Raw genomic sequence first — 57,671 nt, 5'->3', positions numbered from 1 at the left:
ATCAGAAAGAAGCAGTTACTGCAGTATGTGAAGCGATTGCAAAGAAACATAGAAAAATGCTGATTGTACAAGCTACCGGTAGTGGAAAAACAAGAGTTTCCATTTCGATTGTGGATGTCTTAAGACGACATAATTTTGTGAAAAACATCTTGTTTTTGGCAGACCGGAAGGCATTGGTGAAACAGGCAAAAAATAATTTCACCAATCTTTTGCCGGATTTAACTTGCTGCAATCTTTTGGATAACAAGGATAATCCAGAACAGTCACGTATGATTTTTTCTACCTATCCGACGATGATGAATGCGATTGATGAGACCAAAAATGAGTTTGGAAAAAAACTTTTCTCTCCTGCGCATTTTGATTTGATTATTGTTGATGAAAGTCATAGAAGTATCTACAAAAAGTATCAGGATATCTTTACTTATTTTGATGGCATACTATTGGGGCTGACTGCGACACCAAAAAACGAGATTGATAAAAATACTTATAGTGTGTTCGACTTGGAACGAGGGGTACCTACTTTTGCGTACGAATTAGAAAAAGCAGTAGAAGAAGGTTATCTCGTTGACTATTCTACGATTGAAATAAAAACAAAAATTATGGATGATGGAATCCATTATAATGACTTAACAGAGGAAGAAAAAGAAGAGTTTGAAAAAACATTTGAAGATGATGATACAATCGATGATTATGTATCAAGCTCCGTTGTAAATGAATGGCTATTCAATGCGGATACCATTGATATGGTTTTGAAAACATTAATGGAGCGGGGGTTAAAAGTAGAAGGCGGAGATAAGCTTGGTAAGACTATAATTTTTGCCAAGAACAGCAACCATGCACAGGCAATTGTAAAAAGATTTTATCTTAGATATCCGGAATTTGGACCAGACTTTATAAAACAGATTGATTACAGTATCAAATTTGTAGATACTTTAATTGACGATTTCAGCACCAAAGAGAAAATGCCACAGATAGCGGTCAGTGTAGACATGCTGGACACAGGTATTGATATTCCGGAAATTTTAAATTTAGTATTTTTCAAAAAGGTAAGGTCATACAGCAAGTTTTGGCAGATGATCGGAAGAGGAACGAGATTGTGTAAAGATTTGCTTGGAACAGGAATAGATAAAGAAAAATTCTTGATTTTTGATTTCTGTAATAATTTTGATTTCTTCCGTGCGAAAACAAATGGAATTGAGTCCGGAATTCAGGAATCATTAAGTGAGAAAATATATAATTCAAAGGTTATGATTGCAAGGGAACTTCAGGAGACTGTATATCAAAACGATGAAGATTATGTTGATTACCGGGATAATTTAATTACAGATTTAACAGAACAAATATTAAATTTAAATGAATCCAGTTTTCGAGTAAAAAATCATTTAAGATATGTAGAACGATATAAGGAAAAAGAAAATTGGGCGCAGTTAGACACAGGGAAAGTGTCAGAAATCAAAGAGCATATTTCACCATTGATTATGCCTGGGGCAGAGGATGAACTGACGAGAAGATTCGATTATCTTATCTATACAGTAGATTTAGCATTGCTTCAAAGCAAAGATGCCTCAAGACCAATCAAATGTATAGTAAATGCAGCAGAAGAATTAATGAAATTATATAATATCCCGCAGGTAAAAGCAGAAAAGTATACCATAGAAAAGGTTTTGTCTCAAGATTTTTGGAGTTCTGTTACAATTCTAGAACTTGATTCTGTCAGAGAAGCATTACGAGATTTATTAAAACTAATCGAAAAAGAGAAACGTAAAATTTATTATACTAATTTTACAGACCAAATTGTATCAATCAATGAAGGTGATTCATTACATATGAGTAATGATTTAAAGAATTACAAAAAGAAAGTAGAATTTTATTTAAAAGAACATCAGGATAATTTGGCAGTAAATAAAATTCGTAGGAATAAGAAACTAACACAGACAGATTTGCAAGAACTGGAACGGATTCTTTGGACTGAATTGGGCTCAAAGATTGATTATGAGAAGGAATATGGAGATACGCCGATTGGCAGATTGGTCCGTAAAATAGTTGGAGTTGATAGAGAAGCGGTTAACGAGGTTTTTAGTGAGTTCCTTTCAGAAGAGCGCCTAAATGGAAATCAGATAAAGTTTGTGCGTTTAATCATTGATTATATTGTAGCCAATGGATATGTAGATGATAATACAGTATTTATGCAGGAACCTTTTAGAAGTGTAGGAAGTATCACTACTATTTTTAAGGATGATATGAATACAGCAAAACAGATACTTGGTATTGTAGAAAGTATCAAGAAAAATTCAGAAGATATCGCTTAGGAATTCATCAAGAAGGAGAACGAGAAAATGGAGAACAATGACTTTGAAAAAGCTACCTTAGAGACGTTAATCAGGTGGCTTGGCAAAAAAGAATTTATAAATGAAAAGACCCGGCGCAACTGGTTTGAGATAGGAGTTCTTTGTAAAAATGATTTGGCATTTTTATATCATATTTATGCTCAGGTCAATACAGAGCATAAGAGCTTAAAAGATGATAAGAATGAGATTCTGTATTTTTATGAATCCCCAAATCATTGTATTCAATATAAAGAAGAACGGATGTTATATACGCAGGAGGAATTATCAGAAATCTTGAAAGGGATGCTTTGTATCTTAGAGGAGATTCTGCCTCTAGGAAGTGTTGTGAAGCTAAAGGAAGATTTTTTAATGGACAGTTTTTTACATGTGAAGCAGCAAAATGATCAACAAAATGCAGAACGGCTGGAAAAAGCCATGAAAGAGGGATTGGAGTTTGTGATTACCCGTCGGTTTATTGAAACACCAGATCAAGGGACTTATTTTGAATATGCAGGAGTCCCATATCCGGTTGGTCAGGACATGCAGAATATAATCTTATATTTTACCCCCAGAATGATAGAAGAAGTTCTACATACCGGTTATTGGGAAGAAAAGGAAAAAGCGTTTGTTTATTTAATAAAGGAAGAACTGATTTTGGAACGGGGAGAATGTTCCATCGGTTTCCTGTTGAGCGAATCATAATGGGATATAAAATACTTACAGATAATTAAGAATGGGAGGAAACGTAATGTCAGTCGATGTAAGCCAAGATATTAATCGGTATCAGAACCTGATTTCAAATAATAACTTAGAAATTCAAGATGTAACGAAAAAACTGACTAAGCTGGATAACGTGAGTCAGGATCTTCTTGATTTGAAGAAGCAATATCAAAAGTTCAGGGAAGATGCCAAATCTGCTTTTGCTCAATGTAAAGAGTTAGATCCAAATGTACGGACAGCCGTCACCTTTAGTAATGGAATGATTGATTATGTGGAGGGCAGTGAAGCGCATCCAATAAATATAAATCAATTGACAGTAAGTAGCAGAAAGGCAAAAAGAAGAGAGTTATATAAATAACCTGAGATTTTACGAAAGATTCCATCGATACATTTCGGAAGGAACTAAATGAATATAAGACGAAAAAGATCTGTTTGGTTTCAACTATAAATTTCCGGACTATGATATTTTGTGTGAACTGGATATCGTACCATATATTGATGATGTAAAAAATTACGTAAACAATGTTACCGCAAAATGTAAAACGGCAGATAAAGAGCTGGATGGAATCCTAAAGCAGGTAGAAACTGTTGATGCTAATTAAGCTGCATGACTGGATGCGATTCATGGAAAGATGGAAGCCTTTCATCAGCAGATACAAAATTTAACCAATATTATGGAGATTATCTGAAAACATTTCAAGATATATATCAGGCAGAAGTGAAGAAATCAGAAAAAGAATTGAAGAGACTTCAGAAAAGCTGTGTATGATACGAAAGGGTATGATTATGTTATCAGCGGAGTAAATGGTTTTTTCACATCCCTTGTCAGAGACAACTTAGATAATCTGTTTCTTATGGGCAAAATTCTGAATAATTTTTTTAAAAATGGAAAGTTTTCCACAGAAGGTAGTGAGAATACAGAAAAAGCGTTGGATTATCTGGAACGGACTTATTTAAATGACAAATATGCCAACAAAACGTGGTATTATGGAGGGAGAAGCCTTGGAAATATTGCAGACATGCTGTCCGGAGCCTCTTGTTTTGTACAAGGAATCGGTAGCTTTGTAGTAGGAATTGGCGGAAGTTCCGGATCAATGGCGTTAGCTTCCACTGGCGTAGGGAGCGTGGTAGCGGTACCGGTAGGCGCCGTATCCGGAGCTGCCGTAATTGCAGGAACAGCGTTAAGTGGCTTTGGCGCATCATTAACTTATTCAAGTGCGGGTAACTTTAAGGATAATTGGGAGAAGTTTCAGGAGAGTAAATGTTCATAATCACTTTATGGCAATAAAAGCAAATTTAATGAAAACTTTGATATAATTCAAGGAATAAGGGATGCATTAACAAATCCTAATGCTATTGTACAACCCAATTCAGGAGGAAGAGGAGGCTATATTTTCAAATATAAATATGATAAATTTATCGGTATAGATAATAAAGGTAACCCAATTAATACTATTAAAGTAGTTATTGATGAAACTGGAAATGTAATAACTGCATTTCCTAAAAATAGGAGGTTTAAAATGGGGTTAGATTTTTATATTGCTAATTCAATAGATGATATCAATCAAAATATGACTTCTGTTGAATTGTCTGAAGAAGTACAAGAATATATTTATAAAAATACAAAATATATAAATATTGACTTAAAGTGTATTAATGAATTAGATCCATATGGGGATACTATTATAGAACATGACAAAATAGAGCAATTATTGTTTGTATTCAAAACTCTAGTAGATAATAGTTTTTTTAAACATTGTGAAAATAACAATGAAGTAGAAGAGTCAATTGAAAATTTAATTTCTTTATTAAATGAATCTTTAATAAGAAAAGAAAAAGTTATAGCAATTGGTGACTAATATACATTTACAACATTAGCTATGGTATTTGGTTCCAAACAAAGTAAAAATGAGACTTAATATGAAAGAAGGCTTACCTAATATTCGTATTAAGTCTCATTGAATATGCATCTTTTTATGGGCATACCTGAAAACATTTCAGGAATTATATCAGGCAGAAGTGAAAAAATCTGAAAAAGAATTAAAAAGGCTTCAGGATCTTTCGGCCGTATATGATACGAAATGGTATGATGATGTTATCAGCGGTGTAAATGGTTTTTTCACATCCCTCATCAGAGACAACTTAGATAATCTGTTTCTTATGGGAAACATTCTCAGCAATTTTTTAAAAAATGGAAAGTTTTCTACAGAAGGCAGTGAGAATGCAGAAAAAGTATTGGATTATCTGGAACGGACTTATTTAAATGATAAATACGCCAATAAAACATGGTATTATGGAGGAAAAAGTCTGGCAAATTTGGCAGACATGCTGACTGGAGCCTGTTTTTTTGTAAAAGGTATTGGTACCTTTGCAATAGGGATTGGCGGAAGTTCCGCATCCATTGCGTTAACTTCCACTGGAGCAGGAAGCGTCATAGGAGTACCGGCAGGTGCCATATCAGGAGCTGCCGTAATGGCAGGAACAGCGGAAAGTGGTTTTGGCGCATCGTTAATTTATTCAAGTGCGCGTAACTCTAATGATAATTGGGAGAAGTTTAAGGAGAGTAAGAGTAGAGGGGGAGGAAGTAAAGAAAATAAAGAGTTCAAAGGTAAAAAATATAAAGGAATAAGAAATAAAGATACAGATTTTATTAATGGAAAAGGAAAAAGTACATTAGATAAACATGCCGGAAAGCATGGTTATAATTCTTCAAAAGAATATTTAAATGAAGCAAGAAATTTTCTAGATAAACAACCAACAAAAACAACACAATCATTTGTATCTAAAGAAGGTACGTATTTTAGATATGATACAGCTACCAATGAATTTGGCATCATTAATAAATATGGTAGCATATCTACATATTTTAAACCTAATAATGGAATGGCATATTGGTTGGAACAAATTGAATTATATGCATTAAAATAATGGAGAGGAGATGATAGAATGAGAAGATGTCCATGTTGTGGGTATTTAACTATTGATGATTCAGAAGAGATAATTACAGATATTTGTGAGGTATGCTTTTGGCAATATGATGAAGTAGCGCATAATAAGCCGGATGTTGCCATAGGAGCTAACAAAATTTCTTTAAATGAAGCAAAAGAAAATTATAAACTATTTGGTGCATGTGAGCAAAGATTTGTAAGTAGTGTCCGTCAACCATTAAACGATGAATTATAGTACAGTTAACTTAATAAATAAAGTTAGTTTTTGTTAACCATTTTTGGTTGCCTTTCAATAACGTATTGAATGACTAGTTTTTCCTTGATATAATAGCCAAAGAGACGCTGGTTTTTATTAATTTTTAAAACATAAATTTGTAAAGGAGTATATAAATAGATGGTAAAACCAAATGGGCAGCAGCAAAGAATTTCTAAAGTTAATACATATTTAAACGTAGCAGAAACTTTTGCATATAGAAGCACATGTATAAAAAGAAAATATGGAGCAGTTATTGTGAAAGATGATACAGTAATTTCAACAGGGTATAATGGATCTCCTAGAGGACTTGATAATTGCTGTGATATTGGCAGATGCCCAAGAATTGAATTAGATATGCATCAAGGAGAAGGGTATGGAATGTGCAGAGCTATACATGCGGAGCAAAATGCTTTACTCAATTGTTCAAGAGAACAAATGGTGGGAGCAGATTTATATCTTGCCGGTGTTAATCCCAGCGATAATACCGTTCATAATGCGAAACCATGTCCTTTATGTGCTAGATTAATTATTCAAGCAGGTATTGAGAATGTTATTATGCGTATAGGTGAGAAGGAAGATGAATATCTAGTAATACCGGCTAAGGATTTGATATGGCATACTTAAGTTCATCCAAATCATTCTGAAAATGGGCTCTTTTTATCAAAAGCTGTATAAAATATTTATACGGCTTTTTTTCTTGGAGAAAAACTTTAAAATTGACAGTTTACATTATATTTCACAGTGAAATTGTGCAAAATAACCAAAATATGAAATTAGTTTTAGATAAAAGAGAGAATAGTAGATTTTGAGTGGAAAAAGCGACAAATGTCGTATCCTGAAAAAAATTAGTAGATTATAATGAACAAGAAGGATAAATGTACATTAAAATGCTTCTTATGTATTGTAAATGCGCAGAACAATACAACCAAAAAACTATGTATAATAATCATGCCATTGGAGGAAAATGAATATGAAAATGAAAAGAGTAGTAGCATTTGGACTGGCATTAACGATGGGAATTAGCTTAATTGGATGTGGAGGCAAGAAAAAAGCCGAAGAAACATCTGATAAAAATGGAAAAGATTTTTCTGTAGCGATGATTACAGATACAGCTGGCGTAAATGATCAGTCGTTCAATCAATCAGCTTGGGAAGGATTACAAGAATTTGGTGAAGACACAGGAGCAAAGGTTAATTATTTGGAATCTAAACAATCATCAGATTATGTTACAAATCTCGAAAGACTAGGAGATAATAATTCTGATTTTATCTGGGCAATAGGGTTTGATACCGCTGATGCATTGCTTGAAGTAGCGAAAGAAAACCAAGAGTTTAAATATGCAATTATTGACAATGCTTACGAAGAAACACCAAGCAATGTCACGGGAGTTATTTTTAAAGCACAAGAACCTTCTTTTTTGGTTGGTTATGTAGCTGGTAAAACGACAAAAACAAATAAGGTTGGATTTGTCGGAGGAATTGAAAATGCGGTAATTCAGCAGTTTATGTTTGGTTATCAAGCTGGTGTTGCATTTGCAGGAAAAGAAATGGGAAAAGAGATAAAAATAGACGTTCAGTATGCAGAATCCTTTGCAGATGCAGCAAAAGGAAAAGCAATTGCATCAAAAATGTACTCAGAAGGTTGCGACATTGTATATCAGGCAGCTGGCGGAAGTGGAACAGGTGTCATTGAGGCGGCAAAAGAAGCTGGAAAATTTGCAATCGGAGTTGATAGGGATCAGGCATATCTTGCTCCTAAAAATGTTCTAACTTCAGCATTGAAAAAAGTAGGAACCGCAATTCAAAATGTTTCAGAAAAAGTAATGAATGGTGAAGAGGTTGGAGGAAAAACCCTTGTATTTGGTTTGACAGAGGATTGTGTGGGGATTCCCGAAAAAAATCCGAATATGGATTCTAAAGTGTACGAGGATACAATGAAAATCAAAGATATGATCAAATCAGGAGTCATAACGCCACCAGGAACAGAGACTGATTATGCACAATTTTTGAAATCTATAAAATAGGAATAGGAAGGGAAAAGCGATGATTGAGCCGAGTAAAGAATATGTAGTGCAGATGCATGGCATTACCAAAAGATTTGGATCATTTTGTGCGCTGAATGAGATGAATTTAGATGTAAAGAGTGGAACTATCCACTCTTTACTAGGGGAAAATGGTGCAGGAAAAAGCACCTTAATGAATGTGCTTTATGGTTTGTATCAGGCAGATGAAGGTGAGATTTTCTTAAAAGGTGAAAAAGTAGAAGTCAAAAATCCCAGTGATGCAATTAAATTGGGAATAGGAATGGTGCATCAGCATTTTATGTTGCTGGAGAAATTTACAGTTGTTCAGAATATTATTCTGGGGGATGAGTGCATATCTCATTTGGGAATGGTTGATATGAAAAAAGCCCGTAAAGATGTAATGGAAATTGCAAATAAATATGGACTTCATATTGATCCTGATGCAAAAATAAGTGATATTACGGTAGGAATGCAGCAAAAGGTAGAAATTTTAAAGGCATTATACCGAGGAGCCGAACTTTTAATTCTGGATGAACCTACAGCAGTTCTGACACCCCAGGAAATTCAGGAATTGATTAAAATTATGAAGAACCTAATCGATTCGGGAAAAGCGATTATTATCATTACGCATAAATTAAAGGAAATTAAAGCAGCTTCTGATATTTGCACGATTGTCTGCCGTGGGAAATATATTGATACTGTTGATGTGAAGAGTACAACAGAAAGCGAACTGGCGGCATTGATGGTCGGTCATGATGTCAACCTCGTGGTTGACAAGAGCCCCGCAGAACCTAAAGAGACTATCTTGGAAATCGAGAATTTGGTAGTTGAAAATGAAAAAAAAATGGATGCAGTAAAGGGTCTTAGTCTGAACGTGCGAAAAGGTGAAATTGTCGGAATAGCTGGGATTGATGGGAATGGACAGAAAGAACTAATGGATGCGCTGAGCGGATTTATAAAAGCAAAATCGGGAACGATTAAAATCAACGGAAAAGAGATTCAAAATACAACGCCACGCAATATCATTGATAGCGGAATTAGTATCATACCGGAAGATCGACATAAACGAGGTCTGGTGTTAGAATTTGGGGTCTTTGAGAATGCAGTTTTAAATAAATATCGAAAAATGCCCTACTCTAAGAAAGGTATTTTGAATCAAAAAGCAATGGAGCAGTTTACGAATGAACTGATACAAGAATGTGATGTAAGACCAGCAGGTTGTACCTATGATCATGCGGGAAATCTTTCGGGCGGAAACCAACAAAAACTTATTATTGGAAGAGAAGTCAGCAATAATCCAGAATTATTAATTGCGGTTCAGCCTACCAGAGGTCTAGATGTAGGAGCAATTGAATCAGTACATAAAACTCTGGTTCGTGAGAGAGATAAAGGAAAGGCGATTTTGCTGATATCATTTGAGCTTGATGAAGTCATGAATCTATCAGATACCATTGCTGTGATTTATGATGGAAAAATTCAAGATACATTTCTTCAAGGAACTGTGGATGAAAATACATTAGGTTTACTTATGGCAGGAGGAAGAAATCATGTACATGAATAAGATAGCACAGATTTTGAAGAAGTCAGTCTTCAGAACTTTAGCGGCTATTGTCTTGGGGCTATTTGTTGCTGGAATTATTCTTGCAGTAGCAGGATATCCACCGCTACGCTCAATGCTTGCGTTGGGAAAAGGGATTTTTTCAAGTCCAAAATATGTATCAAATGTTTTGATAAAAAGTACACCAATCATTTTTACAGGTTTATCTGTAGCATTCGCGTTTAAAACAGGATTATTCAACATAGGCGTAGAGGGACAGTTTATTGTGGGCTGCCTTGCGTCAACACTCGTTGGAATAACCCTAGATTTGCCACCAGTAATACAGGTTCCACTTGTATTGCTTGCAGGGCTTGTGGCGGGGGCTGCGTATGGCGGAATGATCGGAGTGTTGAAAGCAAAGTTTGGAATTCATGAAGTAATCAGTGGGATTATGTTAAATTGGATTGCTCTATATTTGTCAAACTATATCTGTATCTTGGAGCCGTTTAGAAAAGGTGACAGCAATGGTACATATCAGGTTAGTGAAGCCAGTAAGACATTAATTCTTGGCGCATGGAAAAATACAGATGATGGAAGGAATTTCTTAAAGGGGATTCCAATTCTGGGAGAGGCTTTTCTTAAAACAGATGTCAATATTGGATTTTTGGCTGCGGTTATCATGGCAATTCTACTTGCTGTCTTACTGAAAAAGACGACGAAAGGATTTGAGTTACGTGCAGTTGGATATAACAAATATTCGGCAGAAGCAGTAGGAATTGATATTAAAAAAAATATTATAGATGTAATGCTTATTTCAGGAGCAGTGGCTGGACTGGGTGCTGCACTCTATATTACCGGAAATACTCCGCATAAGATTACTGTACTTAGTGCATTCGAAGGGATGGGAATTAATGGTCTGCCAGTTGCACTTATTGCAGGAAGTTCTCCGGTAGGATGTATCTTATCTGGGTTACTATTCGGTGGGCTGATGTATGGCGGACAAGCACTGCAATATGAGGTAGGAGCACCGACGGAGATTATTAATATTGTTATTGGGATTATTGTATTTTTTGTTGCAATCATGAAGGGTGTTCCCAGATTGTTGCTTAAAATTCCAAGGAGAGGCGGCAAACATGTTAAATAGTATTACTTTAGTTATTGCAATTACATTAATGTATTCTACACCTATGGTGTTTGCGGGTCTTGGGAATTTGATTTCAGAAAAGACAGGTGTAATCAATATTGGTGTAGAGGGTATGATGACCATTGGCGCTTTTACTGGAGCAGCAGTATGCTACTTTACTGGAAATGTTTGGATCGGCTTTTTATGTGCTGGAATTGCTGGAGGTTTTTTGGCAATCCTGCATGCAGTAGCATCCATCCTGTTTCAGAGTGATCAGACAATCTCCGGTTTAGTTATCAACTTAATTGGTCCGGGAGCAGCACTCTTTATCAGTAGCTTGCTATTTGATGGGGCAACTTCCACGCAGCCGGTGGCAAACAAATTACCCAAGATTTTTGGAAACGGAAATATCAGAGGAGTGTTGGGAAATCTGAACGTAGATGTAACAGTAGTTTTTGCATTTGTGACCGCAGTATTTTTCATCTGGTTGTTTTATAAAACAAAATGGGGACTGCACTTACAGGCTGTAGGAGAACATCCGGCAGCAGCGGATACTATGGGAATTCAAGTAAACAAAATCAGATTTATCTGTGTTATTGTATCTGGAATTTTAGCAGGATTTGGTGGCGCAACGGTGACACTAGGAATTGTTTCTCAGTTTACTCCTACTACGATTGCAGGGCAGGGCTTCATTTCGATTGCGGCAGTAATTTTCGGAAAATGGACTCCACATGGGGCATATGGTGCCTGCCTGCTATTCGGATTTGCACAGGCACTGACGGTACTTCTTGGAGGCGGTCAGTCAGTGATTCCATCACAATTGCTGGCAATGTTCCCTTACATATTGACACTAATAATGCTAGTCTTATTTGTAGGAAGAGCAGTTGCACCAAAAGCAAGCGGAAAATCATACGAAAAAGGCTCTAGGCTCTAAGAGAGGTGAACGAGTGGTGAACGAATTATTGAACTTGATGGAAAAATTGCCAGAAGAAAAGAAGTGTGTTTTGCAGGAACTTTTATTAAATGCCCCATATTGGTTGCTTGATGCATTCATAGTTGTCCAAATACCAAAAAACACTATGTTTATAAAGTCTGGGGAAGAATCAAAAACGGTGTATATTCTGATAGATGGTCATGTTAAAGCGACAGATTACAGAATATATGATGTGGTTTATGACTATACGTGGTTTGAGCCGATTGAGATTTTTGGTGCAATGGAGTTCTACATGGGATATGACGCGTATATTACTACGTTGATAACTATGACAAATTGCAAAATGCTTGAGATTCCTATGGATTTATTTAAAAAATGGCTTTTAAGCGATGTGAAAGTGGTATTGAAACAGGTCAAAGATATGATGCAAAAACTTGATGAACAGTCAAAAAAAGAACGTGCTTTTCTGTTCCTAAATGGAACCGAGCGATTATATTATCTGTTGGTATCTATGTACAATAAGCAACATACTGCAGATGGAATATGTGAGGTCCGGCTTACAAAAGAAGAACTGGCAAATTATTCTGGAGTCAATGTTCGAACCGTAAATCGTGTGATTAAACAAATGGATAAAAATCAGTTAATTATAAAAGAAGGCAGAAAAATTTTAATAAATGAAGAACAGTGTAAAAAAATGGAATCTATGCTAACACATAAAACAACTTAAAGATGAAATGGAGAATAAAATGGAAAAAAAGAAGATTATTTTAGATTGCGATCCTGGGCATGATGATGCCATTGCTATCATGCTTGCGGCAAAGAGCAAAACAATTGATTTGCTGGGAATTTCGATTGTGGCAGGAAACCAGACGATTGATAAGACATTGAAAAACGCGTTAAATGTATGTCAGTACTTGGGATTAGATGTTCCAGTTTATCCAGGGTGTGGGCAGCCTATGATACGGGATAAGCAGGTGATTGCTGGAGATATTCATGGAGAATCTGGCTTGGATGGTCCGGTCTTTGAACCGCTGACAAAAAAAGCTGAGAGGAAGCATGGGGTAGATTTTCTCATTGAAACTTTGCTGGAATCTGATGGGGATATCACAGTAGTGACGACAGGACCTATGACCAATCTTGGAATGGCTATTCGGTTGTGTCCGGATATTGTTCCGAAAATCAAGGAAATTGTTCTGATGGGAGGATGCTATCAACTTGGAAATGTTACCCCGGCAGCAGAATTTAATATTATTGCTGATGCTGATGCAGCACATGTAGCATTTACATGTGGAAGAAAAATTACTATGGTTGGTTTAGATGTCACACGAAAAGTTTTATGCTATCCGGAAATTATGGAAAGAATGGGAAAAAATGAGAATATTGCATCAAAATTATTTATTGACTTAATGACCTTTTTCAATAAGAGTCAGAAGGAAGTATATGGATGGGAAGGTGGTCCATTGCACGATCCAGTTACCATTGCCTATTTAATTGATCCTACCGTACTTACAGTGAAAGAAATGTTTACACAGATAGATATTCGAAGTGAGCAGAGTTATGGACGTACCAACTGTGATTTCTTTCACTATACCAATAATGAGCCAAACAGTTTTGTTGCAATTGATATTGATACAACGAAATTTTGGGATATTATAGAACATGGAATCCGGGAATATAATTAATTTAGAGTCAGCAGGTGAAAAAGTAAATGAGAATATTAAGTTTTGGGTCTTTGAATATTGACAATGTATATCGGGTCAAATCGATAGTACAACCAGGTGAGACAATCGCATCTGGTTCGCAGCAAGTGCATTGCGGTGGCAAGGGGCTAAACCAGTCTATTGCGCTTGCAAGAGCAGGGATGGAAGTATTTCATGCGGGCATGATTGGTATGGATGGGCAAATATTATTGACCGAACTGGAAAAAGCACATGTTAATACTGGGCTGATTCAAAAATCAACTGGAAAAAGTGGACATACGTTGATTCAGGTAGATGATCGCGGACAGAATTCCATTATTTTATGTGGTGGAACAAATCAGAAAATTACGAAAGAATATGTGGATGAGGTATTGGTCAAATTTCAAGAAGGAGATTTGCTTTTACTTCAAAATGAAATCAGTTATATCGACTATATCATTGCACGGGCAAAGGACAAGAGAATGCGTATTTTATTGAATCCTTCGCCTTTAGATGAAAAAATGTGCCAGATGGATCTTTCAGGAGTAGAGCTATTTTTCTTAAATGAAATTGAAGGAGAGCAGATTACTGGAGAAAAAGACGTGGAGAGAATTTTAAATGCTCTTTCGGAAAAATATCCAGCATCTAAGATTGTTCTGACATTGGGTAAGGCTGGAGCTATATTTCGAATGCAGGGACAAACTTGCAGGCAGAATGCGATACATGTAAATGCAGTAGATACAACTGCTGCTGGGGATACATTTACGGGATATTTCATCAAAGAATTTTATAACACAAAGAGTCCTGAGAAGGCTTTGGCTCTTGCGACGAAAGCGGCAGCAATTGCAGTGACAAAGGAAGGAGCAGCAGGCTCGATTCCAATACTTAAAGAGGTGTTAGATTTTAAATAAACTAGAAAGATGAGATAAAAATTTATCATATCACTTTTTGCATATTGTAATTTGATAAATATCAGGAGGTATACATGAGTAATATTGATACAATGTCAGTAAATGCCATCCGCGTACTAGTCGCTGATGCAGTTCAGAAGGCAAATTCTGGTCACCCTGGACTTCCCTTGGGTTCAGCTGCCATGGCATATGAACTATGGGCAAAACATATGAAGCACAATCCAACCAATCCGACATGGGCAGACCGGGACAGATTTATATTATCAGGAGGTCATGGATCTACTTTATTATATTCATTACTGCACTTGTTTGGATACGAAAATCTTTCAATAGAAGAATTAGCTAATTTCAGACAATGGGGTTCTTTAACGCCTGGACACCCTGAATATGGACATACAGTAGGTGTAGAAGCTACAACAGGTCCCCTTGGAGCAGGAATGGCAATGGCAGTCGGAATGGCCATGGCCGAATCACATTTGGCAGCTATATTTAATAAAGAAGACTTTCCTATAGTAGATCATTATACTTATGTTCTTGGTGGAGATGGATGTATGATGGAAGGTATTTCCTCAGAAGCATTTTCACTTGCAGGAACATTGGGATTAAGTAAACTTATTGTTTTGTATGATTCAAATAAGATTACAATAGAAGGAAGTACAGATATTGCTTTTACAGAAAACGTGCAGAAGCGTTTTGAAGCGTATGGATTCCAGACACTAGTTGTTGAAGATGGAAATAATCTGGAAGAAATCAGCGTAGCACTCGAAGCGGCAAAAGCAGATAAAGAAAGACCTACTATGATTATTGTTAAAACACAGATTGGATACGGGTGTCCAGCAAAGCAGGGCAAATCAAGCGCACATGGTGAACCTCTCGGTGTAGAAAATGTTGTCAGTTTAAAAGACAACTTAGGATGGCCCAAACATGATCCTTTTTATGTACCAGAAGAAGTATATGCAAACTATAAAAAAAATGCTGAAAAAAACGTAATCTTAGAAGCATCATGGAATGTTATGTTTGCCGATTACTGTACAAAATTTCCAAAAATGAAAGCGTTGTGGGAAAAATATCATGATGAAAACGCGGCCGAAAAGTTAATTGATGAGGAAGCTTTTTGGATATATGATGAAAAAGCAGAAGCAACTAGAAACCTTTCGGGAATCATAATTAATAAAATCAAGGAATTTCTTCCAAACTTTATTGGAGGTTCAGCAGATTTAGCTCCTTCTACTAAAACATATATGAAAGACGAAGGTGATTATTCAAAAGAAAATTATGCTGGAAGAAATCTACACTTTGGCGTAAGAGAGCTTTCTATGGCAGCAATTGGAAATGGTATGATGCTTCATGGTGGCCTGCAGGTTTATGTATCCACATTCTTTGTGTTCAGCGATTATGTGAAACCAATGGCCAGACTTTCAGCATTGATGAATATTCCTCTTACATATGTATTTACGCATGACAGCATCGGTGTTGGAGAAGATGGCCCTACTCATGAACCAATTGAACAGCTTGCTATGTTAAGGGCCATGCCTAACTTCAGTATATTCAGACCGGCCGATGGGACTGAAACAGCAGCAGCATGGTACTATGCAATCTCAAACAAGAAGACACCAACCGGACTAGCTCTTTCACGACAAAATCTTCCGCAACTCCCAGGCTCAAGTAAGGAAGCTTTAAAAGGTGGGTATATTATTTCAGCTTCTAAGAAAGAACAGCCAGATGCAATTCTTATGGCTAGTGGCTCCGAAGTTGAACTTGCAATCAAGGCACAAGAAGTCTTATTACAAGAGGGAATGGATGTACGTGTAGTAAGTGTACCTTGTATGGATCTTTTCGAACAGCAGTCAGCAGAGTATAAAGAGTCTATCATGCCAAAGGCAGTTACAAAGAGGGTAGCGATTGAAGCAGGAACTGATTTTGGCTGGGGAAGGTATGTTGGCCTGCAAGGAGCTTATGTTTCTATGAACGGATTTGGAGCAAGTGCACCAGAGAAAATATTATTTGATAAATTTGGTTTTACTGTTAATAATGTGGTTGAAACAGTAAAAAGTTTATAATATATTAAATTAATGTATAAACGATATGGGGCTGTTGTAAAACTAACAAATATAGTTAGGTTTGCTACAGCCTACTTCTATGTCTAAAAATGAGGTGTGAACTGTTTTACGTTTAAGAAGGAATTATTTATAAGTCCTTTTTTTGGTACACGTTATTTTGTATACTCCTTATAGAAACACATTTAGGAGGAATATTATGAATACGAAATGTCAAAACAAAAGACAAAAACCGATACTTGATGAAAACTGGATCATGTTTTTATTGTTCTGCTGGGCAGCACTATTCTTTGGCGGAATCATAGGAATCATAATAGCGATAATCATAATGCTGGCTGTGCTTTGGAAGATAAAATCATAACAAATCAACCACCTAGAAGTTATCAGGCTCAGATGGCAGTTCCTTTTTTCTACTTTCAAAATAAACAAAAGAATCAATAGCATCCAGAATGTCTTTAAACGTATCCCTTGGGGCAGAATTTATATAAGTAGTCAAAATTTCTTTTTCTTTTTCACCTTTAAAAGGACCATAAAAGATATCGAAAAGATTATGACCACGTACATATATTTTTATAGTTTCAAAATGCTTTTTCAAATCTTCTTTTGAATTGATTTGAATCCCGGTTATTTCCAGCATTTTTTTGGTACTGGTAAGCCGGTAAAGATAATCCGTATATTTTTGATAGAGAATATCAAAAAATTCTTCTTCCGTCTCTAAAAGTCCTATTTTTACCATGACTTTTGGGTCAAGAAAATAATTTTCAAAGGAATAATATTTCAAAATCAAAACATTTCTGGGCAGCACTCTGGGAAGATTACCTTTGTCGGCAAGTTCTCTATTCTTATAATAACTACATAATTGTTCCGTTAATAATTGAGGATCTTTTCCGTCACTGTCTCGAATCATTAAAAAACGGTCTTTTAAGTAGAATTTGTTTATGAATTTAAGATTTGCATACGCTTTAATATTCGTACAACTATTTGTTGGTATCATTGCGATACGATGTAAGGAGCCATCCGATGATTGAATTTCAGAATAATATTTATTCAGTAATAAAGGAAGACGATTACTATCCTGTTTTCCTTCCACAATAAATACAAAATCAACGTTTATCAAGTCATTTGCTGAGTAGCCTAAATCACTTAAGACATGATCGATGTCAGGGTGTTCATTGATAATTGTAAGATAATCTTGATCTAAAGTGATTTGTTTAATTTGCTTTGAATTGAAATTAAAAATCATATTAGGTGAATGAGTCGAAAAAATTACTTGGTTTTTCTTGGACAACCGATATAAAATTTCACTTGCGGCTTTTTGAAGCTGTGGATGCAGATAAATTTCCGGATCTTCCATCATAATGATAGAAGGAAGCAATTGCGATTTTTCAATATAAGTCTCAAGTAAGGATAAAATATAAATACTTTTGGTTCCTTCACTCATATTTTGAACAGGTACTGTAAAATTATTGTTTTTATTGTAGGTAAGCATATTGATTCGGAATACTTCATCAATGTCAAAATCAATTTCATAAGCAAGTCGGAAGGCACCGTTACTGTTTTTTTCAAAGTTTTCATTTAAAGTAGTGACAAACGAATCAATATTTAAATGGAATAACTTGTATTCTAAGAGTTTAGCTGTTTCAAACACAGTCAAAGAAGCCGGTGATTTTTTTTGAATCATGCCGATGCAGTTGAAACAATTATTGCAATGTTTTGATTTGTCAAAGAGACAAAGATTTTTTCTTAAACCTGAGATTGCATCTCCAATCTGCAATTCTAATATATCTTTTTGTATTTCAAGGAGATTACGATTTTGGTCAATATAATGAATTTTAGGGAAAATGTGGGGAATGTAATGATTGTTTTTCTTGAAACCGTCAGAATATCTTATTTTCCCATTTCTATTAGCAACAAAAGTAAAGTGTAGAATTTCTTCATGAAAAGAAGGTAATTTTGAATAAAAATCTTTTAGCCAAAGGTCAAAACGTTTATAATTACTTATTTGTCCGTTTTGATTTAACATTTTCAAATCTTTCGTTGTAATATTCAAAGATATTTCAATTTCTATATTTCCGTCCAAATCGTGGAAGTCGTTAGGTGAAATGGAATAGATACCGGCAACAGCCAAAACAGCATCTAAAATAGCAGTTTTTCCAGTACTGTTTTTTCCGACAACAATTAGAGCATTTTCTACGTCTGAAATGATTAAAGAGCGGATGGATTTAAAATTTCGGATTGCAAGGTAACGTATTTCCATAATATCGACCTCCTTTTTTCTTAATTATAACGGATTAATTCAAAACATCAAGCTTTGATGAAAAGAAAAACTATGTTATACTTGGACTAATAAATGAATAAAAATAAGGAAGTTATGAGCTTTAACAAAGGCAGGTGTTAGCATGAAAGAGATAAAGTTAATTCACTGTGCAGATATTCACATTGGAGCAGAATTAACAACGCTTGGATATAAATCAAGAAAAAGAAAGGCGGAAATCAAACAGACATTTTTTAAAATACTTTCCATGTGCAAAGAAGAGAATGTTGATTTTTTGCTGATTGCAGGAGATATGCTTGATCATAATAATATTGATTATTCTGTGATAGAAGAAATTAGACAGGGATTTGAACAGATTTGTCAGACAAATATTCTGATAACACCGGGAAATCATGATTTTATACATGAAGATTCTTATTATTTGAAGGAAGATTTTTGGCCTTCCAATGTATCGATATGGAAAGAAAGTTTAGAATATAAAGAATTTCCGGAATATGAGCTCCGTGTTTGGGGAGGCGCTTTTACTGGTTCCTATGTGACGAAATCCTTATTGAGGGGGATAAAAGTCCCAAAAGATAATTGGATCAATATTGGCTTGTTCCATGGCGAAGTGGTAGCAGAAGGGGGAAGGAGCAATTACAACCCGATTACAGAAAAGCAGATAGAAAATTGTCAGTTAAATTATCTGGCATTAGGCCATATACATAAATTTTCCCCATTGAAAAAAACAGGAAATACTTATTTTGCTTATCCGGGATGTCCGGAAGGACAGGGGTTTGATGAATTGGATGAGAAAGGAGTTTACTTTGGAACACTTACCAATGAGAACTGCAATTTAAAATTTGTTCCTGTAAGTCAACGAAATTACATTGAAATCAGAATCAATGTATCCGATGTCAATCATACGTTACAAGCAGAAAAGCTGATTTTAGAAACCATATCGAAAAAGTATGGAGAAGATTTTGGGAATCATTTATATAAAATTATTTTAGAAGGGTCTGTAACAGAAGACAGCATGATTCAGTTAGAAGATTTAAAAGTAAAATTAGAACAAGAATTATTTTATGTAAAAATGATTGATCAAACACAGATACAATTTGATTTGAACCTTCTTGCAAAAGAAGAAGCATTGAAAGGGATTTTTGTAAGAAGAATGCTGGAAAAATTAGATGATTGTAAAGATGAAAATGAGAAACAGATTTGTCAAAATGCTTTAAATATTGGATTAAAAGCATTTTATGGCGAGGTGAAATATCGTGAAGATTAAAAAAATAGAAATAGAAAATTTCGGAAGGTTTCATAAATATTCTATCGATTTCATTGAAGGAATGAATCTTATTTATGGAGACAATGAAGACGGAAAAACTACCTTAATGGCATTTATTAAGATGATGTTTTATAGCGAACAGAAAAGAAGCAGGGATATTTCAAATAACCCGCGTAAAAAATATTTACCCTGGAATGGTCGGAGTATGGGTGGTGCCATTGAATTTGAAAACAATGGAGTTGATTATAGGATTGAGAAGGAAATGGGGCCTACACCTGCAAAGGATAAGACAAAAGTTATGAATCTTAGTACCGGGGAAGTTACTCTTCCTAATAAAGAAGAATTGGGAAAAGTGTTTTTGGGTACTGACTTGGCTGGTTTTGAACGCAGCATTTTTATTGGACAGATTGGGGCATTTGATGCAGATAAAGAAGACGAGATAGGACAGAAACTTTCCAACATGTTTTCAACAGGAGAAGAAAATATATCTCAAAGACAAGTACTGGAGCGGTTAAGTAAAGCAAAAGAAGAAATACAATCGATCCGTGGTAATAAGGGGATATTGGTAGAAGCGAAAGACTCGTTAGAAAAAATAAAAGAAACAAAAATTAAGATAAAAGAATTAGAAGATTCTCAAATGGAATATTTGGAAGAATTCAAACTAAAAAAAGAAGAATTAGAAGAAAAGAAAGCTCAAAAAAGAATATTAGAAAAAAAAATAAAAGCATCTGAATTGTTTCATATACAACAAAAACTAAAATCGTTAATACAAAAAGTTGAGGAAGAGCAATCTATCAAAAAGAAGTTGATGGAAGGAGGAATACCGAAAGATCAACTAGAAAGTTTTTTAAAAGAGTGTAAAGTATTGCAAAATAAAATAAAAAGCCAGGAAACAGCGATAAAATGTTTTCAAGATAATAGTGATTTGAGTCAAAAATCTTTTGTAGAAATTACGGAAGAAGAATATGTAACATTTAAAAAATTGCGAGAACAATTGGAAAATTTCGAAAGAGGATGCGCATATTTTGAAAATAGTTTAATACCTGCAATCCTAGATTATAATGCTACAAAAAAACATCTTAGAGAAGAAAGTTTAAAGAAATTAAAAACAAAAAATCAGAGGCTAGTTTTGATAGGACTGTCAGGAAGTGCTGCCTTAGCTATTTTTGGGGTATTATATCATCCCGCAGTGATTTTGGCTGGAATAGTATCAGCATTGATAACTGTATTTTTCTATTTACGTCATTCAAAAAAATATGATGAAATGGGAATAAATAATCCAATTCTTAATAGAATGGAAAAAAGCGTAGATGGTCAGATTCAATATCTAAACAAAGAATTTTGTTTCTCATATAATCTGAAAATGAATGAAAATGATTTTCTGGACAACCTTTATCAACAAATACAAGAAAAAAAAGAGAAAATAAAATCTATTATAAATTTAAAACATTGCAATGTTAGTGAAGAGTTTGAAACATTATATTTTGACAATCTATCTATTAAGGATAAGAAAAAGACATTATTTAGCATGAGGGAAGAATATCAATTAGATTGTACAAAATATCTAGATAAGGTTAGCTTGTATAAAGAAGTAAAATCTATTGAAATGGCTGATAACCTGCTTAAAGAGTTAGAAAACAATGTGATTGAACTTAGGGAAAGACATCAAGCTATTTTACATATGGCAAATGGCATAGATAGAAAATCTATTGATTTGGAATCTATGATTAATGAAATTCAAATAATTGACAAGCAGTTGACACAGTTAAATATCAGTTTCGAAGAAGAACTAGAGAATACATCCGAGATGAAAAGGAAAATAAATCTTAAAGGTGGGGAAATTACAAATTTAGAAGAATATCTGACTCGCTTAAGAGAAAAGATTCGGATTCCGGAAAAAAATCTTGGACAGATAGAAGTAGAACAAAAGTTTTTGGAATCTAAAGTAGAGGAGATTCAGTTATATTATGATTCTTTGGTTAAGGCAGAAAATGTGATGCAAGAATCTGCAGAAGAGATTCGAAAAAGTTTTGGACCGGAATTAAATCAAAAAACAGGAGAGATCTTTTCGCAGATTACAGGTGGAAAATATAAACAAGTATTGGTTGCAAAGGATTATAGCTTGCTGGCACAGCCGGCTGAAGATACTCATTATAGGGAAGCTTCTTACTTGAGTAATGGAACGATTGATCAGGCATATTTAGCTCTTAGACTTGCAATTACACAATTAATTATTAGGGAAAATGAAAAATTACCACTTTTTTTGGATGATATATTTATGCAGTATGATGATAAAAGAGTGCAAGAGGGATTCGCATTTTTTAAGGATAATATCGAAAAAGAAAAAATGCAGTCACAAATTATGATGTTGACCTGCCATAAACATATAGTAGAGATCGCAAAAGAGCACTTTAAAGACGAATTAAATATGATATATTTGTAGCGATTACTTAATACCAGATTCATTGACATGCAAAGGTTTATTGGGTAAAATAACATATAAAGTCGACAGGGAGTATGGAGGAATAGTTATGCCCGAAAAAATAGAACAGTTATTGAAAAAGATACATATTTTATTTGCAAAGAGCGACAGATATATGAATTCGGAAGACGAAATCATAGTTTCTAAAAAAGAAATGTTTCAAATTTTAGAGGAATTAAACTATGCAATTTATGAGATGATGGATCAATATGAAATGACGCAGGTCAGTAAAGAGAAAGCAAAAGCACAAATGGAAAAAGAAACTGAGAATATTGTTGCGAATGCAAATAAAAGTGCTGAAGATATCTATGCAGCATCCATTATGTACTCAGATAATATGTTGTCAGAAGTAAAGAAAGTTGTTCAAGGGCAGATTAATCGAATTCACGAAGAATATCATTTGATGGAGCATTTTCTTGACAGCAAGGTTTCTGCAATTATGCGAAATCGCGATGAACTTCATGAACAATTACAGGATATGGCTGACGATAAATTATATTTAAATATAATAGAAGAACAAAGAAAACGGGATGAAATAAAAAGAAAAGCAGTGAATTTAGAACGAGGCAGGGCCAACAATACTGTTAATACAGCAGACTCAAATAGAAAGTTAGAAGCTGATGCTTATGAAATACCTGATATGGATGGGCAGTTAGGAATGTCATATAAGGATTCAGGAGCAACACTCCCGGAAATCAAGGTAGATATTGAGCATGTTGCAAAGGTGCGGCAAGCTGCGTTAGAGGAAAGCTCTAACAAGAAGATGGAAATCGTACCACCTGCAAAAGGTCAGGCATATTCAACAGATGATTTTGATTTGGATGCAGAATATTATAATTGGAAACAGGAACAGGAACCAGAATCGGATGCTCAGGAATCGGTTCAGGAAAATAATGAAACATTAAAACAATTAATACATACAATATTTGGAAAAACGAAATAAATTGACTCAAAAATAGTATCTAATAGAGAAATTAGCTCTATTAGATATTTTTTTGTTATAAAATCTTGTTGAAATCTGAAAATTGTTGTACAATGGAATAGAAATGTGTTTAATTTTGAAATAGTTGATTTTTCATTTATAAATTACATGGGAGGATATGTGGATGAAACAAAAGAAGATATTGAGATTCTGTCTGTTGTTATTATTGCTGGTGTTTTTTTTGGATATTGAAAATGTCAACGCAACAGAATCTGTTTCAAAATTAGAAAATGAAAAAGAGAATATAAGAACAGAATTAGAAAATAATAAAGAGCAGGTAGACCAATTAGAAGAAAAGAAAGAAGGATTAGAAGGATATCTAGAGGAATTGAATCTTCAGTTGACGGAAATCAGTGAAAAGCTTTCGGAATTAGAGAGTGCAATTTCCAATAAAGAACGACAAATTGATAGGACAAATGAAAAAATAAAAGAAATAAAAAAGCAAGAGAAGAAGCAATACGAAGATATGAAAAAAAGAATTCGCTTTATGTATGAACAGGGTTCAGAATCTTATATTGATATTATTTTTAATTCAGATACTTTTGCAGATGCACTCAACCATGCTAGTTATGTGAAAGAAATTTCCGCATATGATCGAAAGATGTTGGAAAAATACCAGAATACAAAGAAAGAAATTGAAGAAAAGGAGAAGCAATTAAAACAGGAACAAAAAGAATTGAGTGAACTGCAAGAAGAGGCAAAGAAAGAGCAGAATCATTTGGCAGAAATTATGCAGGAAATTACAAAAGATATTATAAAGTTTGAGGATGAAATTTCTGCATTTGAAAAACAGGCAAGAGCTTATGAAGATGAAATAAGAGAAAAAGAAACACAAATTGAAGAAGTAAAGAAAGAGCAAGAGCAGATCAAGAAAGCACAGGCTCAGCAGGCTCAAGTAGGAACGGGAGCACCACTTAGTGCAACAGATTCTGAGTTAGCATTTCTTGCAGCTATTATTCAATGTGAGGCAGAAGGAGAGAGCTATGAAGGACAGGTTGCTGTTGGAGCCGTAGTGTTAAATAGAGTAAGAAGTAATTTGTTTCCGAATACCATAATCGGAGTTATCTATCAGGCAGGTCAATTTTCCCCTGTGGCTAGTGGCAGGTTTGCTGTAGCACTTGCTAAGGGGGCCAATGCATCTTGTACATCGGCAGCTATTGATAGTTTGGCGGGGGCAAATCCTATCGGCAGTGCATTGTTTTTTAAACGTAATGATTTTGTTACACAGGGACAAGTTATTGGAAACCATGTTTTTCATTAAAATTAGTATAAATTAAAAACTAAAGGCATACATAGTCTATAAGACAATCACTAAGAGATTAGTGGTTGTTTTTATTTTAAGAAAATTGAATAAGCTTTCGAGAAAGTGATAAATAAATAACAAATATGGGAAAAAGAGAGATAAAATGACGAAAAAGGACAATAAAATTATAGAAATTTCACAAAAAATTCAGGAATTTTATGGAAAAACGAAGTGTACAATATTGCATACCCATATAGGTTGTGATAAAATTAACATGCTGAGGTTAAGGTTCAGGAAATACTTAATGCTCAAATAAAATAAAAAAATGGAGGTTTATCTATGGACAAGAAAATTGTATTAGCAGGCGCTTGCCGTACTGCAATTGGTAAAATGGGTGGCTCACTTAGTAATATTTCAGCGGCTGATTTAGGTACTATAGTTATCAAAGAAGCACTAAATAGAGCTGGTGTAAAACCTGAACAAGTAGATGAAGTGTTTATGGGATGTGTTCTTCAAGCGGCACAAGGACAAAATATAGCGCGTCAAGCTTCTTTGAATGCTGGTTTACCAAAAGAGGTACCGGCTACCACAATCAACGTTGTTTGTGGTTCGGGATTGAAGGCAGTTAATATGGCGGCGAATATGATCACTGCCGGAGAAGCTGATATCGTAGTAGCCGGTGGTACAGAAAATATGTCCATGGCACCATATGCATTAACAAAAGCTCGTTTTGGCTATCGTATGAATAATGCGGCTATGATCGATACGATGGTAAATGATTCTTTGACAGATGCGTTTCATAAATATCATATGGGTATTACAGCAGAAAATGTAGCAGAACAGTGGAAAATTTCTCGAGAAGATTTAGATGCCTTTGCAGCAGATAGTCAAAATAAAGCAGTGGCTGCAATTGAGTCAGGAAGATTTAAAGATGAAATAGTACCGGTAACGATAAAGACGAAGAAAGAAACGATTATTTTTGATACAGATGAAGGACCGCGTAAAGGAACAACAGAAGAAGGATTGTCAAAATTGAGAGCAGCATTCAAAGAAGATGGAGTTGTTACAGCAGGAAATGCTTCTTCCATTAATGATGGAGCAGCAGCAGTCGTTGTTATGAGTGAGGAAAAGGCAAAAGAACTGGGTGTAAGACCTATGGCTGTTTGGATTTCAGGCGCATTAGGCGGAGTTGATCCTTCTATTATGGGGGTAGGACCTATTGTTTCTACGAAAAAAGCGTTGAAAAGGGCAGGAATGACAATAGATGACATTGATTTGATCGAAGCAAATGAAGCTTTTTCAGCTCAAAGTCTGGCAGTAGGCAGAGAACTTGGATTTAAGCCTGAAATTTTAAATGTAAATGGAGGAGCCATTGCATTAGGTCACCCGGTAGGCTGTTCCGGATGCCGTATTCTTGTAACATTACTTTATGAAATGCAAAAGAGAGAAAATGTGAAGAAAGGTCTCGCTACCTTATGTATAGGTGGAGGAATGGGCTGCTCAACGATTGTTGAAAAATATTAATTTTAAGATTTGAAATAGAAGGAGGATAATTTTAATGGTAGTAGGAATTATTGGTGCAGGAACTATGGGAGCAGGAATTGCTCAGGCATTTGCGCAGTCAGATGGGTATGAAGTCTGCTTATGTGATATCAACGAAGAATTGGCAGCGAAAGGCAAGAATAAAATTGCAAAAGGGTTTGAAAAGCGTATTGCCAAAGGAAAAATGGAGCAGAAAGACGCAGATACTATTTTATCTAAAATAAAAACAGGAACAAAAGAAATCTGCAGAGACTGTGATTTGATTGTTGAAGCAGCTTTAGAAAATATGCAGGTTAAGCAGGACACATTCAAAGAACTGCAAAAAATCTGTAAAGCCGATACTATGTTTGCTACTAATACATCCTCTCTTTCTATTACAGAGATTGGTTCTCAATTAGATAGACCAGTTATCGGAATGCATTTCTTTAATCCTGCACCAGTGATGAAGCTGGTAGAAGTAATTGCCGGTTTGAATACACCGGAAGATATGGTCAGGGAAATCAAGAAAATTGCTGAAAGTATAGGGAAAACTCCTGTACAGGTGAATGAGGCAGGTGGATTTGTAGTAAATAGAATTCTAATACCTATGATTAATGAAGCAGTTGGAATAGTTGCAGACGGCGTTGCTTCTGTAGAAGATATTGATACTGCAATGAAGCTTGGAGCTAATCATCCAATGGGTCCTTTAGCATTAGGAGATTTAATTGGTCTTGATATTGTACTTGCAATCATGGATGTTCTTGTGGCTGAAACTGGTGATTCGAAATATCGTCCACATCCATTATTGAAAAAGATGGTTCGAGGAAATCAGTTAGGTATGAAAACCGGGAAAGGATTTTATGATTATAGTAAATAATTGAGAGTCGAGTAGAGTTAAAATGGAGGTATCAAGATGGATTTCGCATTAAGCAAAGAACAGATGATGGCTAGAACGTTATTTCGGGACTTCGCTATCAATGAAGTTGAACCATTAGCCCAAGAGGTAGATGAGACGGAAGTATTTCCAAGAAAGACTGTTGAGAAAATGCAGAAACTTGGATTTATGGGAATTCCGATCCCCAAGAAATATGGTGGACAGGGATGCGATACATTGACTTATGTATTGGCAGTCGAAGAATTATCTAAAGTTTGTGGTACAACAGGTGTTATAGTATCAGCACATACTTCATTGGGAGCAGATCCGATAAGAAAATTTGGAACAGAAGAACAAAAAGATAAATATTTAAAGCCATTAGCAAGAGGAGAGAAATTAGGGGCGTTTGCTTTGACTGAACCTGGAGCAGGAACAGATGCATCCGGTCAGCAGACTAAGGCAGTTCTTGATGGAGAAGAATATATACTGAATGGCAGTAAAATATTTATAACAAATGGAAAAGAAGCAGATACCTATATTGTTTTTGCGATGACCGACAAATCAAAAGGAACCAAAGGGATTTCTGCATTTATTGTAGAAAAAGGGACAGAAGGTTTTAGCTTTGGTACCAAAGAGAAGAAAATGGGTATTCGCGGCTCCGCTACATATGAATTGATTTTCACAGATTGCAGAATTCCGAAAGAAAATTTATTAGGAACAGAAGGCAGAGGTTTTGGAATAGCAATGCAGACACTTGATGGTGGAAGAATTGGTATTGCAGCGCAAGCTCTTGGCCTTGCTTCAGGGGCATTAGAATCAACAATTGAGTATGTGAAAGAAAGAAAACAATTTGGAAGATCACTATCAAAATTTCAATATACTCAATTCCAGATCGCAGATATGGCCGTCAAAGTGGAAGCGGCCAGAAACCTTGTATATAAAGCAGCTATTGCAAAAGATAAGCAGAAAGTATTTTCTGTAGAAGCGGCAATGGCTAAATTATATGCAGCAGAGGTCGCTATGGAAGTGACAACAAAAGCCGTACAGCTCCATGGAGGATATGGATATACCAGGGAATATGATGTTGAACGAATGATGCGTGATGCAAAGATTACTGAAATTTACGAAGGAACATCAGAAGTGCAGCGTATGGTAATCGCAGGAAAATATTTATAACGAAAACATCATTATTTTCAAAGTGTGAAAAGTGAAATAAAAATAAGGAGTGACAATACAGTGAAAATCGTAGTATGTATTAAACAAGTTCCGGATACAAATGAAGTAAAATTAGATCCTGTAACAGGAACTCTTATCAGAGATGGGGTACCAAGTATTATAAATCCGGATGATAAAGCCGGATTAGAAGCTGCACTGGCTATAAAAGATTCTATAGGAGCTGAAGTGACCGTGATTTCTATGGGACCTTTACAGGCGGATGCAGTACTTAGAGAAGGGTTGGCAATGGGAGCTGACAATGCATATTTGGTATCAGACAGAGCATTCGGTGGAGCGGATACATTAGCAACGTCCACAACACTTGCAGCAGCAATTAAGAAATTAGAATATGATTTAATCATTACAGGACGTCAGGCAATTGATGGAGATACCGCTCAGGTAGGTCCACAAATTTCAGAACATTTAGGAATTCCAAATGTTTCTTATGCAGAAGATATCAGAGTTGAAGGTGAGTTTGTAATAGTTAAACGACAATACGAAGACAGATATCATACGATTAAAGTTCAGATGCCATGTTTAATTACCGCGCTTGGTGAAATGAATCAACCACGTTATATGACTCCGGGTGGAATTTTTGACGCTTACAGGGAAAAGGAAGTAGTTGTTTGGACGCGTCAGGATTTAGAAGTCGATGATGATTCAATAGGCTTGAAAGGTTCGCCGACCAAAGTTGCACAGTCTTTTCCAAAAAGTGTTAAACCGGCAGGAACTAAAGTTTCACTTGATGCTGAAGAGTCAGCAGATTACATAATTGAAAAGTTAAAAGAAAAATTTGTTATCTAAAAGAAAGTGGTGAAATAAATGAATTTACAGGATTACAAAGGAATCTTCGTCTTTACGCAACAAGTGGATTGTAAAATTACCGGCGTTTCTTTTGAATTAATTGGTAAGGCAAAGGAATTGGCATCAGAGTTAGAAACGGATGTTACCGCAGTTGTTCTAGGTGCTGGAATCAATACATTAGCAGAGGAACTGGCTGCTTTTGGAGCAGATAAAGTAATAATTGTAGATAATCCAGAATTAAAGGATTATACAACGGAGCCTTATACTCAGGTAATGTATGAAATAATTGAGCATTATAAACCTGAAATCGTTCTATATGGAGCGACCGCAATAGGACGTGATCTTGCTCCACGTGTATCCGCGAGAGTGCATACAGGTCTGACAGCAGATTGTACCAAGCTTGAAATCGATACGGAGACAAAAGATTTAAGGATGACGCGTCCGGCATTTGGTGGTAATATTATGGCTACTATTGTTAGTCCCAGACATCGTCCACAAATGGCAACGGTCCGCCCGGGTGTTATGCAGAAAAGAAAAAAAGATCCAGATGCAAAAGCCTTGGTAGAAGAGTTTAAAATTGATTTGAAACCGAATCAAAACTATGTAGAGGTTGTTGAAATAGTGAAAAAGGTTTCTGACAAAATAGATATCATGGATGCAAAAATATTAGTTTCCGGAGGACGTGGAGTCGGTTGCAAAGAGAATTTTAAATTATTGCAAGAATTTGCTGAAGTGCTAAATGCTTCTTTAAGCAGTTCCCGTGCATGTGTTGATGCTGGTTGGACTGAAAAAGAACAACAGGTAGGGCAGACAGGGAAAACCGTTCGACCAAATGTATATTTTGCGATTGGAATTTCAGGTGCAATACAGCATCTGGCCGGAATGGAAGAATCAGATATAATAATTGCAATCAATAAAGATGAATCAGCCCCGATATTTGATGTAGCAGATTACGGAATCGTAGGAGATTACCAAAAAATACTTCCAATTTTAACAGAAAAAATGAAAATAGAGTTAGCTGTAAAATAAAGTGTTTATATTTAGGAGAGGATGTCCTTAAGATACAAATCGTATTTGGGACCTCCTTTTCTATAATCAGAATATAAAATAATTTCAAAAAATCCATAAATAATTATAAATATTATTGACTGTTTTTAAGTTTTATAGTAGCATAGTAGATATTTTAGATATGAAAGGAAGAAGTTCTAATAGTATGGACGATGGAGAAAGTTGCGTCGATAATAGTCGATTTAAGATAGTTATAAATATTATAAATAATTTATTGAAAGCATACTCACATTTTGGCTGCTTAGAATGTGAGCGTGCTTTTTGTGTTCAAAAAGTGCTTGAATAATGTTCAACTATTTTACTTTTTGATATTAAATTTTAGGAGGATTTATTTTGAAAGACCCAATTATATGGAATATTATTGTACAGTTGATTCTAATCGCATTGAATGCAATATTTGCATGTGCAGAAATAGCAGTTATATCTATGAATGATAATAAGCTTGCAAAATTAGCAGCCAAGGGAGATAAAAGAGCAATAAGACTTGAAGTGCTTACTAGTCAGCCGGCCCGTTTTTTGGCAACAATCCAAGTGGCAATTACAATTTCAGGATTTTTAGGCAGTGCTTTTGCAGCGGATAACTTTTCGGACAAGTTGGTGAATTTATTATTAAACCTTGGGGTGACGATGTCTGAAAAAACACTTAATACAATATCAGTTATATTTATCACACTGATTTTATCCTATTTTACGTTAGTTTTTGGAGAGCTTGTACCAAAGCGTGTTGCCATGAAAAAGGCAGAACCACTTGCACTCGGTATGTCAGCATTAATTTCCTTTATCTCGAAGGTTTTTGCGCCGATTGTATGGGTGCTGACAAATTCTACAAATCTTATTCTGCGATTATGTGGGATAGATCCAAATGGAGAAGATGAAGAAGTAAGTGAAGAAGAAATAAGAATGTTAGTTGATGTTGGATCACAAAAGGGAGTTATTGACCTTACGGAAAAAGAAATGATCCAGAATGTTTTTGAATTTGATGATTTAACAGTGGGAGAATTCACTACTCACCGTACAGAAATTTCTTTATTGTGGATGGATGAAGATATTGATCAATGGGAACAGACAATACATGAAAGTCGTCATTCTTTATATCCGGTGTGCGATGAATCAGTGGATAATGTTGTTGGTATTCTTAATGCGAAAGATTATTTCAGGATAAAAAATAAAACAAAAGAAAGTATAATGCAAGAAGCAATCAAACCGGCATATTTTATTCCGGAAAGTGTCAGAGCGGATGTTTTGTTCCGTAAGATGAAACAGACCCGTAATCATTTCGCGGTAGTACTTGATGAATATGGCGGTATGTTGGGTATTGTAACAATGAATGATTTATTAGAACAACTTGTAGGCGATTTAGAAAATGAAATATCCCACGAAGAAGAAACACAAATAATTGAACGGATAGATTCAGAAACATGGAAGATACATGGAAGTGCACCAATTGACGTAGTTGAAAAAATTTTAGAAATCAAACTACCGGACGATGAATATGATACGTTTGGAGGTATGGTCTTTGGGTTCTATGGTTCCATACCGGATGATGGAAGCCAGTTTGAAATTGATTTAGAAGGAATGCATGTTAAAGTTGTTGATATAAAAGAACATAGAATAGAAAAAGCTATTGTTTGTTTAGAGAAAGAGATTCCGCAATAATAAGTTGCTGCGCCAGATGCATTCAATTGTTATAAATTCAATGCATCTATGCGCTTTATGCAATGAGCAATTGAAAAATTTACTTATTGCTCTTTCTCCAAATTTTTAGTTTTTCAGCTTCTTGAATTAATTCATCTCTAAATTTTGGATGAGCAAGAGAAATAATAGCCTCACATTTCTGCCAAGTAGATAGGCCTTTTAAATTTGCTTTTCCATATTCTGTTACTAAGTAATGTACATTTGCACGAGTATCTGTTACAATAGAACCCATTTCTAAAGTTGGAAGGATTCTGGATTTTAGAACTCCGTTTTTATTTTCATATGTGGAAGAACAGCAGATAAAACTTTTACCGCCTTTCGCTAAGTATGCTCCTAAAACAAAATCCAATTGCCCACCGGCACCACTTATATGCCTGATTCCGGCTGTTTCGGAATTAATTTGTCCAAATAAATCTACTTCAACAGCATTATTGATAGACATAAAATTTTCTAAAGATGAAATGGTTTTAATATCATTGGTATAATTAATGGGAGCGGCCATACATTCCGGGTTATTGTCAATAAAATTGTACAATTTTGATGTGCCGGCCGCAAATGCATAAGTTTGCCGGAAACGGTCAATGTTTTTTCTGGAACCATTGATTTTTCCGGATACTGATAGGTCTACAAATGCATCTACATACATTTCAGAATGAACCCCTAAATCCATTAAATCAGATTTTGCAATCAAAGAACCAACAGCATTTGGCATTCCGCCAATTCCTAATTGCAGACAAGCACCATTCGGAATTTCATCAACAATAAGCTGGGCTACCTTTTGATCAATTTCTGAATCAGCTTTGCTGCTTCCTAATTGAGCAATATTTGGATGTTCTCCTTCTACTATCATATCTACTTTCGAAATATGTATGCCAGCTTCAAAGCCACCAAGACAGCGAGGTAGATTTTCATTTACTTCTACGATAATAGTTTTCGCTGTTTCACAAACGGCCATCATATGTGAAACACTTGGTCCGAAATTGAAATATCCATGTTTATCCATAGGAGTTACTTGAAACATTGCAACATCAGGGGGACATTTAGATTCCCGATAATAACGTGGTAGTTCAGAATAACGTATAGGTGCATAAAAGGCAAAACCATCCTCAATTGCTTTACGTTCTATGCCACTCATATGCCAAGAATTCCAAGAAAAGTGTTCCTTCACATTATCTACTTTGAAAATTTCCGGAGTCCACATTAAAATACCTCCCCGGAATTTTACATCAGTTAATTCATTTGCTCTCGCAGCTAATGCTTTATCAAGAACTATGGGTGTTGTAGCTGTCCAGCCGTAATCAACCCAATGACCTGATTGAACTGATTTGACGGCATTTTCTGGAGATGTTAGCTTTTGAGTGTATAATTGATTTAAATCCATTTTTACTCCTCCCATTCTTCAGCTTATTACCAGATAGTTAAAAAATTAACTTGGTCTAATAGTATCATTTTATTCAATAAGAGTCAAAAATTTTACATATAAAATTCTTAAAATGGAAAACGAATGTCTGAAAATTACAATTATTAAAATGAAAAGTCGTAAAATAGAATAATAAAGAAAAAAAATTATTAAAACATATTGTTTTTTTAAAAAAACATATTGATGTATACTATATAAATAAAGTAGAATAAAAATTAAAGCGATTTTATTGAATGACTTACAAAAGGTAATCCATAGAGAGGATTACCTTTTGCATATTAATAGAATATAATTAGTTGATATGCAGAAGTTTAAAATGTTGAATTTTGTATAAAAATGAGGATAAAATGTGATAGAATAGAAAAGGGCTGAAGAGAGGAGGTTTTGATGTTGACTATGGGAGAAGAGAGAAAAAGTTTTTATACTAAGATAATAGCATTAGTAGTTCCTATGGCAATACAGAATTTAATTCATGTTGGAATTGCAACAACGGACGTTATAATGCTTGGAAAAGTAGGGGAGAATGTATTGGCAGGTTCTTCTTTGGCAGGTCAAATTGAATTCATTATGATATTAATTATTTTTGGTCTTACATCAGGAGCCTCTGTTTTGACTTCTCAATATTGGGGTAAAAGAGATATTGAGACAATAGAAAAAGTTTTGGGCGTTTGTCTTTGTACAGCGGGGATTGTATCTGTTATTTTTAGTGTAGCAGCAATTCTATTACCAGAAAAATTACTAAGTATTTATACATCGGAACCTGCAATAATAACAGAAGGTGTGAAATATCTTAAAATTGTAGGTTTTTCTTATTTATTAACTACGGTTTCTATGGTTTATTTAAATATTATGCGTAGTGTGGAGCGTGTTTTTGCAGCTACATTTATCGTTTTAACGTCATTTTTTATTAATTTAATTCTGAACAGCTTATTGATTTATGGTATGTTTGGATTTCCTGAACTCGGAATACAGGGTTCTGCGATAGCTACGTTATGTGCACATATAGCAGAGATACTCATGGTAATAATCTATGCGGTTAAAATAAATAAGGATATAAAAATTCGATGGCAGTATTTTTTTAGCTGCGAGAAATGGGTCATTAAAGATTTTGCCAGATATTCTATTCCGGTCGTTCTAAATGAGTTGATGTGGGGAGGCGGAACTTCTACCATTACTGCAATAATAGGTCATTTGGGAAGTAGTGTTGTTGCGGCAAATTCGGTTGCCCAAGTAGTCAGACAGTTAGCAACTGTTATTTCTTTTGGAATTGCAGGTGCGGCTTCTATTATGATAGGAAAAGTGATTGGTGAAAATAAATATGATTTAGCAAAAATATATGCTAAACGCTTTATGTTGCTTAGCTTTTTTACAGGAACCATAGGTGGTTCTTTGGTTTTTTTTGTTCGACCGCTTATTGTTGATTTTATGGGCTTAACTAAGGAAACCAGCAGCTATTTATTATTTATGCTGTTTGTTATGTCATACTTTATTATTGGACAGGCATTAAATGCTACTGCAGTTGTAGGAATATTTCGTGCTGGAGGTGATACGAAATTCGGTCTGATTTTAGACACAGTGGGAATGTGGGGATGTTCTATATTATTAGGAGCGATTGCAGCATTTGTATTTAAGTTCAGTATACCTGTAGTTTACATTATTTTAATGAGTGATGAAATTGTAAAGCTTCCTTTTACAATTTTGCATTACAAACGAGAAACTTGGGTTAAAAATGTGACAAGATAAAAAAATAAAATATCCGGAGGAAAAAATGAAAAAGAAAACATCAGGACAAAAGATTGTGTTAGGAATTCAACATGTTTTAGCTATGTTCGGGGCTACTGTTTTGGTGCCTGCTTTGACTGGGTTAAACACGTCAATTACTTTGTTATGTGCTGGATTGGGGACATTACTCTTTCATATGATAACGAAAAGGAAGGTCCCGGTATTTTTGGGGTCAAGCTTTGCATTTATGGGAGGGATTCAAGCAATTATTGGTAATTCCAGAATGGGAGATTCCGATTTTTTAGAAAAACTGGCAGCTGTAAAAGGAGCGTTGATTGTTGCGGGTGTGGTTTATGCAATTTTTGCAATCTTAATTAAGTTGGTTGGATATGAAAAGATCAATAAGATATTACCGCCGATTGTAACAGGTCCTATCATTATAGTAATTGGTTTAAGATTAAGCAGTACAGCAATTAATGATGCTTTTTATTGGAACAAAGAATTTAGTGTCAAAGCGGTGATTTTAACAATTATAGTTTTAACAACGATTATTTGCATTTCAGTTTTCGCTAAGGGAATCTTTAATCTGATGCCAATACTTTTTGCTATAATTATTGGATTTTTAATTAGCTACCCATTGGGATTTTGTAAATTTGAAGGAATAAGTAATGCTCATTTCATTTCTCTTACTGATCCCGAAATATTGAAACAGTTATTATGTTTCCCTGTATTTAAACTAGATGCGATACTTGCAATTGCGCCTATTGCAATTGTTACCTTGATAGAACATGTTGGTGATATCACGACGAATAGTGCTGTTGTTGGAAAAAATTTCATGATAGATCCGGGAGTTCATAGAACCATTTTGGGTGATGGTATTGCAACTGCAGTTGCTGGTTTATTAGGAGGACCTGCTAACACTACTTATGGAGAAAATACCGGAGTACTTGCGGTAACAAAAAATTATGATCCGAGCATCATTCGAATAGCGGCTGTTTTTGCGATTGTTCTTGGTATATTTGGGAAAGTTGGTGGAGTGATTTCAAGTATTCCAACTCCCGTTACAGGTGCGATTGGAATCGTATTATATGGAATGATTTCAGCAGTAGGCGTACGTATTTTGATAAATTCCAGATTGAATTTTGGAAACAGCCGGAATCTAATGATAGCAGCCTTGATATTTGTATTAGGAATAGGATGTTCCAGCATTCCAATTACAAAAACAGTAGAAATTTCAGGTTTGGCACTAGCTGCTATAGTAGGAATGTTGTTAGCGGCTATTTTACCTGAGGGTGAAGATTCCGTGCTTCAAGAATAAGACAGGATATTTTGGAAAAACTATTAGAAATTTACTGTTTAATGAGATAAAATGACTTGAAATTAATATTCATATAGTGTAATATAATTTCAGATAATCTATACGACTGGCGGATAAGTAGGTTTACCTACAGGAAGTATAGATAGTTTAATGTCGACCGCCTGGGCAGCCATATGGTGCTCAGGTGGTTTTTATTTAGGAATTTGAGTAACATGTTTTTGCCAGTAAAATTAGCAGAATATAGGAGGAAAAAAATGAGAGCATTAATTAGTGTCTCGGATAAGACAGGAATTGTAGAATTAGCAAAAGAACTTGTAGAATTAGGAGTAGAGATTATTTCTACAGGCGGAACGTACAATAAATTAAAGGAAGAGGGAGTTGCGGCGATTGAAATATCAGAGTTGACAGGATTTCCAGAATGTTTAGATGGCCGTGTGAAGACGCTCCATCCAGTTGTACATGCAGGATTATTGGCAATGCGTTCTAATCCGGATCATATGAAACAAATCAATGATTTAGAAATTGACACGATTGATATGGTGATAGTTAATTTATACCCGTTCAAATCTACTATTATGAAAGAAGGGGTGACAAGGGCAGAAGCAGTTGAAAATATTGATATTGGTGGTCCGACAATGCTTCGTTCAGCAGCCAAGAATTATCAGGATGTTGCAGTTGTAGTTGATCCTAGAGATTATGATAAAGTATTATCAGAATTGAAGACTAAAAAAGAAGTTACACTGGAGACCAAATTTTATTTAATGCAAAAAGTATTTATGCATACATCGAATTATGATACGATGATTGCTGATTATTTAAAGAAAGAAAGACAAGATTTTGAATTGCCGGAAACATTAACAATGACTTTTGAAAAAGTACAGGATATGAGATACGGAGAAAATCCACATCAAAAAGCCGCATTTTATCGCCAGGTCGGAAAACAGATCGGATCTTTGGTCGATGCAGTACAACATAATGGAAAAGAGTTATCCTTCAATAATATAAATGACACCAATGGAGCATTAGAATTATTAAAAGAATTTACAGAACCGACGGTTGTTGGATGTAAACATGGAAATCCCTGTGGTGTAGGAAGTGCAGATCATATTTACGATGCCTGGGTAAAAGCATTTAATGCAGATAAAATGTCTATTTTTGGTGGAATCGTTGTTTCAAATAGAGAAATTACAAAGAGAATGGCAGAAGAAATGAATGAGATATTCTTGGAAGTAATTGTAGCACCAAGTTATGAAGTAGAAGCACTTGAAATCTTGAAAATGAAGAAGAACATCCGTGTTCTAGAATTAAAAGATATTGAAGTACCTCAGAGTAGTGAAGCATTGGATATGAAGAAAGTAAATGGTGGACTAATTGTACAGTCAATAGACAGCCAGCTTTATCAGGAAGAGGATTTTAAGGTAGTAACGAAAACTCAGCCTACACAAGAGCAATTAGAAGACATGAAATTCGGCATGAGAGTTGTAAAATTTGTGAAGTCTAATGGAATTGCAGTGGTTAAAAATAAGCAAACGGTTGGAATAGGACCTGGACAGGTGAATAGAATCTGGGCAACAACGCAATGTTTTGAACATGCAGAAGAATTAATAGGAAAAGATGCGACCCGGAATGCCGTTTTGGCATCGGATGCCTTCTTCCCTTTTGACGATGTTGTAGAGGCAGCACACAAAGCAGGAATTACAGCCATTATACAGCCTGGCGGGGCAATGAGAGATCAGTTATCGATTGATAAATGTGATGAATATGGAATTGCAATGGTATTCACCGGTATGAGACATTTTAAACACTAAAATATAAGAAAGCAGATTTTCAAGTCAGCTCGTAAGTTTTTATGAGTTGATTGGAAATCTGCTTTTTATTTTACAAGAATTAAGTAGATTTTACTTGGATTACTCTCCCTATTTGTAAGAAAATGTGATAAAATAATAAAAAATATACAATAAATTATTTTTGGGAGGTGAAAAAGAATGAAAATACTTGTTGTAGATGACAGTAGATTTAATTTAAAGATAGCTGAAAGACTTTTGAAAGAAAATAAAAGGGTGTCAGATATTATATTATGTGAGAAACCAGAAAATGCAATGCGTATTATTAATGATAAAAACATTGATATTTTAATTTTAGATATTATTATGCCGGAGATATCTGGGTTTGAATTAATGCAAATGATAAGACAAGATAAAAAATACGATGATATGCCAATCATCATGTTCACTTCACTAAATGATGCTGAAAGTTTCAGCAGATGTTTTGATCTTGGAGCCTCTGATTATATTAGTAAGCCAATAAATGAGATAGAATTTAATGCACGTATTAAGGCTGCTATTGATACGAGAATGGCATCTAATCATATGAAAGACTTACTCAAAGTGACGAAGGAACAAAATAGAGAGTTAAAAGAAATGAATGTAAAGCTAAGCGAGACGAAATTTCATTTAGTCCAATCTGAAAAAATGGCTGCAATTGGTCAATTGGCAGCAGGAATTGCGCACGAAATAAATAACCCTATGGGATTTGTGAATAGTAATTTTGAAATATTAGAGAAGTATTTGCGAAGAATATCTGAGTATATAAATTTTGTAAATTCACAATTGGTCAAAAGTAATAAATTATATTTAGAGAAAGAAATTTTTGAAAAATATAAGGAATTAAAAATAGAAATTATAGTAAAAGAATTAGAGGGAATCATAACGGATTCTAAAAGTGGAATAATGAGAGTTACAGAAATCGTGCAATCATTAAGATCATTTGCCAGAACGGTGAAAGATGATGAAAAAGATGTATATAGTGTGTTAGATATCATAAATCAAGTATTGCTGATATGTAAAAATGAAATTAAATATGTAGCAGATATTGAAATTGATGTTCCTGATGAAGTGTCAGTTTATTGTAATAAATTACAGATTGGACAAGTTCTGATAAATATTTTAGTAAACGCAGCGCAAGCAATAAAGTCTCAAAATAAAGAACAGATGGGATTGGTAAGGATTAAAGCAGACAAATCAGATGGATATATCAATCTTTATGTTGAAGATGATGGGCCGGGAATATCAGAAGAACATAAACAAAAAATATTCGAACCATTTTTTACAACTAAGGAAATTGGGAGTGGGACTGGTCTAGGACTTAGTATATCTTATGATATCATTGTAAATAAGCATAGTGGTTTGATAGATGTAGTATCAGAACAAGGGAAAGGAACCAAATTTATTGTTAAATTACCTGAAAAATTGAATTTAAATTAGGAGGTCACTATTATGTACGAAAAATATTCAGTTTTATTTGTAGATGATGAAGTTTATATTTTAAACTCTCTCAGGAGGGGCTTCATGGATGAGGAATATCAATGTTACTTTGCAAATAGTGGAAAACAAGCAATCGATATTATGGAAGAAAACGAAATCCATTTGATTGTTACTGATATGAAAATGCCAATCATGACAGGGTTAGACTTGCTGAACATAGTTGAAAAAAAGTGGCCAAGAACAGTTAAAATCATTTTAACGGGTTATACACAGCTCCCACAAATTTTAGCGACCATAAATCAAGTAGATATATTTAAATTTGTAACAAAACCATGGTTGTTAGAAGAATTAAATAGATTTATAAGGAAGGGATTAGATTATTACATTCTAAAAGAACAGAATTTAGAATATCAGGAACTTTTGGAGAAGAAAAATGAGTCATATCAAAATATACTGAAAAGAATGGATTTTCTTATTGAAGATGCAAAAAAACGTTGTCAAATATTAGGGTCCTGTGGCAAAGCAATTTATGGATTTCAAAAAAGATATTCATTAAGAGACCGCATAACATTTCAGAATGTTTTTTCCGTAGAAGAAGAAATTTATGAGATGATATGTAATGCTGTAGTAATGGAAAAAAAGAAATGTAGTGCAAAAGAACTTAAAATATTATGTCAAGAAACGATTGAATCTATCTTTGAGGAAACCACTCTTGAATGCGCAGATGATTTAAATGGTAATTATGAAATCAATGTTGATATGTTTAAGACAGCAGTTTTAATTATTTTATTGATTTTTGAAGAAGAGTTCAGAATGAGTGGCATTTTTGGGAAAATAAAATGTGAAAATAAATTTAAATTATCGATCATATCACCAAAGATTCAGACTATCGAGGAGAAAAGTGCAGATGATATCACATCTTTAGATGTTAAAGTAGAGTTTGCTCAATGCATTATATCTGAAATATTAAGTCAGATACCTTTTAAATTTCAAATTATTATTGCAGAGGGGAGTTTGGTCATTGGATTTTCATTAGATAATGCAACTATCACATAAAAAGCGGAAAGCCAGCCTTTGATTTGTTCAAATCCCCAGTATTTTTCAGGATGGTTGATTTTCCGAGAATATTAAGCTATCATTATTAGTATAAATTGTTACTTTAAGAGGAGAATAGAATGATAAAATTAATTTGTACGGATATTGATGGGACTTTAGTGCCTCCAGGTACTGCAGAGATGAATCCTGAAATTTTTGACACTATTTTAAAGTTAAAAGAGAAAGGAATTATCTTTGCAGCAGCCAGTGGAAGACAATGTGAAAGTATTATAAATCTTTTTCAACCAATTAAGGATGATATGATATTTATAGGAAATAATGGAGCAGTGGTTATGTGCCGAGATCAAGTAATGTCTTCTCATCCATTAAAATATGATGATATAAAAGAACTAGTTAAAGATATCCGGGAATTGCAAGGATGTTCTGTACTTGCATCAGGAGCGGTATGTGGATATGTTGAGCCTCAAGATAAGAAGATGGCTGATTGGCTAATTAATGGTTATCAATGTAATATGAAGGTAGTTGATGATCTTCTGACTGATATAAAAGAAGATATATACAAGATAAGCCTTTTCCATCCTGATCATGCGGAAGAAATAGCGGCCCAAAGTTTTATCCCTAAGTGGGAAAACCATGAGAGAATACAGACAGTTTGTGCGGGAAAAGAATGGATAGACAGTATATCCGTTGAGGTGAATAAAGGAAACGCCATAAGTGCTATTCAGAAGACACTTAATATACTTCCTTCAGAAACCATGGCTTTTGGTGATGAATTAAATGATATTGAAATGCTGAAACAGGCGGAGTATAGTTTTGCAGTAGGGAATGCCAGAGATGAAGTGAAACAGGCAGCAAAGTTTTTAGCAGATACGAATATTAATGATGGTGTTTTAAAGGAGATGAAAAAATTAATATATTAAAAATGGATATTTAGGAAGAAGGGAATATAATGGGAAGTAAAGCAGTTTTTTTGGATATAGACGGTACTATTTATAGTCATGATATCGGAGTGCCTGATAGCACTAAGATCGCAATAGAGAAACTTTTGGAGAATGGACATATACCACTTATTTGTACAGGAAGAACGAGAATTTCTATCCCCCAACAAATTTTAGAGCTTGGTTTTGAAGGTCTGATTGCCGGATGTGGGACATATGTAGAATATAAAAATGAGGTACTAAAAAATAAAAAAGTAGAAGAACAGGAACTGGCAAATTTAAAATTATTATGTGGAAAACATAAAATTTTCGTTATTATAGAAGGGGAAGATTGTTTATATTATAACCCAAAAGTAACGAATAAACGATACATGAAAATGCTGGAAGATTGGAAAGTTGCTACTGGAGCACAAATCTGTGATTTGGAACATGGGATTCGTAATATAAATAAGATAACGGTCAGTGCGGAAATTATGGATGAGGCGTTTGCTTTTGTAAAAGAAGTAGATCATATTTTCTATCCAATTCATCAGAAAATATATAGTACGGTAGAATTAGTACCGATAGGCTGTAACAAAGCTACAGGAATTCAACAAATGATCAAACATCTTGGGATAAAAAGAGAAGACACATATGCTTTTGGCGACAGCAATAATGATATGGAAATGCTAGAGTATGTTAACTATGGTATAGCTATGGGAAACAGTTCAAAAGAAGTTTTGGAAAAGACGAAGTATAAGACAACATCGATACATGAAGATGGTATATATAGAGGGCTGAAAGAATTTGGATTAATATAAATTCAGAAGCAGGGACTCGAACAAACGTTCAAAAAGTCCTTGCTTTTTTTGTTAAATAATGTTAGAATCAGAACAAACAAATGTTCTGGTGGTGTAAGGATGAATCTGATAGAAACGAAATCTCAAAATATATTCAATTGTCAAACGGAAACGAAAAATAAAATGCCTCTGATGGAGAAACTAGCAGTGCTGTCCGATGCAGCCAAATATGATGTTGCATGTACTTCCAGTGGAGTAGAACGAAAAGGCGATGGAAAAGGGATAGGAAATTGTGTTTCATCCGGTATATGTCATAGTTTTTCTGCAGATGGACGGTGTATTTCATTATTGAAGATTCTTTTTACGAACGAATGTATTTATGACTGCAAGTATTGTTTGAACCGTGTGTCTAATGATGTGAAGAGAGCTAGTTTCACACCAGATGAAGTTTGTGAATTGACTATGAATTTTTATAAGAGAAATTATATCGAAGGCCTGTTTCTAAGTTCCGGTATATTGAAAAGTCCTGATTATACCATGGAATTGATTTATGAAACTATTTTTAAATTAAGGACAGTGCATCATTTTCAAGGGTATATTCATGTAAAAGCAATTCCGGGTGCGGAGAAAACATTAGTTGCCAAGACAGGTTTTTTAGCAGATAGAATGAGTGTTAATCTTGAACTTCCTACAGCGGAAGGATTAAAGCAGCTGGCACCCAACAAAAACAGAAAGACCATTTTAAAGCCCATGCGTCTTATTCAAAACGGGATTACTTCCAATAAAGATGAGTTGACCGTTTATAAGTCTGCCCCTCGTTTCGTTCCTGCGGGACAAAGTACGCAGATGATTATCGGAGCGACACCGGAAAATGATTTTCAGATTATGACGGTAGCTCAGTCTTTATATCAAAACTTCGATTTGAAAAGAGTGTTTTATTCAGCGTTTGTTCCGGTAACAGAAGATAAAAATCTACCATCATTACCAGGAGGCCCTCCTCTTTTGAGGGAACATAGATTATATCAGGCTGATTGGCTTTTACGCTTTTATAAATTTAAAGCAGAAGAATTACTATCAGAAGAGACCCCCAATTTTAATGTATTATTCGATCCGAAATGTAATTGGGCATTAAAGAATTTAGATGTTTTCCCTGTTGAGATTAATAAGGCATCTTATGATATTCTCCTTAGAGTTCCCGGAATAGGATATCAGTCTGCACGTCGTATTATGAAGGCTAGAAAATTTGCAAAATTGAACTTTGAAGATTTGAAGAAGATAGGCGTCGTATTGAAGCGTGCATTATATTTTATTACCTGTAATGGGAAAATGATGTATGCTACCAAAATAGAGGAAGATTATATTACTAGAAATCTTTTAGAGGCTATGGATAAGAAATCTTATGGTATAGGAGATATTACTTATAAGCAGATTTCTCTTTTTGATACACAAATACAGGGAGGGTGTTCAAGTGGAAACAGTCTTTTTATGTGAAGATAGTATGGAAGGTATTTTTACCGGTGTTTATGATGGCTGGGCAAGTAAGAAAGGACATGCTAATATAAAGTTAGAACTAAAACAATGTAACACGTTTCGTTTGTTTGCGGAATATATTAATGTGAAAACAGATGCTCAAAAGGCACGCAAGGTTTCAGATACTGTTAAAAATAAAATGGGAGAAGAAGCGTTGATTCATATTATGAGGGCTGCATTGGCTGTGGATGATGAAAAAGCAGATGCAATATATCGGACCATTGTAGTAGGATTGGCTTTGAAGTATAAAGGGAAGGTGATGGATTGTTTAAGCAATCCTGGAGTTTTGAAAGTTTTTAAATTAAGCCGGACAGTTTTTTATGAAGCTGATCATATGAAAGGGTTTATCAGATTTAAAGAATTACAAAATGGCGTTTATTTTGCTAAAATTGCTCCTAAAAGTCACCTTTTACCAATAATTTCCCCTCATTTTGCAGACCGTTTACCAAATGAGAATTGGATGATATATGATGAGAATAGAGGGTTATTTTCTATACATGCGAAACAAAAAGAGTGGGTATTGGTTGAAGATGAACAAATAAATATAGATACAATTAATAAAATCAGTGAAAATGAAGAGAGAATACAAGAATTGTGGAAGTGTTTCTTTCATACTGTTTCAATAAAAGAAAGAGAAAATTACAATTTACAAAGAAAAAATTTACCTATAAGATTCCGAGAAAATGTGTTAGAATTCAACAATTAAGGGAAACTTTTTTGAATAAAATTTCACAATAGAACAGGAAAATTATTCTGGAAAGAGTGAGAAATTTTATGAGAAAGACACAAATATTGGGATAAAACCCATGCATAATGGCAATATTACATTATATAGTCAAAGTTGACAAAAAGTAAAAATCATGAGAAAATAGTATAGTTTCTAGGATAAAGCAGTAGTGGATATTATATTTGAGCTACAATGTGAAGGAGATGAAAGGAATGAATGTTAAGAAAATCAAATTGAATGCGGCTGATGATGTAAGAGAGTTTGTAGGTGCAGCAGGAAAATGTGATTTCGACATTGATATCTTTTACAATCGTGTAACGATTGATGCCAAGTCAATTCTAGGGGTTTTAAGCTTAGATCTTACTAGAGAATTGACTGTAAAATATGGCGGTGAAGACTTATCTTTTGAAAATGTATTGGACAAATATGCTAGTGCATAGTATCCCTAATCATATTAAAAGAGAGTCATATAAGATAGAGAGTTGTTAAGTCACAAAAGGCTATAGGTAAATAATTTTGCCTATAGCTTTTTTATATTATATATAATATGTGCGTTTTCTAATAAATATATACAAAATAATTTTATTGTTTGATGAATTATAGAATTGAGGATTTTAAAATGGATAAAATCGCAAGTAAGAATGCTTCATTATCAGAAGAAGTAATTAAAATTTCAGTACGTAATTTGGTAGAATTTATTCTACGAACAGGAGATATTGATAATAGAAAAGCATCAGGTATGGATAAAGACGCGATGCAGGCTGGAAGCAAGATGCATCGCAAAATACAAAAAAGAATGGGGTCTAATTATTATCCGGAAGTTCCTTTGAAGACGATTGAAAAATGTAATGATTTTTCAATATGCATTGAAGGCAGGGCTGATGGTATACTTATTGAAGAAGATTTGATAACTATTGATGAGATTAAAGGTACTTTCAAAGATTTAGAATATATTACAGAACCTGTTTTTGTCCATAAAGCACAAGCAATGTGCTATGGGTATATATATGCGAAAGATCATCAGTTGGAGGAAATTCAGATACAGTTGACATATTGTAATTTAGATAACGAACAAGTTAAGCGCTTTGTGGATAAGTATGATTATTCAGAATTGGAAAGTTGGTTCTTGAATCTGGTAAAAGAATATGAGAAATGGGCAAGATTTCAGTTTGAATGGAGAAAGACACGGCAAAAATCGATTCAACCATTAAACTTTCCATTTCCATATCGAAATGGACAAAAAGATTTGGCTGCATCTGTTTACAGAACGATATATCGAAAGAAGAAATTATTTATACAAGCACCAACTGGAGTTGGAAAAACGATTTCAGTTGTATTTCCAGCTGTTAAAGCTATGGGAGAGAACCTGGGAGAAAAAATTTTTTATATGACAGCAAAAACGATTACGCGGACAGTTGCTCAAGAAACTTTTCAATTACTTAAGAGACAAGGCTTTCGTGGAAAAGTTGTTACAATAACGGCAAAAGAAAAAATTTGCTTATGTGAGGATATGATTTGTAATCCTCAAGAGTGTCCGGTTGCAAAAGGTCATTATGATAGAATAAATGAAGCTGTATTTCAATTATTGACATCACAAGATGAGTTTACCAGAGAAGTTATTTCAGATTATGCAGAGAGATTTCGTGTTTGTCCATTTGAAATGTGTTTAGATATCACGACCTGGTCTGATGTTATTATTTGTGATTATAATTATGTGTTCGATCCTAATGTTTATCTACGAAGATTTTTTGGAGAAAGTATAAAAGGTGAGTATATTTTTTTGATTGATGAAGCACATAATTTAGTGGAGCGGGGACGAGAAATGTATAGTGCATCTCTTTATAAAGAAGATTTTCTTGAGGTGAAAAAAATAGTTAAATATTATAATAAAACTTTGGAACGTGCTTTAGAGAGGTGTAATCGAAATTTATTGGAAATGAAACGAGAATGTGAGAACTATCAAATTCATGAAAGCATAGGGAGTTTTTGGGTCAATATTCTTCATTTGATGGGTGAATTAGAAAAGTTTATGGAAGTTCAAGAACAGTTACCAAATCAGGAAATTTTATTAGAGTTCTATTTTCGTTTAAGAAATTTCTTTCAAATTTATGACCGTGTAGATGAGAATTATGTGATATATACTGAGTTGGAACCAGATGGAAGATTTAAAATACGTCTTTTTTGTATTGATACTTCTACCAACTTACAAGGATGTCTGGATAAGGGACTTAGCACAATTTATTTTTCAGCCACTTTATTACCGATCCAATATTATAAAAGCTTATTGAGTAAAAATGAAGATGATTATGCTATATATGTAAAATCACCTTTCGACGAAAAGAAGAGATTGCTATATATAGGATCAGATGTTAGTAGTAAATACACAAGAAGAGGTTATTTTGAGTTTTCTAAAATGGCAGAATACATACGGACTGTAGTGTTGGCAAAAAAGGGAAATTATATGGTGTTTTTTCCTTCTTATCGTATGATGGAAGATGTCTATGAGATTTTTCAAGAGTATCAAATACCAGACGTTGATTGTATTTTACAACAGCCCAATATGATAGAAGAGCAGAGAGAGACGTTTTTGGAAAGATTCATATCGAAGCCCGAAAAAAGTCTTATTGGGTTTTGTGTAATGGGTGGAGTTTTTAGTGAGGGAATAGATTTAAAAAATGATTCTTTAATTGGAACGTTGATTGTAGGTACGGGACTTCCGCAGGTATGTAATGAACGAGAAATATTGAAACAGTATTTTGATGAAAGACAAATGAACGGATTTGATTTTGCTTATCGTTTCCAGGGTATGAATAAGGTACTGCAAGCAGCAGGTCGTGTAATTCGGACAGATGATGATCTAGGCGTAATTATTTTGATGGATGATAGGTTTTGTACCAAATCATATCAGAATCAATTTCCTTATGAATGGAAAGATTTTAAGCAAGGAAATATGGAACAATTAAAATTAGAATTAGAAGATTTTTGGAAACATATTTCATAAAATACTTGTCAATTTATTCATTTTAAAGTATATTATAGTTAAATAAATACTTTTATAAAAGTATCAACATGGAGTGACGTATGAATAAAATTAAAGCAAATAACATGGAAGTAAAAAGAATTAACCGCAATCAAATATTTCGGTATGTTAATAAGTTTGAAAAAGTATCAAAGCCTGATATTGCTTTAAATTTAAATATCAGTATGCCCACAGTCCTACAAAATGTGAAAGAATTGATGGAACATGGATTGATCTGTGAAGAAGGTGCTTTTGAATCAACAGGAGGGCGAAAGGCTAAAGTTTTGTCACCCTTACAAAATGCCAGGTGGGCGATTGGTATTGATATTACACAAAATCATGTAGGTTTCGCATTGACAGATCTATCAGGAAAAGTATTAAGACATACGAGGATGTATAAGCCGTTTAGAAGTGAAGATTCATATTATAAAGAGTTAGGAAATTTAGCTCATAAATTTTTAGAAGAAAGTAATATGGATGAAGAAACTTTTCTTGGATTTGGTATATCGATTCCGGGTATCGTAACACCAGATAATAAAACAATTACATTTTCACATGTATTAGGAATAAAAGATGTTCCGTGTTCTAGCTTTAGTCAATTTTTAAATTATCCATGTTATTTTATAAATGATGCAAATGCGGCTGGACTTGCTGAGATATATAATGCAAAAAATCAATCTACTGCGGTTTACTTATCATTAAGTAATAGTGTTGGAGGTACAATCATACAGCCTAAAAATAATTTTGATGAGACCTTTCAAGTGAGTGAAAAATTGTATTTAGGAGATAATTGGCGTGGAGGAGAATTTGGACATGTCACCTTAATTCCTGGAGGAGAACAATGTTATTGCGGAAAACAGGGATGTTTTGATGTGTATTGTTCTGCTAAAAAGTTATCACAGAAAACAGAAGGAAAATTGGAAATTTTCTTTGAAGAGCTTCAGAAGGGAAACCGGGAATTTGAAGAAATGTGGGAAGAATATTTAGGATATTTAGCTCTCGAGGTTAATAGTCTGAGAATGATTTTTGATTGTAAAATTATTATTGGAGGTTATGTAGGTAGTTTTATTGAGCCATATCTAAAACGTTTGCAAGAAAAGGTAGCTTTGTTGAACACCTTCAGTAAAGACGAAACTTATATCCAGCCTTGCCGTTATCAAGTAGAGGCGTCTGCTTTGGGAGCTGCTATTTTACATATTGAAAGTTTTATTAGCAGTATATAGAAAGTGGTAAAAGTTTATAGAGCTGAAAACTCTGAGTGAAATTAGGGTTTTCATTTTTTTTTGTGGAAAATTTGCTAGTTTATTTGTTAAAAACAAACAAAGTAACGTATAATGTTTAATGATTATTGTACAAAAAGACAAAAAGATGTTGACGTTTTATAAAAAGAATGTTAGTATGTAATTACTTTAATAAAAGTATTTAATAAAGTATTTACATAATAGTAACTAACTAGCATTAGCTAGGGTTAATAGAAATTATTAAAGGAGGAAAAGTAATGAAAAAGGTATTATCAATGTTACTATGTGCAACTATGCTGGTGACACTTTTGGCGGGGTGTGGTACCAAAACAGACAATGCATCAGAATCAAAGGATCAGAAGGTAACAGAAAAAGCAGACAATGAAACAGCAGATACTTCAAATGGAAGTTACAAAATCGGTATGACAGTACAAGATTTAAGTAATCAGATTTGGGCTGGTTCCTGTGAAGCTTTGAAAAAACTTATTGAAGCAGATGGAGGAAGTTTTACTTATTTGGATTGTGCAAGTAATGCTTCAACTCAAATTGAACAAGTTGAAAATTTTATTGCAAGTGATGTAGATGCTATTGTGATTCAACCTGCGGAAGCCAATGCACTAGAAGAAGTGTTGGGACAGGCTATGAAAGCTGGAATAAAGGTATATTGCTGGGATGAAGATATTAAAAATGCAGATATCTGCTGGTTGATCGATAACTATGAATTAGGAAAAATGATTGGTGATGAAGCTGCAAAATGGATTAATGAAAAATTTAATGGCGAATGTGAAGTTGCAGTACTAGACTACCCACAATTAGAGATTTTATTACAAAGAGGAAATGGTATTGTGGATGCTATTAAAGAAAAAGCTCCTAAAGCAAAAATTGTTGCACAGAGTAGTGCAATAAATGCAACAGAAGGAATGAGCAAAACAGAAACATTTTTACAAGCGAATCCAGATATAAAGGTAATTGCCTGTATCGGAGGTGGAGGAGCTGTCGGAGCTAATGAAGCAGTGAAAGCATCAGGAAAGCTGACAGATGATTTTGGAATTTTTGCAGCAGATGCAACAGAAGAAGAACTTGCTGCAATGAACAAAAATGAAGCTTGTAGAATGTCAGTTTTGATTACAGGTGGAGCAGACAAAATTGCAGATGAAATCTTTTCATGGTTGAAAAAATTATTAGCTGGAGAAGAAGTAGAAAAGAAAATTTATCGTGAAACTATTCCGGTCACAAAAGAGAACCTCAGTCAATATTATTCAGAATAGTGACATTAAAGTTAAGGGTTTGAGAACGTTTGAGAGATGTGTCTCAAGCCCTTTTCTGAAATAAAAGGAAAAATAGAGGTGAAACAATGAAAGAGGCAAAAAGTATTTTACAATTGCAAAATATAAAAAAGACATATCCTGGTGTTGTTGCTTTGAATAAGGTTGACTTAGAGCTAAAAGAAGGCGAAATTCATGGTTTAGTCGGAGAAAATGGTGCAGGTAAATCAACACTGATAAAAACATGTACAGGTGCAACGATTCCGGATAGTGGGAAAATTATTATTAATGGTATTGAGTATGCACAAATGAATCCTAAACTAGCGGAAAATAATGGATTAGCTGTTATTTATCAAGAATTTAATTTAGTAGGCGAATTATCTGTTGCAGAAAATATCTTTTTGGGAAGAGCTATTCGAAAAGGTATTATGATTGATAAAAAAGCGATGGAAGAAGAAACGGAAAAGATTTTTAAACAGTTTCAAATTAATATTGCACCGGATGAATTGGTAAAAAATTTAACAGTAGGATATCAACAGCTTGTAGAAATAGCAAAAGCAATTTCTCAGAATGCTAGAATTTTAATAATGGACGAGCCATCAGCCCCTCTGACAAAATCCGAAGTAGAAAGACTTTATGAAATGATAGAGCGCTTAAAAAAAGCAGGGGTAACGATATTATACATTTCACATCGTTTAGATGAAATCTTCTATTTAACAGATAGAATTACGGTTTTGCGAGATGGAGAAAAAGTACAGACTTTGTATACAAAAGATACGTATGTAGATGAATTAGTGACACTTATGGTTGGGCGAGAATTAAAAGAGACTTTTCCGCCAAGAACGAGGACATATCGTAACGAGGTTTTACTTGAGGCGCAACATTTAACCGGAAATGGATTAAAAGATATTTCATTTGAAATTAAGAAGGGTGAAGTCTTAGGTTTTGCCGGCTTGATTGGAGCAGGAAGAACAGAACTTGCAGAAATTATATTTGGTGTAAAAGCCAGAACCAGCGGTAAAATTTTTTTCAAAGGAAAAGAAATTGCCCCAAAGACACCAAGAGAAGCTATTGATCATGGAATTGCATTAGTTCCCGAGGATCGAAAACAGCAGGGTGCATTACTGGATATGGAAATAAAAAGTAATATTACTATGACAATAATGAAAAATATTTCAAATTTTTCTGTAATTAATAAAAAAGAAGAAAAAAATATTGCATCAAAATATAAAGAGGAGTTAAAAATTAAAACGCCGTATTTAGAGCAGAAAGTGAAGAATTTGAGTGGTGGAAACCAGCAAAAGGTCATTTTAGGAAAGTGGCTTGCAGCAGATTCAGAATTAATAATTTTAGATGAGCCTACAAGAGGTATCGATATAGGCGCAAAATATGAGATTTATAAACTAATAAACAAATTAGTAGAAAGCGGAAAAACCGTTTTAATGATCTCCTCAGAAATGGAAGAGTTAATGGGTATGTCTGACCGTATTATTGTTCTGGCGGAAGGAAAAATTACTGGAGAGGTAAGAAAAGAAGAATTTACTCAAGAATTAATTATGAGTTATGCTTCAAAAACAGGAGGAAAATTATGAAATTAATGGAATTCATTAAAAAATATGGTATATATGTGGTATTATTATTGTTAGTAATCTTTTTCTCGGTTTCTACCGATTCATTTTTGGTATCATCAAATTTATTTAATGTAGCGAGACAAGTATCCATGTTGGGAATTGCTTCGGTGGGTATGGCTTTTGTATTGTTGCTTGGTGGTATTGATTTGTCTATTGGATCACAGATTACGGTTGTTAATATTGTTGCAGCCTGGATGATGGTAAAAGAAGGAATGAATCCGGTAATGTCATGTTTCATTGCTATTGCAATCAGTGTATTTGTTGGATTTTTAAATGGATGGATTATAGCTAATATTAATATGCCTCCATTGATTGTTACCTTATCAAGTATGACTATTTTAGAAGGAATCGCTTATATCATTTCCGGTGGTATACCAATTTTTGGGTTCCCGAAGTCATTTGCTGTCATTGGTCAGGGATACATAGGTCCTGTACCGATTCCGGTTGTCATCATGATTATAATTCTTGGAATAGGTTCCTTTATACTTAATAAAACATATTTTGGCCGCTATTTTTATGCAGTAGGTGGAAATGAAGAGGCTGCAAAACTTTCCGGTATTCATGTTAAGAGAGTCAAATATTTAGTCTATACATTATCAGGATTGTTTGCAGGAATAGCAGGTGTGGTTATGTTATCCCGTACCAATTCAGGTCAGGCATTAGCCGGAAAAGGCTTTGAATTTGATGTACTTACAGCTGTTGTACTGGGTGGTGTCAGTGTTAATGGAGGCTCAGGAAAAATGTCCAATGTTGTGGCAGGAGTCTTGATATTGGGTGTCCTCAGTAATGGAATGGTATTATTAAATGTAAGTCAATACGTACAAATGGTAACCAAAGGACTTGTTTTATTAGTAGCTGTTGGCTTTGACTGTTGGCAAAAGTATAAATCAGTAAAAGTAGCAAAAACAGCTTAAGTAAAGGAGAGTAAAAATGATGGAAAACATGAAAGTTGCAGTTATGAATGGAATTGGCCAGATGGGTTATACGAATCGTCCTGTCCCAAAGGTTGAAGCGAATGAAGTTTTAGTCAAAATTGAATATGTAGGTATATGCGGAAGTGATCTGCATTATTATGAATTTGGCAGGATTGGAAATTATATTGTAGAGCCCCCTTTTGTATTAGGTCATGAAACCGGCGGTACTGTAGTAGAAGTCGGAGATAATGTGACTCATTTGAAAGTAGGGGATAAGGTGGCTTTGGAACCAGGAAAAACCTGCGGTACTTGTGAATTCTGCAGACGGGGAGAATATAATCTTTGTCCGGATGTTATATTTTTTGCAACGCCTCCGGTTGATGGTGTATTCCAGGAATATGTAGCCCATGAAGCAGCACTTTGTTTTAAACTGCCAGAAAACATGACAACAATGGAGGGCGCATTGATAGAACCTCTCGCTGTTGGATTTCATGCAGCGAATCAAGGGGATGCCCAAATTGGCCAGAGTGCAGTCATATTAGGGGCCGGATGTATCGGACTTGTTACATTACTGGCGCTGAAGGCGAAAGGTTTAAGCCAGATATATGTAGTGGATATTATGGATAAGCGATTGGAAAAAGCTTTAGAATTAGGAGCTGCAGGAGTAATTAATGCATCGAAAGAGGATGTGATAAAAAAATGTTTGGAAATTACAGATGGAAAAGGATTTGATCTTGCAATAGAAACTGCCGGAACTGAGATAACAACACAGCAAAGTGTAGAAATTGTGAAAAAAGGTTCTAACATAGTACTTGTTGGATATACAACAAGTGGTACAGTTAACATGCCTATTAGCTTAGCACTTGACAAAGAAGTTACATTCAAAACGGTATTCCGTTATCGTCATATTTATCCGGCTGCGATAGATGCAGTAGCAGCAGGCAAAATTGATATTAAAGAAATAGTAACAGACATTTTCGACTTTGATCATATTCAAGAAGCGATGGACAAAAGTGTGAAGGATAAGGCAAATATTGTTAAGGCTGTTATTAAATTATAAGAAATAAGAGGGAATGAATATGTTTGATATAATTGCATTAGGAGAACTATTAATTGATTTTGTACCAACTGGGTTGACAGAACAGGGACATATAATATTTGAAGCAAATCCCGGAGGAGCACCATGTAATGTTTTGGCTATGGCGAACCAATTAGGGAAAAAAACGGCTTTTATAGGAAAAGTTGGAAAAGACATGTTTGGAGTTCAGCTTCGAGAAACATTAAAAAAGGTTGGTATTGAAGATAAGGGACTAATAGACGACTCTGAAGTAAATACTACATTGGCCTTTGTAAAAAATGAAGAGAATGGCGAAAGAAGTTTTTCGTTTTATCGAAATCCCGGAGCGGATATGAATTTGAAGAAAAATGAAATTGATTTGGATTTACTTAGCAGCTGCAAGGTATTTCATTTTGGAACACTTTCTATGACACATGAACAAGTTCGAGAGGCAACGAAACATGCCATAGACACAGCGAAACAGAATAAGAGCTTGATATCCTTTGATCCAAATTTAAGAGAGCCCTTATGGGATGATTTGAATTCAGCAAAAGAGCAGATGCTATATGGGTGTAGTATGTGCGATATATTAAAAATTGAAGAAAAGGAATTAGAATTTTTAACAGGGAAAACTTCGATACAAGAAGGGATAGATATTTTAAAAAGTAATTCTGATATCAAGATAATATTTGTAACGGCAGGTAGCGAGGGAAGCTACGTATTTTATAAGGACCAAATGCTGTATCAACCTGCTTTTTTAAATGATAAGACCATAGATACAACAGGTGCAGGTGATACGTTCTATGGTGCTTGTCTGGCTCAGATATTAAACTTTGATATTGAAGAGATTTCAAATGAGCATCTACAGGAAATTTTGACTTTTTCAAATGCAGCAGCATCAATTCTTACGACTCGTAAAGGTGCTATTTGTTCGATGCCAAAAGTTGAAGAAGTTCTGGAACTAATTAAAATAAGAAATAAATAGATAAAATCAATCAAAAAGTGCTACGAATTCTGACACAATAGGGGAGACTGCAAAACGGCTATTGAATACGGCAACTAATTGTCTTTTGGGAAGTATTTCATTCGTTTTAACAAGAATTAGATCTTTTGCCTGTCTGGTGAGACAATAGTCTGGAATAAAAGCAATTCCAAGTCCGATTCTGGCTAAATCAATTAGCAAATCATTACTGCTAAGTTCAATTTCAGGAACTAGATCTAATTGATGTTGTTGGAATATATTGTGTAAGAATTCACTGGTAGTACTTTTACGGTCTAACATTAATAAAGGAAATTTAAGCAATTCTTTTAAGGAAAGTACCTTATCTGCTAAATCATAATACGCCGGGTTGGCTATAAATACATCTTGAAAATCTAATATCTGTTTTTGGTGGTGCGTTGAATTCAGACGAGAGTTCGGGTAATTGGTTACGATTAAATCAACTTGCCCATTCTCTAATAGATCAACACAATTTAACGAAGTCTGATTCGTTACCTTTATATGTGCATGAGGATGGGTTTCGTGAAATTTCTTTAAATAAGGGACAAGAAAATAACGGCATATCGTATCGCTGGCACCAATTCTCAGTTGACCGCCGCCCAAAGATTTACTGTCCATAAGAGAAGATTCCCCCCGCATAATTAGGTGAATAGCCGGTTCAATATGGCTTAATAAGAGTTCCCCTTCTTTAGTCAAAGCAACTTTCTTGGTATTACGAATAAAAAGTGGTTGATTTAGTTTTTTCTCTAGTGTTTTGATAGATTGACTGACAGCTGATTGAGAAATGAATAGCTGTTTCGACGCTTCGGAAAAACTTAATGAAGTTGCTACATAAAAAAATACTTTGTACAATTCAAAATTGATATCCATATAATTACGAATTATTCAACTATTATAAAATGCGGAATAATTTTTCTCCTTATTTTCTATTTGTAGATTTATACCCAATAAGATATTAATAAATATTCAAACACAAATTAGAAATCCTTATTAATGGTATTAGATATATTAAATTTACTAATAATAATTCTTATGCTATCATATATGTTGAAAACTTTCAATAAGACATAAATAAATAATCAATGGAGGTAATTATGAGTCAGGTAAGAAGAGTTTATGTAGAAAAAAAAGAGCCTTTTGCAGTAAAAGCCAAAGAGTTACAAGAGGAGATAAGAAGCTATTTGGGAATTAAAAGTGTTTCTAAAGTTAGAGTCTTGGTGCGTTATGATATTCAGAATCTTTCTGAAGAAACTTATCAAAAGGCCCTTGTTACGGTATTTTCGGAACCCCCTGTTGATGATATATATGAAGAAACTTTTGAGTTGAATGGTGGAAGGACTTTTAGCGTAGAATTTTTGCCAGGTCAATTTGATCAAAGAGCAGATTCAGCAGAACAATGCCTGAAACTATTAAAAGAAGAAGAAGAACCTGTGATCAAAACGGCAGTAACTTATGTGATAGAAGGAAAGATAACGGACGATGAGTTTGAGGCTTTAAAGGCTCATTGCATTAATCCGGTCGACTCAAGAGAAACAAATCTTGTTAAGCCGGAAACATTAATTACAGAATTTGAAGAGCCGGCAGATGTCCTAATCTTTGACGGCTTTATAAGAATGGATCAAAATGAGCTGAATGAATTGTATCGTTCTTTAGGGCTGGCTATGACATTTAAAGATTTTCAACATATTCAAAATTATTTTAAAGAGGAAGAAGATAGAGATCCATCTATGACAGAAATTCGTGTATTAGATACGTATTGGTCAGATCATTGTCGTCATACTACCTTTTCCACAGAGTTGAAGGAGATTGCTTTTAAAGATGGTTTTTATAAAAAGCCAATGGTAGAAACTTATGAAAAGTATCTTGCTGACAGAGAAGAGATTTTTAAAGGAAGAGAGGACAAGTTTATCTGCTTAATGGATTTGGCATTGATGGCAATGCGCAAATTAAAAAGTGAAGGAAAACTTGCAGACTTAGAAGAATCTGAAGAAATTAATGCATGCAGTATTGTTGTACCTGTAGAAATCGATGGTGCCAAGGAAGAATGGCTGGTAAGTTTTAAGAATGAAACACATAATCATCCAACAGAAATTGAGCCTTTTGGAGGGGCAGCTACTTGTCTTGGGGGAGCGATAAGAGATCCACTTTCTGGTCGTTCTTACGTATATCAGGCAATGCGTGTGACCGGAGCAGCGGATCCCACTGTTTCTGTAAAAGATACATTAAAAGGGAAGTTACCTCAAAAGAAACTAGTACGTGGAGCAGCCAATGGATATAGTTCTTATGGAAATCAAATTGGTCTGGCGACTGGTTATGTAAAAGAAATTTATCATCCGGAATATGTTGCGAAAAGAATGGAAATTGGAGCTGTCATGGGAGCTGCGCCTAGAAAAAATGTAATACGTGAGTCTTCAGATCCTGGAGACATTATCATTCTTTTGGGCGGACGTACCGGACGTGATGGATGCGGAGGAGCAACAGGTTCATCTAAAGTGCATACAGAGGAATCCATAGAAACCTGTGGTGCAGAAGTACAAAAAGGAAATCCACCTACTGAAAGAAAAATCCAACGTTTGTTCCGTAGAGAAGAAGTGAGCCGTCTAATTAAAAAGTGTAATGATTTTGGAGCGGGAGGAGTTTCTGTAGCAATTGGAGAACTAGCTGACGGACTTCAAATTCATTTGGATAAAGTTCCGAAAAAATATGCTGGTCTTGATGGTACAGAAATTTCGATCTCAGAATCACAGGAAAGAATGGCAGTTGTGGTAGATCCAAAGAACGTAAATAAGTTTCTAGAATATACAAAAGAAGAAAATTTGGAAGCGGTAGAAGTTGCTGAAGTTACAAAAG

The 57,671-nt window shown here is 34.6% G+C and carries 50 protein-coding genes and 1 riboswitch (2 of these 51 cut by a window edge); of the genes, 47 read left to right on the top strand and 3 right to left on the bottom strand.

Annotation, left to right across the window (positions count from 1 at the left end; all coding sequences use genetic code 11):
* The 19 genes from DWV06_RS15080 to DWV06_RS18440 form a co-directional block, all read left to right on the top strand.
* Positions 1 to 2,309: the 3' portion of a DEAD/DEAH box helicase family protein gene (locus tag DWV06_RS15080; protein ID WP_115483007.1), read on the top strand. It extends 1,039 nt beyond the left edge of the window; 2,309 of the gene's 3,348 nt are visible here — the last part of the coding sequence; the start codon falls outside the window, past its left edge; it ends in the stop codon at positions 2,307 to 2,309.
* Positions 2,310 to 2,336: 27 nt separating this feature from the next.
* Positions 2,337 to 3,029 (top strand): DUF4176 domain-containing protein, encoded by a 693-nt coding sequence (locus DWV06_RS15075; RefSeq protein WP_115483006.1) that lies wholly within the window; start codon positions 2,337 to 2,339, stop codon positions 3,027 to 3,029.
* 46 nt (positions 3,030 to 3,075) lie between these two features.
* Entirely contained in the window at positions 3,076 to 3,405 is a 330-nt protein-coding gene (locus DWV06_RS15070; RefSeq protein WP_115483005.1) for a hypothetical protein, read from the top strand.
* A 109-nt stretch (positions 3,406 to 3,514) separates the two neighbouring features.
* The gene (locus DWV06_RS18920) at positions 3,515 to 3,649 is read left to right on the top strand and encodes a hypothetical protein (protein WP_268877878.1); all 135 of its coding nucleotides are present in this window, start codon (positions 3,515 to 3,517) and stop codon (positions 3,647 to 3,649) included.
* Between the two features lie 5 nt (positions 3,650 to 3,654).
* Positions 3,655 to 3,816, top strand: a complete 162-nt coding sequence (locus DWV06_RS18445; protein WP_155522641.1) for a hypothetical protein — start codon at positions 3,655 to 3,657, stop codon at positions 3,814 to 3,816.
* Entirely contained in the window at positions 3,809 to 4,318 is a 510-nt protein-coding gene (locus DWV06_RS15065; RefSeq protein ID WP_115483004.1) for a hypothetical protein, read from the top strand. Before DWV06_RS18445 ends, DWV06_RS15065 begins: the two co-directional genes overlap by 8 nt.
* Positions 4,319 to 4,567: 249 nt before the next feature.
* Entirely contained in the window at positions 4,568 to 4,906 is a 339-nt protein-coding gene (locus tag DWV06_RS15060) for a hypothetical protein (RefSeq protein WP_115483003.1), read from the top strand.
* Positions 4,907 to 5,066: 160 nt separating this feature from the next.
* On the top strand, positions 5,067 to 5,975 hold the full coding sequence (locus tag DWV06_RS18700) for a hypothetical protein (protein WP_205027771.1): 909 nt from the start codon (positions 5,067 to 5,069) through the stop codon (positions 5,973 to 5,975).
* 18 nt (positions 5,976 to 5,993) lie between these two features.
* The gene (locus DWV06_RS15050) at positions 5,994 to 6,230 is read left to right on the top strand and encodes a CPCC family cysteine-rich protein (protein WP_115483002.1); all 237 of its coding nucleotides are present in this window, start codon (positions 5,994 to 5,996) and stop codon (positions 6,228 to 6,230) included.
* 159 nt (positions 6,231 to 6,389) lie between these two features.
* Positions 6,390 to 6,875: a deoxycytidylate deaminase gene (locus tag DWV06_RS15045; RefSeq protein ID WP_115483001.1), complete on the top strand. Its 486-nt coding sequence runs from the start codon at positions 6,390 to 6,392 to the stop codon at positions 6,873 to 6,875.
* Positions 6,876 to 7,221: 346 nt separating this feature from the next.
* Positions 7,222 to 8,274, top strand: a complete 1,053-nt coding sequence (locus tag DWV06_RS15040; RefSeq protein ID WP_115483000.1) for a BMP family ABC transporter substrate-binding protein — start codon at positions 7,222 to 7,224, stop codon at positions 8,272 to 8,274.
* Between the two features lie 19 nt (positions 8,275 to 8,293).
* Positions 8,294 to 9,835, top strand: a complete 1,542-nt coding sequence (locus DWV06_RS15035; RefSeq protein WP_331463337.1) for an ABC transporter ATP-binding protein — start codon at positions 8,294 to 8,296, stop codon at positions 9,833 to 9,835.
* Positions 9,822 to 10,955, top strand: coding sequence for an ABC transporter permease (locus DWV06_RS15030; RefSeq protein ID WP_328587645.1), 1,134 nt, complete (start codon positions 9,822 to 9,824; stop codon positions 10,953 to 10,955). Before DWV06_RS15035 ends, DWV06_RS15030 begins: the two co-directional genes overlap by 14 nt.
* Positions 10,945 to 11,868, top strand: coding sequence for an ABC transporter permease (locus tag DWV06_RS15025; protein ID WP_115482999.1), 924 nt, complete (start codon positions 10,945 to 10,947; stop codon positions 11,866 to 11,868). The genes DWV06_RS15030 and DWV06_RS15025 overlap by 11 nt, the downstream gene beginning before the upstream one ends.
* 13 nt (positions 11,869 to 11,881) lie before the next feature.
* Positions 11,882 to 12,595 (top strand): Crp/Fnr family transcriptional regulator, encoded by a 714-nt coding sequence (locus tag DWV06_RS15020; protein ID WP_115482998.1) that lies wholly within the window; start codon positions 11,882 to 11,884, stop codon positions 12,593 to 12,595.
* A 19-nt stretch (positions 12,596 to 12,614) separates the two neighbouring features.
* Positions 12,615 to 13,550, top strand: coding sequence for a nucleoside hydrolase (locus DWV06_RS15015; protein ID WP_115482997.1), 936 nt, complete (start codon positions 12,615 to 12,617; stop codon positions 13,548 to 13,550).
* 26 nt (positions 13,551 to 13,576) lie between these two features.
* Positions 13,577 to 14,458: a ribokinase gene (locus tag DWV06_RS15010; RefSeq protein ID WP_115482996.1), complete on the top strand. Its 882-nt coding sequence runs from the start codon at positions 13,577 to 13,579 to the stop codon at positions 14,456 to 14,458.
* 74 nt (positions 14,459 to 14,532) lie between these two features.
* Entirely contained in the window at positions 14,533 to 16,518 is a 1,986-nt protein-coding gene (tkt, locus tag DWV06_RS15005; protein ID WP_115482995.1) for a transketolase, read from the top strand.
* A gap of 196 nt (positions 16,519 to 16,714) precedes the next feature.
* Positions 16,715 to 16,876 (top strand): hypothetical protein, encoded by a 162-nt coding sequence (locus DWV06_RS18440; RefSeq protein ID WP_155522640.1) that lies wholly within the window; start codon positions 16,715 to 16,717, stop codon positions 16,874 to 16,876.
* A 12-nt stretch (positions 16,877 to 16,888) separates the two neighbouring features.
* Here DWV06_RS18440 and DWV06_RS15000 read toward each other — a convergent pair whose 3' ends face one another.
* The gene (locus DWV06_RS15000) at positions 16,889 to 18,772 is read right to left on the bottom strand and encodes an ATP-dependent nuclease (RefSeq protein ID WP_115482994.1); all 1,884 of its coding nucleotides are present in this window, start codon (positions 18,770 to 18,772) and stop codon (positions 16,889 to 16,891) included.
* Between the two features lie 142 nt (positions 18,773 to 18,914).
* On the opposite strand from DWV06_RS15000, the gene DWV06_RS14995 reads away from it, so the two are divergent.
* From DWV06_RS14995 to DWV06_RS14950, 10 genes are all read left to right on the top strand, one after another.
* Positions 18,915 to 20,057, top strand: a complete 1,143-nt coding sequence (locus DWV06_RS14995; RefSeq protein WP_115482993.1) for a metallophosphoesterase family protein — start codon at positions 18,915 to 18,917, stop codon at positions 20,055 to 20,057.
* Positions 20,047 to 22,500 carry an ATP-binding protein gene (locus DWV06_RS14990; RefSeq protein WP_162300656.1) on the top strand — a complete coding sequence of 818 codons (2,454 nt, stop codon included), beginning with the start codon at positions 20,047 to 20,049 and terminating at the stop codon, positions 22,498 to 22,500. The genes DWV06_RS14995 and DWV06_RS14990 overlap by 11 nt, the downstream gene beginning before the upstream one ends.
* An 88-nt stretch (positions 22,501 to 22,588) precedes the next feature.
* The gene (locus DWV06_RS14985; protein ID WP_115482991.1) at positions 22,589 to 23,482 is read left to right on the top strand and encodes a hypothetical protein; all 894 of its coding nucleotides are present in this window, start codon (positions 22,589 to 22,591) and stop codon (positions 23,480 to 23,482) included.
* A gap of 163 nt (positions 23,483 to 23,645) precedes the next feature.
* Positions 23,646 to 24,782: a cell wall hydrolase gene (locus DWV06_RS14980; protein ID WP_162300655.1), complete on the top strand. Its 1,137-nt coding sequence runs from the start codon at positions 23,646 to 23,648 to the stop codon at positions 24,780 to 24,782.
* 321 nt (positions 24,783 to 25,103) lie between these two features.
* Positions 25,104 to 26,288: an acetyl-CoA C-acetyltransferase gene (locus DWV06_RS14975; RefSeq protein ID WP_115482989.1), complete on the top strand. Its 1,185-nt coding sequence runs from the start codon at positions 25,104 to 25,106 to the stop codon at positions 26,286 to 26,288.
* A 34-nt stretch (positions 26,289 to 26,322) separates the two neighbouring features.
* Complete coding sequence (locus DWV06_RS14970; RefSeq protein WP_115482988.1) at positions 26,323 to 27,162, top strand: 3-hydroxyacyl-CoA dehydrogenase family protein; 840 nt, start codon at positions 26,323 to 26,325, stop codon at positions 27,160 to 27,162.
* A gap of 36 nt (positions 27,163 to 27,198) precedes the next feature.
* Entirely contained in the window at positions 27,199 to 28,335 is a 1,137-nt protein-coding gene (locus DWV06_RS14965) for an acyl-CoA dehydrogenase (RefSeq protein WP_115482987.1), read from the top strand.
* A 60-nt stretch (positions 28,336 to 28,395) separates the two neighbouring features.
* Positions 28,396 to 29,178 (top strand): electron transfer flavoprotein subunit beta/FixA family protein, encoded by a 783-nt coding sequence (locus DWV06_RS14960; protein WP_115482986.1) that lies wholly within the window; start codon positions 28,396 to 28,398, stop codon positions 29,176 to 29,178.
* An 18-nt stretch (positions 29,179 to 29,196) separates the two neighbouring features.
* A complete protein-coding gene (locus tag DWV06_RS14955) occupies positions 29,197 to 30,207 on the top strand; it encodes an electron transfer flavoprotein subunit alpha/FixB family protein (RefSeq protein ID WP_115482985.1) in 1,011 nt (336 codons plus the stop codon).
* Between the two features lie 372 nt (positions 30,208 to 30,579).
* Complete coding sequence (locus DWV06_RS14950) at positions 30,580 to 31,902, top strand: hemolysin family protein (RefSeq protein ID WP_331463336.1); 1,323 nt, start codon at positions 30,580 to 30,582, stop codon at positions 31,900 to 31,902.
* Positions 31,903 to 31,981: 79 nt separating this feature from the next.
* Here the strand turns inward: DWV06_RS14950 and DWV06_RS14945 are convergent, their stop codons facing one another.
* Entirely contained in the window at positions 31,982 to 33,322 is a 1,341-nt protein-coding gene (locus DWV06_RS14945) for a butyryl-CoA:acetate CoA-transferase (protein ID WP_115482983.1), read from the bottom strand.
* Positions 33,323 to 33,748: 426 nt separating this feature from the next.
* On the opposite strand from DWV06_RS14945, the gene DWV06_RS14940 reads away from it, so the two are divergent.
* The 17 genes from DWV06_RS14940 (at position 33,749) to DWV06_RS14860 (ending at position 54,806) form a co-directional block, all read left to right on the top strand.
* Positions 33,749 to 35,104 (top strand): MATE family efflux transporter, encoded by a 1,356-nt coding sequence (locus DWV06_RS14940; RefSeq protein ID WP_115482982.1) that lies wholly within the window; start codon positions 33,749 to 33,751, stop codon positions 35,102 to 35,104.
* A 25-nt stretch (positions 35,105 to 35,129) separates the two neighbouring features.
* Positions 35,130 to 36,401, top strand: a complete 1,272-nt coding sequence (locus DWV06_RS14935; protein ID WP_115482981.1) for a uracil-xanthine permease family protein — start codon at positions 35,130 to 35,132, stop codon at positions 36,399 to 36,401.
* A gap of 92 nt (positions 36,402 to 36,493) precedes the next feature.
* Positions 36,494 to 36,575, top strand: a riboswitch (ZMP/ZTP riboswitch).
* 80 nt (positions 36,576 to 36,655) lie between these two features.
* Positions 36,656 to 38,209, top strand: a complete 1,554-nt coding sequence (purH, locus tag DWV06_RS14930; protein ID WP_115482980.1) for a bifunctional phosphoribosylaminoimidazolecarboxamide formyltransferase/IMP cyclohydrolase — start codon at positions 36,656 to 36,658, stop codon at positions 38,207 to 38,209.
* Between the two features lie 177 nt (positions 38,210 to 38,386).
* Positions 38,387 to 39,664 (top strand): response regulator, encoded by a 1,278-nt coding sequence (locus DWV06_RS14925; RefSeq protein WP_115482979.1) that lies wholly within the window; start codon positions 38,387 to 38,389, stop codon positions 39,662 to 39,664.
* Positions 39,665 to 39,676: 12 nt separating this feature from the next.
* Complete coding sequence (locus tag DWV06_RS14920) at positions 39,677 to 40,720, top strand: response regulator (RefSeq protein WP_115482978.1); 1,044 nt, start codon at positions 39,677 to 39,679, stop codon at positions 40,718 to 40,720.
* A 119-nt stretch (positions 40,721 to 40,839) separates the two neighbouring features.
* Positions 40,840 to 41,640, top strand: a complete 801-nt coding sequence (locus DWV06_RS14915; RefSeq protein ID WP_115482977.1) for an HAD family hydrolase — start codon at positions 40,840 to 40,842, stop codon at positions 41,638 to 41,640.
* 29 nt (positions 41,641 to 41,669) lie between these two features.
* The gene (locus DWV06_RS14910; RefSeq protein ID WP_115482976.1) at positions 41,670 to 42,458 is read left to right on the top strand and encodes a Cof-type HAD-IIB family hydrolase; all 789 of its coding nucleotides are present in this window, start codon (positions 41,670 to 41,672) and stop codon (positions 42,456 to 42,458) included.
* Between the two features lie 162 nt (positions 42,459 to 42,620).
* Entirely contained in the window at positions 42,621 to 43,928 is a 1,308-nt protein-coding gene (locus tag DWV06_RS14905) for a putative DNA modification/repair radical SAM protein (protein ID WP_235828984.1), read from the top strand.
* On the top strand, positions 43,906 to 44,673 hold the full coding sequence (locus DWV06_RS14900; RefSeq protein ID WP_115482974.1) for a TIGR03915 family putative DNA repair protein: 768 nt from the start codon (positions 43,906 to 43,908) through the stop codon (positions 44,671 to 44,673). Before DWV06_RS14905 ends, DWV06_RS14900 begins: the two co-directional genes overlap by 23 nt.
* Before the next feature lie 233 nt (positions 44,674 to 44,906).
* Positions 44,907 to 45,134 (top strand): HPr family phosphocarrier protein, encoded by a 228-nt coding sequence (locus tag DWV06_RS14895; RefSeq protein WP_115482973.1) that lies wholly within the window; start codon positions 44,907 to 44,909, stop codon positions 45,132 to 45,134.
* A gap of 179 nt (positions 45,135 to 45,313) precedes the next feature.
* Positions 45,314 to 47,695: an ATP-dependent DNA helicase gene (locus DWV06_RS14890; protein WP_115482972.1), complete on the top strand. Its 2,382-nt coding sequence runs from the start codon at positions 45,314 to 45,316 to the stop codon at positions 47,693 to 47,695.
* An 80-nt stretch (positions 47,696 to 47,775) separates the two neighbouring features.
* Positions 47,776 to 48,936, top strand: coding sequence for an ROK family transcriptional regulator (locus tag DWV06_RS14885; protein ID WP_115482971.1), 1,161 nt, complete (start codon positions 47,776 to 47,778; stop codon positions 48,934 to 48,936).
* A gap of 275 nt (positions 48,937 to 49,211) precedes the next feature.
* Positions 49,212 to 50,222 carry a sugar ABC transporter substrate-binding protein gene (locus DWV06_RS14880; protein WP_115482970.1) on the top strand — a complete coding sequence of 337 codons (1,011 nt, stop codon included), beginning with the start codon at positions 49,212 to 49,214 and terminating at the stop codon, positions 50,220 to 50,222.
* An 86-nt stretch (positions 50,223 to 50,308) separates the two neighbouring features.
* Positions 50,309 to 51,811 (top strand): sugar ABC transporter ATP-binding protein, encoded by a 1,503-nt coding sequence (locus DWV06_RS14875; RefSeq protein WP_115482969.1) that lies wholly within the window; start codon positions 50,309 to 50,311, stop codon positions 51,809 to 51,811.
* Entirely contained in the window at positions 51,808 to 52,764 is a 957-nt protein-coding gene (locus tag DWV06_RS14870; protein ID WP_115482968.1) for an ABC transporter permease, read from the top strand. The genes DWV06_RS14875 and DWV06_RS14870 overlap by 4 nt, the downstream gene beginning before the upstream one ends.
* Positions 52,765 to 52,780: 16 nt before the next feature.
* Positions 52,781 to 53,824: an NAD(P)-dependent alcohol dehydrogenase gene (locus DWV06_RS14865; RefSeq protein WP_115482967.1), complete on the top strand. Its 1,044-nt coding sequence runs from the start codon at positions 52,781 to 52,783 to the stop codon at positions 53,822 to 53,824.
* Positions 53,825 to 53,843: 19 nt separating this feature from the next.
* Positions 53,844 to 54,806, top strand: coding sequence for a carbohydrate kinase family protein (locus DWV06_RS14860; protein WP_331463335.1), 963 nt, complete (start codon positions 53,844 to 53,846; stop codon positions 54,804 to 54,806).
* Between the two features lie 6 nt (positions 54,807 to 54,812).
* Here the strand turns inward: DWV06_RS14860 and DWV06_RS14855 are convergent, their stop codons facing one another.
* A complete protein-coding gene (locus tag DWV06_RS14855; RefSeq protein WP_115482965.1) occupies positions 54,813 to 55,691 on the bottom strand; it encodes a LysR family transcriptional regulator in 879 nt (292 codons plus the stop codon).
* Between the two features lie 224 nt (positions 55,692 to 55,915).
* Between DWV06_RS14855 and DWV06_RS14850 the strand changes: the two genes are divergently transcribed.
* On the top strand, positions 55,916 to 57,671 hold the beginning of the coding sequence (locus DWV06_RS14850; protein ID WP_115482964.1) for a phosphoribosylformylglycinamidine synthase. It continues 1,994 nt past the right edge of the window; the window shows 1,756 of its 3,750 coding nt (coding positions 1-1,756); the start codon lies at positions 55,916 to 55,918; its stop codon lies beyond the right edge, outside the window.

This window comes from Anaerosacchariphilus polymeriproducens, from assembly GCF_003363435.1.
Lineage (GTDB): Bacteria > Bacillota > Clostridia > Lachnospirales > Lachnospiraceae > Anaerosacchariphilus > Anaerosacchariphilus polymeriproducens.
Note: the sequence above shows the minus strand (reverse complement) of the source record. Positions and strands in the feature narration are given on the sequence as shown.

Excerpts from the sequence above, each read along its gene's own strand:
- DWV06_RS15075 (WP_115483006.1), top strand. The coding sequence starts at position 2,337 with ATGGAGAACAATGACTTTGAAAAAGCTACCTTAGAGACGTTAATCAGG.
- DWV06_RS15070 (WP_115483005.1), top strand. The coding sequence starts at position 3,076 with ATGTCAGTCGATGTAAGCCAAGATATTAATCGGTATCAGAACCTGATT.
- DWV06_RS18445 (WP_155522641.1), top strand. The coding sequence starts at position 3,655 with ATGACTGGATGCGATTCATGGAAAGATGGAAGCCTTTCATCAGCAGAT.
- DWV06_RS15060 (WP_115483003.1), top strand. The coding sequence starts at position 4,568 with ATGGGGTTAGATTTTTATATTGCTAATTCAATAGATGATATCAATCAA.
- DWV06_RS15050 (WP_115483002.1), top strand. The coding sequence starts at position 5,994 with ATGAGAAGATGTCCATGTTGTGGGTATTTAACTATTGATGATTCAGAA.
- DWV06_RS15045 (WP_115483001.1), top strand. The coding sequence starts at position 6,390 with ATGGTAAAACCAAATGGGCAGCAGCAAAGAATTTCTAAAGTTAATACA.
- DWV06_RS15040 (WP_115483000.1), top strand. The coding sequence starts at position 7,222 with ATGAAAATGAAAAGAGTAGTAGCATTTGGACTGGCATTAACGATGGGA.
- DWV06_RS15035 (WP_331463337.1), top strand. The coding sequence starts at position 8,294 with ATGATTGAGCCGAGTAAAGAATATGTAGTGCAGATGCATGGCATTACC.
- DWV06_RS15030 (WP_328587645.1), top strand. The coding sequence starts at position 9,822 with ATGTACATGAATAAGATAGCACAGATTTTGAAGAAGTCAGTCTTCAGA.
- DWV06_RS15025 (WP_115482999.1), top strand. The coding sequence starts at position 10,945 with ATGTTAAATAGTATTACTTTAGTTATTGCAATTACATTAATGTATTCT.
- DWV06_RS15015 (WP_115482997.1), top strand. The coding sequence starts at position 12,615 with ATGGAAAAAAAGAAGATTATTTTAGATTGCGATCCTGGGCATGATGAT.
- DWV06_RS15010 (WP_115482996.1), top strand. The coding sequence starts at position 13,577 with ATGAGAATATTAAGTTTTGGGTCTTTGAATATTGACAATGTATATCGG.
- tkt (WP_115482995.1), top strand. The coding sequence starts at position 14,533 with ATGAGTAATATTGATACAATGTCAGTAAATGCCATCCGCGTACTAGTC.
- DWV06_RS18440 (WP_155522640.1), top strand. The coding sequence starts at position 16,715 with ATGAATACGAAATGTCAAAACAAAAGACAAAAACCGATACTTGATGAA.
- DWV06_RS15000 (WP_115482994.1), bottom strand. The coding sequence starts at position 18,772 with ATGGAAATACGTTACCTTGCAATCCGAAATTTTAAATCCATCCGCTCT.
- DWV06_RS14995 (WP_115482993.1), top strand. The coding sequence starts at position 18,915 with ATGAAAGAGATAAAGTTAATTCACTGTGCAGATATTCACATTGGAGCA.
- DWV06_RS14985 (WP_115482991.1), top strand. The coding sequence starts at position 22,589 with ATGCCCGAAAAAATAGAACAGTTATTGAAAAAGATACATATTTTATTT.
- DWV06_RS14980 (WP_162300655.1), top strand. The coding sequence starts at position 23,646 with ATGAAACAAAAGAAGATATTGAGATTCTGTCTGTTGTTATTATTGCTG.
- DWV06_RS14975 (WP_115482989.1), top strand. The coding sequence starts at position 25,104 with ATGGACAAGAAAATTGTATTAGCAGGCGCTTGCCGTACTGCAATTGGT.
- DWV06_RS14970 (WP_115482988.1), top strand. The coding sequence starts at position 26,323 with ATGGTAGTAGGAATTATTGGTGCAGGAACTATGGGAGCAGGAATTGCT.
- DWV06_RS14965 (WP_115482987.1), top strand. The coding sequence starts at position 27,199 with ATGGATTTCGCATTAAGCAAAGAACAGATGATGGCTAGAACGTTATTT.
- DWV06_RS14955 (WP_115482985.1), top strand. The coding sequence starts at position 29,197 with ATGAATTTACAGGATTACAAAGGAATCTTCGTCTTTACGCAACAAGTG.
- DWV06_RS14945 (WP_115482983.1), bottom strand. The coding sequence starts at position 33,322 with ATGGATTTAAATCAATTATACACTCAAAAGCTAACATCTCCAGAAAAT.
- DWV06_RS14940 (WP_115482982.1), top strand. The coding sequence starts at position 33,749 with ATGTTGACTATGGGAGAAGAGAGAAAAAGTTTTTATACTAAGATAATA.
- DWV06_RS14935 (WP_115482981.1), top strand. The coding sequence starts at position 35,130 with ATGAAAAAGAAAACATCAGGACAAAAGATTGTGTTAGGAATTCAACAT.
- purH (WP_115482980.1), top strand. The coding sequence starts at position 36,656 with ATGAGAGCATTAATTAGTGTCTCGGATAAGACAGGAATTGTAGAATTA.
- DWV06_RS14925 (WP_115482979.1), top strand. The coding sequence starts at position 38,387 with ATGAAAATACTTGTTGTAGATGACAGTAGATTTAATTTAAAGATAGCT.
- DWV06_RS14920 (WP_115482978.1), top strand. The coding sequence starts at position 39,677 with ATGTACGAAAAATATTCAGTTTTATTTGTAGATGATGAAGTTTATATT.
- DWV06_RS14915 (WP_115482977.1), top strand. The coding sequence starts at position 40,840 with ATGATAAAATTAATTTGTACGGATATTGATGGGACTTTAGTGCCTCCA.
- DWV06_RS14910 (WP_115482976.1), top strand. The coding sequence starts at position 41,670 with ATGGGAAGTAAAGCAGTTTTTTTGGATATAGACGGTACTATTTATAGT.
- DWV06_RS14905 (WP_235828984.1), top strand. The coding sequence starts at position 42,621 with ATGCCTCTGATGGAGAAACTAGCAGTGCTGTCCGATGCAGCCAAATAT.
- DWV06_RS14895 (WP_115482973.1), top strand. The coding sequence starts at position 44,907 with ATGAATGTTAAGAAAATCAAATTGAATGCGGCTGATGATGTAAGAGAG.
- DWV06_RS14890 (WP_115482972.1), top strand. The coding sequence starts at position 45,314 with ATGGATAAAATCGCAAGTAAGAATGCTTCATTATCAGAAGAAGTAATT.
- DWV06_RS14885 (WP_115482971.1), top strand. The coding sequence starts at position 47,776 with ATGAATAAAATTAAAGCAAATAACATGGAAGTAAAAAGAATTAACCGC.
- DWV06_RS14880 (WP_115482970.1), top strand. The coding sequence starts at position 49,212 with ATGAAAAAGGTATTATCAATGTTACTATGTGCAACTATGCTGGTGACA.
- DWV06_RS14875 (WP_115482969.1), top strand. The coding sequence starts at position 50,309 with ATGAAAGAGGCAAAAAGTATTTTACAATTGCAAAATATAAAAAAGACA.
- DWV06_RS14870 (WP_115482968.1), top strand. The coding sequence starts at position 51,808 with ATGAAATTAATGGAATTCATTAAAAAATATGGTATATATGTGGTATTA.
- DWV06_RS14865 (WP_115482967.1), top strand. The coding sequence starts at position 52,781 with ATGATGGAAAACATGAAAGTTGCAGTTATGAATGGAATTGGCCAGATG.
- DWV06_RS14860 (WP_331463335.1), top strand. The coding sequence starts at position 53,844 with ATGTTTGATATAATTGCATTAGGAGAACTATTAATTGATTTTGTACCA.
- DWV06_RS14855 (WP_115482965.1), bottom strand. The coding sequence starts at position 55,691 with ATGGATATCAATTTTGAATTGTACAAAGTATTTTTTTATGTAGCAACT.